The organism is Roseobacter sp. EG26 (genome assembly GCF_049830555.1).
Lineage (GTDB): Bacteria > Pseudomonadota > Alphaproteobacteria > Rhodobacterales > Rhodobacteraceae > Roseobacter.
Map to the genome: position 1 here is coordinate 115,344 of NZ_JBNBLH010000008.1, position 57,073 is coordinate 172,416.

Genomic DNA, 57,073 nt, shown 5'->3' on the forward strand with positions numbered 1-57,073 from the left:
TGCTGAAAAGCGAAGCCAGTAGGACGGGAATTGCGCGTCGATCCATAAACCTTGTCCTGAGCGTGATCTCTTCGTCGCGCCGTCTCTTAAGGCTACGTCGGGATCACACATTAGCTGTTACTTTTTGAACCCGCCCTCTCGAATCGTGTTATGCGTGTAGGACGCATATGGGAGGATTTCATGAAAACAGTCGCTTTATCGCTTGCCATGTCACTCGGGATGGCAACGGTCAGCTTTGCTCAATCCGCAGCAGATTTGCAGGCAGATGCTCAGACACCGCAGGACGTTCTGGTTTACGGCATGGGATACGACCAAAAACGGTTTTCTTCTCTCGATCAGATTTCCACAGACAATGTGTCAAGCCTTGCGCCGGTCTGGGCCTATTCACTTGCAGATACACGCGGACAGGAAAGCTTTCCGATCATTCACGATGGGAAAATGTACGTAACGACACATTCCGCAACGATCGCGCTTGATCTGGCCAGTGGCAAACAACTGTGGAAATCATCCGTCGAGTATCCGGCGGAAACGCCACGGGTCGCATGCTGCGGTATCGTGAACCGAGGTGTGGCGATCCTGGACGGCACCCTCTACCGCACAACGCTGGATGCACATGTCATCGCCATTGACGCGGCCACCGGTGAAGAGAAATGGCGCACGCAGTCGATCGACTACAAACAGGGATACTCCTTCACCGTAACCCCCCTCATTGCCGATGGCGTTGTAATCGTGGGGATTTCAGGCGGTGAATACGGCATTCGCGGCTATATCGAGGGCTATGATCCAGCGAACGGCGAAAGGCTCTGGCGTACCTATACAATTCCTGCGCCTGGCGAGCCCGGCAGCGAGACCTGGCCTGAGGGGGATGCCTGGGAGCGGGGCGGCGGGCCCGGCTGGTTGACCGGGACCTATGATCCGGAGCTCAATCTGGTCTATTGGGGAGTAGGCAACGCGGCCTCCTGGAACGCCGGATCGCGTCCCGGTGATAACCTTTACACCGGCTCCGCCCTGGCGCTTGACCCCAAAACGGGTGACATCCAGTGGCACTATCAGTTCTCTCCGAATGACCCCTTTGATTACGATGGGACCAACGAATTGGTGCTGGCAGAGATCGATGGGCGCAAGGTGATGATGCAGGCGAACCGTAACGGGTTTCTCTACGTCATTGACCGCACAAACGGTGCATTGGTTGCGGCCAACACATTCGTGGATGATGTCACCTGGGCAGACGGTGTTGATCTGAGCACGGGTCGGCCGGTTCACACGGAGATTTACGACAAGGCTGTCGCTGGCGAGCCTGTGACCTATTGGCCCTCTGCCTTTGGCGGCAAGAACTGGTCACCCATGTCCTATCACCCCGACAGCGGTATGGTCTTTGTGAACACGCTGCGGATCGGTATGAATTACAAGGCGGTTGAGCCAAAATACCGGGCGGGCGTCTTCTACTTCGGGGCTGAATTCTCATGGGACTGGCCGGAAGGACATCGCGGAGAGTTACGTGCTGTCGATCCGATGACAGGAAATGTGAAGTGGTCGCAGCCTGCGGATATTCCCCGTTTGGGAGGCGTGCTTTCAACAGCTGGCAATCTGGTCTTCACCGGCGCACAAACCGGTGAGTTTGAAGCTTTCCATGCGGAAACAGGCGATGAACTATGGTCATTCAACACCGGCTCGGGTGTCATCGGTCAACCGGTCACATGGGAGATGGCGGGCAAACAGTATGTCACCGTCCTGAACGGGTCGGGTGGCGTCTACGCGCTTTTCTCCGGTGACGAACGGCTGGCTGAGACACCGCCCGGCGGGTCGGTCTGGACCTTCGCATTGCCATAGGGTGTCCGGAACGATGCGTAAACTCTTTGTGTTCTTGTTGCTGGCCCTCTTCGGAGGGCCGGTTGCCGCTCAGGACCCGCACCCGCAGTTTGCAGCCGGTCTAGAAGCCTACGAGTTCTTCTGCTCGAAATGTCACGGCAAGGATATAGTGAACCCGGGCGTGTCCTCCTATGACCTTAGGAAATTTCCACGCGACCAGAAGGATCGTTTTTACAGTTCCGTTCGGAAGGGTAAGGGCGACATGCCCGCCTGGGGAGATGTGATTTACCCCGAGGAGCTTGATGCGCTTTGGGTCTATGTGGCAACGCGCGGGGGGACCGAACCCTTCCCCGATGAGGAACACTCCGCCAAGCCCGCAAAGCCAACCTCCCTTGTCAGGGCAGGATACCTTACCGCATGTCTGTCGCGCAATGCGGGCGTGTTGTCTGGTCGACGCGCGGCGGGGGGGTCTGGCTTTGACTTTCGCGTCAGCGAAGCCTTGGCGCAGTCTCTGGGGTTAGATCTGGATGTTGTCTGGGTTGAAAGTGAGCCCGGCGAGGAGAGCGATCCGGTCCATGAAACCTATGCCATGCTGGCCTATGGTCTGTGCGATATGGTGCCGTCCCATCCACTCTATTCGCGTGCGGTTGGGGTGCCGCCGACTGACAAGGCCGCTCTTCCCCGGTGGTTGGGGATGCCTGAGGTGATAGATGCTGAAACTCAGCGACGCATCAACGCACCTCCACCCTATGTCGATCTCGAACCAATTGCCGTCACCAAACCCTATATGCGGGCCGAGATCGGCCTCGTCTACGTTGAAACCACGCCGGAACCCAAAGACCTGGCAGATGTGTTGCCGCGTCGACTGGCGTATCAACAGGGCACATTGTCGGGCGCATTATTGGAACTGGACGCGCCGACGCAGGCAAACAATGCAAAATCGTTCAATCCAGGGCCCCGCTTCTTGTGGCAATTGGAGAGCGGGGCTGCGGATGTTGCGATTGTAGATGTGGCAGCCTTTGATGCTCATAGACATCACAACGGCGTAACACGGTTGCGCCTTGCCAAATGGCGCCACCGGGTGGGCATGGATATTGGCATCGCTGTTTTGGAAGCGGCCAACGATCTCAAACAGGTTCTCGATACCGCGATATCGACCCTTCACCGGTCAAACAGGCTGGCTGAATTTGCAGCGGCCGAAGGGGTTACTTACAGCCGCCCGCAGTTTGAGGGGTTGCAAGCGCCCTTCACCTGGCGCTCTCTTCGCGAGACCAATTGATTGGGTGTTGATCAGGGCGATACACGCCGTGATTGTGCCGTAAGCCCAAATATGTTAGCCTGAAACTGCTTTTTACCATTTTACCAAGACATTTTTCTATCGGCCCTCTGGCCGCCCACAGTGAATTCATCCGCGTTAGCAGAGCGCGAAACTGCATCAGCAGTATGTCTGCCTGTTCTTGTTTTTTAGATCAAAGGATTTCTCCATGCCAAATTTCGACAGCGACGTGATCATCATTGAATCCGATCTCATTCTTCAAACGCGCGATGAACATATCGTTCAGGTCGCTCAAGACGGCTCAATCACAGTTCGAAGTGTTACAGGCGGTCCGGCGGAGGATATTCTTCATTTCGATCCTTCAAATCGGCTGCTTCGCATCGGCGGCGATGCGTCATCGGGGGCAATTGCGCTTCGGGACAATTCAGGAACCACCACCGTTTCTCTGACCGGTGCCAGCGGCGGGCTGACACTGGGCAACGTGGGGTCGCATGGTGATCTGGCAGTCAGAGACACCAGCGGGACCACAACACTCAGTTATCTTGCGGCGACCGGCGAGTTGATCGTTGGAGGGCAGGGCAATGAGGGGGAGGTCCAGATACGTGATGCCCAAGCGCGGCTTGCCATCCATCTCGAAGGGGACACGGCGGCGGGTTTTTTTGGGACCGAAGGGAATGAAGGCGATGTTCTGGTACGAGACGGCCAGGGCCGTGACACCTGCCACATCAACGGTTCTGCAGGCACCATCGTCCTGGGGTCCGAGGGCAATGCGGGCGCGCTCGCCGCTCGGGATGCCTCCGGTGAGCAGTCTGCATTTCTCGATGGTGAGACTGCGCAGCTTATCCTGGGCCGCGCTGGTAACGAGGGCGATCTGAGAATTCGCGACAACAGCGGGACCACAGTGTTTGATTTCAACGGATCAACTGCCTGGTTGGAAATCGGCGGTTCTGGTAATGAGGGGGATCTCGCTATTCAGGACGGCAGTGACCGGCGTGTTCTGCATTTCGATGGTGCAACTGCTTTCCTGCGCGTAGGTGCTTCCGGAAATGAGGGCGATATCGCCGTCCGTGACGGGTCGAACCGCGAAGTTTTCCATATCGATGGAAACACCGCTTGGCTGCGTGTGGGCACAAACGGGAACGAAGGTGACATTGAAGTTCAGGATGGGGCGGGGCGTCGTGTCATGCACATGAATGGCGCGACCGCTTTCCTGCGGGTGGGGGCCTCGGGTAATGAAGGCGACATTGCAGTTCACGATGGATCGAACCGCGAGGTTTTCCATATGGATGGCAACAATGCCTGGCTGCGCGTCGGCGCAAGCGGGAATGAAGGCGATATCGAAGTACAGGATGGCCGTGGTCGCCGGGTCATGCACATGAATGGTGATACGGCAGCGCTTTTTCTGGGCGCGGAAGAGAATGAAGGCGATATCTTTATTCGCGACAATCGCGGGAACGATGCCATCCGAATGAATGGCGAGCATGCCGAGATTTTCGTGGGCACGGACAACAATGAAGGTGATGTGCGCGTTTACGACAACGAAGGGAGACAGGCGATCCACCTGAACGGGGGTACCGCAGAGGTGTTTGTGGGCACCCAGGACAACGAAGGCGATCTGCGGGTTTTTGATAACAATGGTCGTGAAGCCATGCATTTCAACGGCGCGACAGCCGAGCTTTTCATTGGCGCACAAGACAATGAAGGCGATGTACGGATCCGCAACGATGCAGGGAACGAAACCATCCACATGAACGGTCGAACCGGGGATATCATTCTGCGCAACGGTGATGCCGCGGAAGATTTCAAAGTCGCCTGTGCTTCGGATGCGATACCGGGCTCCGTGATGGTGATCGGTGAGGACGGCGCGCTCAGGCCCTGTTCCCGGGTTGCCGACCGCCGGGTGGTGGGCGTTGTGGCGGGTGCGGGGAATTACCGACCCGGTATCGTCCTTGATCGCAATCCCGAGCGGGACCATCCCGTAGCACCAGTGTCAATTATGGGGAAGGTCTCGGTTCTGGCGGATGCCACCAAAATGCCGATCAGGGCTGGCGACCTGCTCACGACCTCTGACCGAACCGGTCACGCTGAATGCGCAGGCAATGACGCTGCGGGTGCGATCCTCGGGAAAGCGCTGACCTCTCTTGAAGACGGTTGCGGCATGATCGACATGCTGATCACCCTGCAATAGGAGGTTACCATGGATATCAGTGTCCGAGAGATGCTCGATTGCGTCGATGCCGACCTCAATCAAGATCAATCTGTATTATTCAGGCTCTTTGGGTTTATACGCAGCAGGGTTCCACCTGATCCGGCCGGGGTTGTTGCAAGCGTGTCGCTTCGCCAGCTTGCCAACGATATCGGCGGACAACACATCAACATCAATGTCATCCGCGTTGGATTTGACGCGCTTGGGACAACGGCATTGGCCGATGCGCTGATCGAACTTGACTACTCGGTTTACCGCATCCGCAATATCTACCGTCCGCGCAATCTGGGCGTCGGGCGCGTATTGCATTGGTTTGTCGACAGCGCAGATGCAGACGGTATGGATGACATCGGTGGCACGGGGGAGGCCCGTGATCTCTGGGAATCCTTCTCGGTTCAGAACAATGGGATCGATGCCTTTGTGGCTCGCAATATTTCAGGCACCTTGCTTGGCCTCTCACCGAGACCGGGCGATTGTGACAAGGGCTCAAAGGATGATGGGTGTCTTGCCGGAGGCATCGACAGCAATGATGAGGGTTTGTCCCGAACGTTTGCCCATGAAATTGGGCATTTCCTCGGCCTGCCACATAATCATGATGCCTTGCCAGATGGGCCCTGTCCGACCGGGAATGACCGGTTTAACCTGATGGCTCAGACGGGTTGCGTGCCCTTTATCGCCGGTACTTCGACCCGCGACACCCGCACAGCCGTCAATCTCGATAGTGATCAGGGTAGCGACATGCGTGAACACTGTGCTGTAAGGGAGGGATGTTGAGATGGCCGGAACCAAACCTGAAAGCGCCGATACCAAAAAACTGATGTCTCTGGCGCGATCGCCCGCCGGGACAGCCGGACGTGCCTTGGCCTTTGCCGAACTCGTGGAAGCTGCACCCCGTAACTTGACGGGATTTCTCAAGAACATTGCATTGGACAAGGAGACCGACATTGGTTTGCGAAGCAAGGCCATCGGTGCCATCGGTGAGCGCGCCACGCCTGCGGCCCTCGAGGTTTTACGGTCCTCGCTGAAACTGAAACATCCAATGCTGAAAAGGCGCGCCATTGAGCGGATCGGCAAGGTGGGCGCGGCGACGGATCTCAAGCTCTTGAAATCGTTGAAGAGCGACGATCCCGCGACACGTAAAACAATTCGATCCGCCCAGGTGTTCTTGTCCTATAAGCACGGGCTTGGGGCGTTTCGGCTTGATGCCCAGACCAGCACATTGCCAGCGTCTAGCGCGGCAACCCAGCTTGCCACCATACGGCCCGCCAGTTCTGAGGTTGCGGCAAGGCTGTTCAAATTGGTCCGGGTGCCGGGGCTCAAACTGGCAGCGCAGGCTCCGACAGAATTGATCTGCGGATCTCATCGCTATGCGCTCTTTTCGGTCAAGGGGCTCAATTTGCAGACCGAGTTGACGCACCAGCAAGCGATACCGGTCGTCGTGACCGAGGAGAATATCGAAACTGGTCTTTATGAGCCGATGTATTATATCCTTACGGACCCGGTTGGACGCGGTAGAATTCGTATTTCCGTCATCCGCCCTTCTGGCAGGTTGATGCTTTCGGGGATCGGTACGCAAAAAACGGCTGCCGTGACGTTTGCGCTTGAAGCTGCCGTGGATTCCTTTCACCCACCCACGTCGGTTGTTGGGCGTGTGGGAAAGGATGGGGTGCCGATGTTGCAGTCCGTCCTCACCCAAACCCGTTTCGATAAGGCTCAAGCAAAGCGGCTCAAACGCCCCAAGCTTCAGGTGCAGCCAATAGGAGATTCCAGCTGACAAGGTCGCTTGCGAGACCTTTGAACCGGCAGGTGCGCTTGGGTGCGGAACCCTGCGTGTCGCGTGGTGACTTTGGCCGGATCAATCCGGTTCAAAGGTCAGGATATCCCCCGGTTGGCATTCGAGATAGGCGCAGATCGCATTCAAGGTGGAAAACCGAACGCCTTTGATTTTGCCTGACTTGATCAGCGACAGGTTGGTTTCCGACAATCCGATCGCGGCTGCAAGTTCGCGTGAGGATGTCTTGCGTCTTACCAGCATGAGATCGAGGTTCACTTGGATGGCCATGATGTGTTCCTCAAAGAAATTGGCTGTTTTCGTCTTCGGCAAGCCACGCGCGTTCGAGCGTCTGTGATATCGCCAGCAAGACGACGCCGACAATCGCGAATATAATGTCGAGGTCCAGAGGGTCCCATCCAAATTCAAACCCATCCGTCGATGGCAACCCGATGATGATCAGATACTGCATCACGCCTGAAACAAGATTGTAGCCGACCCAGAACCCGATAAGCCCCCAAGCCATACGTTTGAGGTTTTGTCCAAGGTCTCTGAAGTCTTGCTTTGGCCCACCTCCGAGAATCGTCCAGGCCGCGCGATAGGCGCTTGCGAGACAACAAAGTGCCGTTCCGGTCATGATCAGGCCGATGATCAGCGTCCAAACAGGCGGTGAGGTGTCTTGCTGTGGAAAATCGAATGCTTCCCAGATGCCGTTATGAACCCCCAGAATTTGGCCGATCCACAGTACCCCAAGTATTATGCAATAATAACAGATGCTTAATATCATTGCGGTTTTGGCAAAATACGTCATTTTCGGGTCTCCTTACTTGAGAACGGGCATATAGTTAAACGGCAATAACTAAATGTATTACATCATATAATTTATGTAAAACATAAAATAGTTGTTGAATTGCTTTCGCTATCCTTCTAAATCGCCGCCATAACGATGACCAAACCTGAGAATCAAGGGTGACATATGACTGAAATTTTAAAGATTGCGGGCCTGACCGCCTTCGGATTGCTTCTGGCTGCATGCTCGGACGCGCCTTACGATCCCATTGTCGATGGCCAAAAGAATGCGTCTTATGAAAATGACCTGACCGCTTGCCGTCAACTCTCACTACAGCAGGACAAGACAAATGACGGGGCTACCGGCGGCGCCATTGTCGGGGGATTGATCGGTGGCGTAGAAGCAGATGATGGTGACGAATTGGGCGGCATGGTCGCCGGGGCGGTTGTCGGCGGTCTGATCGGATCGGCGGAAGAAGGTGCAAAGGTCGAGGACGCCAGAGACCGTATCGTTTTTAATTGAATGCGCAGTAGGGGGCATAATGTCGTTGGTTAGAACGGGGATCAATCCGTTGAAAGAGGCGCAGGGTTTGGTCGCAGTCGCGATCATAGTAGTTGCGTCGCTGCTGCTGGTGGGCTGTCAACAGGTCGCGGTTCTCACCATGAACCAGATGGTGACAACGGAATTTCAGGTCATGGGCACCAAGCTCCTGATGCGCGGCGAAATCAACTCCAGATCGCTTGGGCAATTCGAAGAGGTCTATGCAGAAAACCCTGATATCGACACGCTGGTTCAACTGGATGTGCCCGGCTCCATTGACGATGATGTTATGGTTGCATTCGGTTACCGGCTTCGGGAGTTGGGTCTGAACACGCATCTGACAGCGCGTAGTGAAGTCTATTCAGGTGGGGTGGATTTGTTTCTGGCTGGCGTTGAGCGAACGATGGAGCCAGGGGCAACGCTTGGGGTTCATTCCTGGTCAGACGGGATCAAAGATGCGCAGGACTATCCAAAAAGCGCGCCAGCGCACCAACAAAACCGTCTTTATATCGAACGGATGCTTGGCAATGACACGTTCTATTGGTTCACCATTTACGCAGCATCCGCAGAGAACATCCACATCATGACCGAAGCTGAAATTCGGCGCTACGGGCTTTTGACAAACTGATCGCCAGACATGTAGCTTTGGTCCAATTGCCCTGAGAAGCGGTGCCCACAACGGGCACCGCATTGTGTTTTGGAGTTATTCGGCCGCTTCGGCGTAGTCTTCCATCGGCGGACATGTACAGATCAGGTTTCTGTCGCCGTAGGCGTTGTCGACCCGGTTGACCGCCGGCCAATACTTATCAACGCCCAGATTGCCGGGCGGGAAACATGCCTGTTCGCGGCTATAGGGTCGATCCCAGTCTCCCACAAGGTCCCGCACTGTGTGGGGTGCGTGTTTCAGCGGGTTGTTTTCAGGGTCGATCTTGCCATCAATGATCTCCTGAGCTTCCGCCCGAATGGACAACATCGCGTCAATGAAACGGTCAAGCTCATCCTTGGGCTCGGATTCCGTTGGTTCTACCATTAAGGTTCCCGCCACCGGCCACGACATGGTTGGCGCGTGAAAGCCGCTGTCGATCAAACGCTTGGCGACATCATCCACGGTAACGCCTCCATCATCGTTCAGAGGACGTGTATCAAGGATACACTCATGCGCGACGCGGCCCGTTTCCGACGTGTAGAGGATCTTGTAGGCATCCTTCAGCCGTGCGGCGATGTAGTTGGCATTCAGGATCGCAACCTTGGTCGCCTGCGTCAAACCGGCGCCACCCATCAAAAGCACATAGGCCCAACTGACCGGCAGGATCGAAGGAGACCCAAAGGGCGCTGCCGACACCGGGCCGACCGCGGTACCATATTCAGGGTGCCCCGGCAGATGCTCCTCCAGATGCGCTTTGACGCCAATCGGACCCATACCCGGGCCGCCGCCGCCATGTGGAATGCAGAAGGTCTTGTGCAGGTTCAGGTGGCTGACATCGCCTCCAATGTCACCGGGGCGCGACAGGCCGACCATTGCATTCATATTCGCACCGTCGATATAGACCTGCCCGCCGTGGTCATGGGTGATCTGGCAAACCTCCTGCACGGTCGTCTCGAACACGCCGTGGGTCGAAGGGTAGGTAATCATGCAGGCAGCAAGGTGATCTGAATGGATTTCGGCCTTCTCGCGGAAATCGTTCAGGTCGATATTGCCTTTGTCGTCCGCTTTGATCGGAACAACCTTCCATCCGACCATCTGGGCGGATGCCGGGTTTGTACCGTGGGCAGACGTGGGGATCAGACAGACGTTGCGCTGCTGCTGACCGTTTGCCGCATGGTAGTTCCGGATTGTCAGCAACCCGGCGTATTCACCCTGCGCGCCGGAGTTCGGTTGCTGGGAAATCGCATCATAGCCGGTGATCCGGCAGAGCTTGTCATTCAGATCGTCGATCATCTCGTAATACCCTGCGGCCTGATCCGCTGGCACGAATGGGTGCAGATTGCCAAACTCCGGCCAGGTAACCGGTATCATTTCGATCGTGGCATTCAGTTTCATTGTGCAGGAGCCCAAGGGGATCATCGCCCGGTCGAGCGCCAGATCACGGTCGGCCAACCGGCGCATATAGCGGGTCACTTCCGCTTCCGCCCGGTTCTTGTGGAAAATCGGGTGGGTCAGATAGGGGCTGTCGCGCAGGGCGTAGTCCGGCAAACGGTAATGCTTTTTCGAGCTGTCATCCGCCTGATCGATCCCAAATGCACCCCACACGGCTTCAATGGTTTCGGGCCGCGTTTGCTCGTCCAACGAGATACCAACATGGGCTTCACCCACTTTGCGCAGGTTGATGCCGCGTGCTACGGCTGCTTCCATAACGGTTTTCTGCAGTGGGCCTACTTCGACAGTGATCGTGTCAAAAAAGACATCGGGCTGCACCTTGAAGCCATGCTCCTCCAGAACATCCGCCATACGCGATGTCTTGCGGTGCACCGATTGCGCAATGGCCTTTATCCCGTCGGGACCGTGATAGACCGCGTACATTGACGCGATGACCGCAAGCAGGGCCTGGGCAGTACAGACGTTCGAATTGGCTTTTTCCCGACGGATATGCTGTTCGCGGGTTTGCAGCGACAGCCGGTAGGCCTTGTTGCCGCGCGCATCGATGGAAACCCCGATGATGCGGCCCGGCATGGCGCGTTTGAGTTTGTCGGTGGTGGCCATATAGGCCGCGTGCGGCCCGCCGTATCCCATTGGGACGCCGAAGCGCTGAGTGGAGCCCACGGCAATATCCGCGCCCATCTCACCGGGTGATTTCAGCAGAGCCAGCGCGAGAATGTCCGCGGCAACAACTGCCACCCCCTTGTTTTCATGCAAAGCGGCGATCTGATCGGTGAAATCGCGCACATGCCCGTAGGTCCCCGGGTACTGAAAAATTGCCCCGAAGACAGCGCCGGCGTCCAGCTCATCAGGATCAGCGACCACTACGTCGATGCCCAGAGGTTCGGCACGCGTCTTGATGACGGCAACCGTCTGCGGGTGGCAGTTCTTATCCACAAAGAAGGCCGCGTTGTTCGCTTTGGTACGCGAACCCCGATGGGCCATGGTCATGGCTTCGGCAGCGGCGGTTGCCTCATCCAGAAGCGAGGCGTTCGCCACATCCAGCCCGGTAAGATCGGAAACCATGGTCTGGAAATTCAGCAAGGCTTCAAGGCGGCCCTGAGAAATCTCGGGCTGGTAGGGCGTGTAGGCCGTGTACCAGGCCGGGTTTTCAAGAATATTGCGTAGGATAGGGGCGGGCGTCGTTGTGCCATAGTACCCTTGGCCGATCAGCGACGTGAGAACTGTATTCTTGCCCGCGATGTTTTTCATATGGAAGAGCGCGTCGCGTTCGCTCATCGCCGGGCCCCAATCAAGGGGTTCTTTTTGGCGGATGGCAGGGGGAACCGTGGCGTCGATCAACCCATCAAGGCTGTCGAAACCAATCGCCTTAAGCATCTCGTCCATCTCCGTAGGCGAGGGGCCTATATGGCGACGATTTGCAAAGTCATAAGCTTGGTAGGTGGTCAGTTCAAATGCCATCTCAATGCTCCTGAGCGTGGATTACACCGCCGAAAGCACAAAAGGCTTCGGCGGCTGGATGTAGGATGAATGGGGTTAGCTGATAAAGGCTTTGTAGCCGTCAAGATCCATCAGGTCTTCGAGCTGACCGGCATCCGACAGCTTGATCTTGTAGATCCATGCGTCGCCCTCAGGGCTTTCATTCAAATTGGCCGGGCTATCTTCCAGATCGCCATTGACCTCAACCACTTCACCATCGACTGGCGCATAGATTTCGGAGGCGGCTTTTACGGATTCAATCACACCGATCTCATCCCCTTTCTCGAAACTGTCACCGACTTCTTTTTGTTCGACAAAGACAATCTCGCCAAGCTGGTCGGCGGCGTGTTTTGTGATCCCGAAGGTGGCTGTATCGCCCTCAACGAGGACCCATTCGTGTTCTTCTGAGTAATATGTGGACATGTGAGAGTGCTCCCTGGTTTTAGCGTTTATAGTTTTGTTGCACGAATGGCAGTGAAACGATTTCGGCAGGCTGCGCCTTACCACGAATGATCAGATTGATCTTTTCCCCGGCAGTGCCATGCCCCTTTGAAACATATCCCATGGCAACGGGTCCACCCACCGTAGGGCCGAAACCGCCCGAGGTAATCTGACCAATTGTATTGCCTGCCGCCGATTGGATTTCAACACCCTGACGCGCAGGCGCACGCCCTTCTGGTTTGATGCCTACCAGCTTTTTGTCTGCGCCTTCGGCCAATTCCCTCTGAACGCGCCCTGCGCCGGGAAAGCCGCCTTCCTCCTTGCGCCGCTTCTGAATGGCCCAAGCGAGGCTTGCCTCAATCGGGGAGGTCGTCCGGTCGATATCATTGCCGTAGAGACAAAGACCGGCCTCAAGGCGCAGACTGTCGCGCGCGCCCAGACCCGCCGCCTCGCAATCGTCATGGGCGAGAAATGCGCGGGCGACCTTCAAAGCACCGTCTTCCGGGATCGAGATTTCGTAACCGTCTTCGCCCGTGTATCCAAGCCGGGAAATACGGCATTCGAACCCTTCGATCTGAGCCAGCGTGGTTTCCATGAAGGTGAGATCTCGGACCGCAGGGCAAAGTGCCCCCACGACGTCTTCTGCTTTGGGTCCCTGAACCGCCACCAGTGCGCGGTCAAAAATTTCGGTCACTTCAACGCCCTCAAGATGCGCCGCCATATGCGGGATGTCCTGATGTCGCATCGATGCATTCACGACCACAAAGAAATGATCGCCTGCGTTGGCGACGATCAGGTCATCCATGATCCCGCCGTCTGAATTGGTGAAGAAGCCATAACGCGCCTTGCCTTCTTTCAGACTTGCATAGGCCTGCGGGCAAATACTTTCGAGTTTTTCCCCGACATTCTCGCCCCGCAAGATGACCTGACCCATATGGCTTACGTCGAACAAAGCCGCTTTTTCGCGGCAGTGTTTGTGCTCACCCATTATGCCCAGAGGGAACTGGACCGGCATTTCCCAGCCCGCGAAATCAACCATCTTGCCGCCAAGTTCGACGTGCAGATCATAAAGCGGGGTCCGTTTAGGTGCATCACTCATGGCAAAGTCCTCCAATTCGTTGGTTCAGGGTCAATCGCGGACGACAACAACGCTACAATGTGCGTTTCTCACCACGCGGGCAAGGTTTGGTCCAATTTCATAATTGGGGAAATCGCCCCGCGCGGATGCCATGACAATCAAGTCAAAGCCCTCTAGATGGGCCAATCTGAGAATTTCACGGTACACGCTGCCTTGGGCCACATGCACCGGGATGTCTTGGACACCGCCTTCAGTCAGGATGGCCCGGAGTTTGCCGCTCACGTGATCTTTGGCGCCGGCACCATAGTTTGCCGGCAGGTTTGGCAATTGGATAATATCCGGAATGACCGTTACCGCCTGTAGCTCGGCACCATAGAATTTTGCCTGTTCCAGAGCAAAAGGCAGCGCCGCTTTCCAGGAGCGGCTATCGGTGTGGTCGATGGGCAGAAGAATTTTAGTGGCCATGTGCCATCTCCTCGAAAATGTGTTTCTCGAATGAGGAGGGCCGGTTTCGGCCCTCCTCCATGGGGTGTTACTCGGCTGGTGTGGTGCCGCCTTCTTCGCTGGCACCCCCTGAGGCGAAGAACTCTTTCGTCAGTTTGAAGACGATCGGGCTAAGCAGAGCCAGAGCGATCAGGTTGGGGATTGCCATCATCGCGTTCAGCGTGTCCGCCAAGAGCCAGATGAAGCCCAGATCCGCGGTCGCACCGAAGTAAATCATCACGATCCACGCAATGCGGTAGACGATCAGAACTTTATGACCCAGCAGATAGCCAACGCACTTCTCGCCATAAAAGGACCATCCCAGAATGGTGGTGAAGGCAAAGATCGACAAGGCAATGGCGATCAGGTAGCCGCCGAGGCCCGGCAAGCTGGTCTCGAATGCCAGAGAAGTGAGGGCGGCACCGCTTTCGCCGCTTGTCCATGCACCCGAAGCAATGATTGCGAGGCCGGTGATCGAGCAAACGATAATGGTGTCGATGAAAGTTCCCAGCATTGCGACCAGCCCCTGGTTGACCGGTCCTTTGGTGGAGGCCGCCGCGTGAGCGATAGGGGCTGAGCCAAGACCCGCTTCGTTGGAGAAGACGCCCCGCGCCACCCCGAACCGGATCGCCGCCCAAACCGCCGCACCCGCAAAACCACCTTCGGCCGCAGATGGGGTGAAGGCATGGGTAAAGACCAGCGAGAGCGCGTCACCGATGCCGCCGATGTTGATCAGCAGGACCAGCAGGCCAGCGACGATGTAGCTGACGGCCATGAAAGGCACGAGCTTACCGGCAACGGCACCGATGCGTGTGATCCCACCCAGAATGACAGCCGCCGTGAGGATCATAAGAACCACGCCCGTGATGGATGTGTTCAGTCCAAAGTTGGCCTCAAGAACCTGTGCAACACCATTGGCTTGAACGCCGTTACCGATGCCAAAGGCCGCAATCGCACCGAAGAGGGCAAAGGCAAACCCGAGCCAGGCCCATTTCGCGCCCAGACCGTTTTTGATGTAATACATCGGGCCGCCGACAAAATTGCCTAACTCGTCTTTTTCGCGGTATTTCACCGCGAGGACGGCCTCGGCATATTTAGTGGCCATACCGACGAGAGCGGTCATCCACATCCAGAAAAGTGCGCCCGGACCGCCCAAGAAGACAGCAGTGGCCACACCGGCGATATTACCGGTGCCGATGGTCGCTGACAGCGATGTCATCAGAGCGTTGAAGGGGCTGATCTGTCCTTCACCCTGACCTTCCCGACCCTTGAACAGCAGGCCAAAACCCGTGCCCAGTTTCAGGATCGGCATGAATTTCAGCCCGACCTGCAGAAAGAAACCAACGCCCAGAATGAGAACCAGCATCAGCGGCCCCCAGACAACGCCATTGATGGCTCCTACGATTGAATTTAACGCTTCCATGAAATTCCCTCCCTTTTGCGTTTAGTGAGTGCCTTCAGCCAAGAGAGCAGCTTTGCGCGCTTGCTGAAGAGTTGCGAAATCTGCGTCTGCATGAAACGAAGATCGTGTGAGTGGTGTTGCCGACACCCCTAGGAACCCCTTGGCGCGAGCCATACGTTCCAGTTTCTGAAACTCATCCGGGGTCCAGAACCTGTCTATCGCGTGGTGTTTTGGGGTCGGTTGCAGGTATTGCCCGATCGTCAGGAAATCCACATTGGCCGCCCGCAGGTCGTCCATGACCTGTCGGATTTCGTCAAAGCTTTCACCCAACCCGACCATCAATCCCGACTTCGTGAAAACCTCGCGATTGGCCCGTTTGGCGTCATCCAAAAGCCGTAGCGATCGGTAATATCGCGCCCCGGGTCGGACGGTCGGATAAAGCCGTGGAACGGTTTCGAGATTGTGGTTGAAGACATCCGGTGCCGCGTCAAAAATCGCTTGCTCCGCATTGCCTTTAGCTAAAAAGTCAGGCGTCAAAACCTCGATGCTTGTGGTGGGGGCATGATGGCGGACGGCGCGGATGGTTTGGGCGATATGCCCAGCACCTCCATCCGGGAGGTCGTCGCGATCCACGCTGGTAATCACCACGTGCTTCAAACCGAGTTTTTTGACGGCTGCCGCAACGCGTGCGGGTTCAAACGCATCCAACGCCTCGGGACGCCCGGTAGAGACATTGCAAAAGGAGCATCCGCGCGTGCAAACCTCGCCCATGATCATCATGGTGGCATGTTTCTGAGACCAGCACTCACCGATATTGGGACAGGCAGCCTCTTCGCAGACCGTTGTCAGCGCGTGGTCCCGCATAAGCTTTCGGGTCTCGAAATAGGCTTCTGAGTTTGCAGGCTTCTTTCTGATCCACTTGGGCTTGCGAGGGATGCTTGTGCTGGTCTTGTGCGCCTTCTCCGGATGGCGGTGACGTATTTGAACGGTCATCTTCACCATCTCCTATGCGTGGACCGCGCGGCCGAGCGCATCAAGACAGGCTTCCTTGACGGCTTCACCCAGCGCCGGATGGGCATGGCAGGTTCGGGCAACCTCGCCGACGGTTGCCCCGTTTGCCATTGCCAAAACCAGTTCCGCAATCAAATCACCGGCATGTGCGCTACAGATATGGGCACCGAGAATATTGCCATCGGGGTCGCAGAGCACTTTCACCGCGCCATCGGTTTGTCCCGATGCGCGCGCGCGCGAGTTTGCCATCAGGGCGAATTTTCCAACGCTGTAGTCGGTGCCCGCCTCTTTCAGGGCCTCTTCGGTGAGGCCAACGGATGCCACTTCGGGGTCGGTGTAGACGACTCCGGGTACGGTTGCATAGTCGACGTGGCCATTAAGTCCTGCCAGCGTTTCCACGCATGCGACGCCATCCTCTTCAGCCTTGTGGGCCAGCATCGGGCCGGGAACGCAGTCACCAATGGCATAGATGCCAGGGACCGACGTTTGAAAGTGATCATCCACGACAATTAAGCCGCGTTCGCAGGTAACGCCGAGCGCCTCCAGACCCAACCCGCGTGTGACCGGGCGACGGCCAATCGCGATAAGCACTTTGTCGGCATCCAGCGTTTCCTGCGTGTCCCGTCCCACACGGTCCAGGGTCAGGCGCAGGCCGTCATCTGTTTGGGTGATCCCGGTCAACGCCCTGCCCAGTTGGAATTTGAGGCCACGCTTGGAAAGAGCGCGCTGCGCCAGCTTGGCGGTCTCTCCGTCAATCCCGGGCAAAATCCGGTCAAGATATTCCACAATCGTCACCTTCGCGCCCAGTCTGGACCAGACCTGTCCCAATTCCACGCCAATGACACCGGCACCGACCACCACGAGATGATCAGGTACCGCGTCCAGTGTCAGAGCGCCGGTGGAGCTCAGCACGTTGATTTCGTCAATCTCGATCCCGTCAAGCGGTGTAGGTTCGGAGCCGGTTGCAATTAATATGTTTTTTGCCTTGAGACTGACCGTGTCCTGGCCCTGGCGGATATCGACGCGTCCGGGGGTCGGAATCGAGGCCCAGCCGTTGATCTGTTCAACCCCATTCTTCTTCAAAAGAAACGCAATGCCTTTGGTTAGATCGCCAACGATCTTGTCTTTGCGCGCCATCATCGCGCCGAGGTCAAGCGCGGCCCCTTCAACCGCGATTCCATGCGCAGCAAGGCCCGATAGCTCGGCAAACTTACCCGAAGAGGTCAGCAAGGCCTTGGAAGGAATGCACCCGACATTCAGACAGGTGCCGCCAAGGCTGCCGCGACCTTCGATACAGGCGACAGAAAACCCAAGCTGTGCTGCGCGGATGGCGGCGACATATCCGCCCGGGCCTGCGCCAATGACAATCAGATCGTAGGTCATTTCCTGGGTCCGCCTTCAGGTTCAGTAAATCGGATGGGACGCGCAGAGATGGCTGACCGCTTCCCGTGTACGGCTCTCAATTTCCGGGCTGCCGTCCGGAGACGTGGCGAGCGCATCCAGCACATCACTGATCAGATGGCCGATCTGCCGGAACTCTTCAGGGCCGAAGCCACGGCTACAGCCAGCGGCGGTGCCGAGGCGGATGCCGCTTGTAATGGTTGGTTTCTCCGGGTCCCCGGGCACGCCATTTTTGTTGCAGGTCATGCCTGTGCGTTCGAGCGCGACCTCTGCGGCGTTGCCCTTGACGCCTTTGGGGCGCAGATCGACCAGCATCAAATGATTGTCGGTCCCGCCGGAAACGATATCGCAGCCTCTCTCCATCATCACGTCCGACAGGGCTTTGGCGCTATCGACAACAGACCGCATGTAGGTCTTGAACTCGGGCTTCAGAGCTTCGCCGAAAGCCACGGCCTTCGCCGCGATCACGTGCATCAGCGGACCGCCCTGCAAACCGGGGAAGACCGCCGAATTGATCTTTTTGGCGACAGCCTCGTCTCTGGTCAGGATGATGCCACCACGTGGCCCCCGCAACGTCTTGTGGGTCGTCGAGGTCACAACATGCGCATGCGGCATAGGTGACGGGTGCAGCCCGGTGGCAACGAGCCCGGCAATATGCGCCATATCCACAAGTAACCAAGCGCCCACTTCGTCGGCGATTTTGCGAAACTTCGCAAAGTCTATAGTGCGTGAATAAGCGGATGCGCCCGCGATGATCAGTTGTGGCTTTTCCTTGCGCGCAAGATCAGCGAGCTGGTCGTAATCAATGGTTCCGGCCTCGGTCAGCCCGTATTGAATTGGCTGAAACCATTTGCCCGAAAGGGCGGGCTTGGCACCGTGGGTCAAGTGCCCGCCGGCATCCAGAGACATGCCTAGGATCTTGTCGCCCGGTTTGAGCAGCGCCAGTTTGACAGCACCATTGGCCTGTGCACCGGAGTGTGATTGAACGTTGGCATATTCGGCCCCGAAGAGGGATTTCAGCCGGTCGATGGCAACAGCTTCCACTTCGTCCACAAATTCGCATCCGCCATAGTAGCGGCGGCCCGGATATCCTTCGGCGTATTTGTTGGTCAGAACTGACCCTTGCGCGTCGATGACTGCTTTGGAGGTGATGTTCTCCGAAGCAATCAGCTCGATTTGGTTTGCCTGTCTCTTTGCTTCTCGTGCAATGGCTGCGGCGATCACGGTATCCGCTGTATCTAGCGATGTCTTGAACATTGGCCCCTCCTGAACGAATCTCTCATTCGAAACATTTGTTTCCTATAGTGGAGAAATTCTCTTAATCAATATAAATTCTCGAATATTCCTAATTGTGAGATCATCGTGAACACTCTACATTGACGGAAACAGCGAGGAAGAATGACAGAAGACACTGAAATTCCGGCTGAAAATCGCCCGGAGGCGGAAGATGGCCGAGAGCTGGCCAAATCCATCCGCGATGCGCGTCAAGCTAAGGGTTGGACGCTGGAGGAAACCGGGAAGGTCGCTGGAATCGGCCGGTCAACCTTGTCGAAGATCGAAAATAACCAGACGCGCCCCAGCTTTGAAATTGTGCGGCGGCTGACCCATGTGCTCGACATGAACCCGCCGCAGCTCTTTATGCAAAGTGGGCATAACGGCATTTCAGGGCGCCGCGACTATACCTTGCGTGGTCAGGGAGAGATGCGCGAAACGGCGACCTACACCCACGAGCTGCTCTGCAATGAGCTCACGAGCAAGCATATGGTGCCCTATATCGCGACAATAAAGGCGCGCGATGTATCGGCTTATGAAACCTGGATTCGGCACGCCGGAGAAGAATTCATGTATGTCATAAGTGGAGAACTGACTTTCATTTCGGAACATTACCGCCCCTTGGACCTCAAGGCCGGGGATTCACTTTATTATGATAGCGGCATGGGGCATGGATGCATCTCGACAAGTAAGGAAGATGCGGTTGTTTTGTGGGTTTCACTCGAAGTCTGACCTGCGCAACCACCCATGGGCGACTGGCACCTTCAGTGATCAAGGGGTGCCAGCATTCAAATTGGCTGGGCGTCACCCCTTAGCTCGACTTTCTGACAACAAGGTCAACAGGCATTCGGGTGCCGGTTTCAGGTGCAGATCCCTCATTCAACCAAACCAGTATGCGCCGGGAAACCTCTTGTGCAAATTGCGGTATGCCACAGCTCACCGATGTAAGTTGCGGCTGGCTCTGCTCGCAACCCTCTATGTTGTCGAAGCCGACAATCCGTAAATCCTGGCCGATTTTGCGCCCGAGACTTTGACCGCCGGACAATAACCCAAGAGCTACCAAATCATTGAAACACAAGACACCGTCCACATCCGGGTGTTCGTTCATCAGTTGTTTGACCCCCGACACTCCGAAATCGTAGCTTGCAGCGCCGGTAATGACAACGGGTTCTTGGCCTCGTTGCGCCACGACTTCGAGGTATCCTGACATTCTCTCCTGTGTCACCGCACGTCCTGCCAGACCTCCGACAAAGGCAACACGTCGGCACCCGCGCTCGTAAAGATGCAAAGTCGCCCGCCGGCCACCCGCTTGGTAATCCGGAGCAAGGAAGGGAAACAGCCCTTCGCGTTCGTCGACCTTTCGAAAGACCTGTATCGCTGGCAACCCGGCGCGTGCAATCGCCTCAAGGGGTCTGTCATTTACCCCGTAGGCGGGCGACACGATGAAGCCAGAGACGCCGTGTTCGATCAGCGCGTCAATCATCTTCGCCTGTAGTTCAGCATCTTCGCTGACGTTCGCAAGGACCACGGCATAGCCCTGCTCGGACAACGTCTGTTGGAGCGACGCCGCAAATTCGGTGAAAAAGGGGTTACGCAGATCGTTGATTACCAGTCCGATCAGCCCGGTGGACGAAGAGCGCAGATTGGCGGCCGAACGGTTATACACATAGCCGATGCGGGCCATGATTTCGCGCACATGGATACGTGTGTCCTCTTTGACCAGGGGGCTCTTTTGCAAGACAAGGCTGACAGTGGACTTTGAGACGCCTGCTTCCCGGGCAACATCCTTGATTGTGGGTCTACGCTCCATACCGTTGTTGGTATCAGATGCCGTGCAGGGATAGCAGGGTTTTCATTCGACGCTCTGCGAGTTCCGGTTGGGCCAGAAGCCGGGCCTGATCGGCAAGACGGAAAACAGATGCATAGTGGGTTATGTCACGGCTGGACTGGAACCCGGCCGGCATGATGAAATGCTCCTGTTGCCCGTTGAGCCAGGACAAAAACGCAATGCCTGCCTTGTAGAAACGGGTGGGGGATCTGAAAATCTCGTGGCTGAGGGGAACTGTTGGGGCGAGCAGATCGTGAAATCTGCTCAAATCCTCTTCGGCCAGCGCCTCCAGAGCTTGCGCTGCCGCCGGGGCGATAGCTGCAAAAATACCCAACAGCGCGTGCGAGTACCGGATGCCGTCCCCGGCGATGAGATCCGCATAGCTGAAATCATCTCCGGTATATAGGCGCACGCCCTCCGGCAAACGCGCGCGAAAGCTCTCCTCGTGCGACTGATCCAACAGGGAAATCTTGATGCCATCCACCTTGGCCGGCTTCTCGGCGATCAAGCTCAGAACGAAATCGCTGGCCAAACCGACATCGCCATACCCCCAGTAGCCGGCTAAAGCCGGGTCAAACATGTCACCCAACCAATGAAGAATGACCGGTTGTGCAGCACCATCGATCAAGGCCCGATAAACCCGTCGATAGGCGTCGCAGTCTGCGTTCATGGCGGTAAAGGCGCGCGACGCCATCAGGATCAACTGCCCGCCCGCCGCCTCGATAACCTCGGCCTGTTCGGTGTAAGCGGCCTGTATCTTCGCGCTGGTCGTGAGGTCTTCAAGCGGGATATGGTCGGTCCCTGCACCACAGGCCACGCGTGGTTTGAGCGGGTGCATCTTGGCTTCGGGCATCGTGCGCTCGATCAGGGTGCGCGCCGTCTGCCAGTCAACGCCCATACCGCGTTGGGCAGTATCCATGGCTTCAGCCAAACCCAATCCCTGATCCCAAAGACTGTGGCGAAATCGCAATGTCGTGTCCCAATCCACGGCGGGCCGGGTGTCCCAGGGGTTTCGTTCACGCAAGGGATCGGAGATGACGTGCGCGGCGGCAAATGCCGTCCGGGTAAAAGGTACGCGCGGCGCGCGCGGGTTGAGCGGATCGCCTACAAGATCGTAGGTTTCAAGATTTCCATCCGGAGTGGGCAGCGTCAACATCTCCCGTCCTCACACTTCGATGTCCAGGACGAGCACACCTTCCAGCCCGCCTTCGGCATTTGCAACAATCTGGCCGCCCAGGACCTTGTGATCCTCGTTCTCTGAATACGCCTGCAGATCACTCCAACCGTCGAAATCAATTGAAAACCCGTGCATGTAGCCACGCTCAATCTTTTCCGGACTTTGCGATCTGCCACCGCCGAAATTGCGCGCACCCGGCATCATCTCTGTCAAGCGGCGCAAACCGGCATAGATATCAAGGATCGTGCTCTCGGGGGTCTCAGAGGTGAATTTGGTCAAAACCATGTGGCGGATCATAGGGCAATTCCTTGGTCTTCTTTGATCATATCGGCGGCCTTTTCACCGATCATGATGGTGGGGGCATTGGTATTGGAAGAGTTGACACGTGGCATGATCGAGGCATCGACCACGCGCAGGCCTTCAATGCCATTGAAGCGGAGGCGTGGGTCAACAACCGCGCCTTCATCGACGCCCATGCGGCAGGTTCCGGCACAATGGTGTGAGGTTTTTGAATGGGTGCAGATGAAGTCGAAATACTCTGTATCGGTCCGAACGCCCGGTCCGGGCAACCGTTCAGCCATAATGTAAGGTTTCAGAGCATCCTGAGCCAGAATGGACTGAACCAGCTTGAGACCTCTGATCGACATTTCGCGGTCGTAAGGATCGGCCAGATAGTTGGGGTCTATGCAGGGCATGTCCGCAGGGTCGCCGGAACGCAGACGCACACTCCCGCGAGATCGTGGCCGTAGGAAGCAGGCATTGAGCGTAACACCCCCGTTAGGCATCGCCTCGACACCCGCCTCAATGCCGGTGCCCAAGCCCAGATGCATCTGGATATCCGGCGATCGGGCGTCGGGATCCGCATACCAGAAACCGCCTGTTTCAAAGAGGCTGGAAGCGACCGGACCTTTGCGGGTGAGCAGATATTGCAAGCCGGCCATGGCAGATAAATGCAGCTTGGCATATCGGTCGTAGGTGTGAGGGCCGGTGACTTCGCAAATCGCATAGAGATCAAGATGATCCTGCAAGTTGGCACCCACGTTCGGTTGATCCAGGACAACGTCGATACCGATTTGTCTCAGCGCGGCTGCAGGGCCAATCCCGGATAGCTGCAACAGGCGTGGCGAGCCGATCGCGCCTGATGACAGAATAACCTCGTTGCGGGCTGTGATCTCGGTGCCGTCGGCCATCTCGATACCGGTCGCCCGCCCGTCTTTGACCATAATACGGCGAACCTGGGCGTTTGTTTTCACGGTCAGATTTTGACGGCCCTTGTTCGGGGCCAAAAAGGCCATTGCGGTTGAGGATCTGCGTGCCTTCCTTTGGGTCAGCTGATAATAGGCCGCTCCGTCCTGTTTCTGCGCGTTTACATCCGTGTTCCGGGGGATACCCAATTGACCGGCCGCTTCGATGTAGGCGTCACAAATGGGTAACGGGGCGGCGGGCTGGCTGACGCCCAAAGGGCCTCCTTGCCCGTGAAATGCATCATCGTGCGTGTCGTTGTCTTCGGATTTCTTGAAGTAGGGCAGGACATCCGCAAAGCTCCAGCCTTCGCAACCGAGCTGGTGCCACTCGTCATAGTCCTGCGCTGCGCCTCGCGTGTATATCTGGGCATTGATCGCAGACCCCCCACCAATGACTTTGGCCTGCGTATAGTTAAAGACCCGGTTTTTCATGTGTTTCTGCGGGATCGTCGACCACCCCCAACTGCCAATGCCCTTGGTCATTTTGGCGAAACCGGCTGGCAAATGGAAAAACGGATGGCGATCAGACCCTCCGGCTTCGAGCAGCAAAACACGGACGCTTGGGTCTTCGCTCAGGCGGGCCGCGACCACCGACCCAGCCGAGCCCCCACCGACGACGATGAAATCAAATCCCTTGGTCATCGGTAACCTCTACAATCGCGGGATGGACAGACCGCCGTCCACCGGGATGCAAGCGCCATTGGCAAATCGCATCTGCCCATTGGCAATGGCCAAAACGATTTCGGCGATGTCCTGCGGTTCCCCCCACCGCTCGGCAGGCACGAGGCCATTTTCAATGCGCGGTGTATATTCGTCACGCACGGCCGCTGTCATATCGGTGGCAATGATCCCTGGACGCAATTCAAAAACGCCGATCCCATGGGGGGCAAGACGCAGGGCAAAGAGGTCTGACATCATACTGGCACCAGCTTTTGAAATGCAGTACTCTGCGCGCGTCGTTGAGGCCATCTGTGCGCTGACGGAAGTGATGAAAGCGATCGAGCGGTAGTGTTCGGATGGACTTTTCACCATGCGTTTAGCCACTGCCTGAGCCAGAAAAAAGGCACCACGCAGATTGACACCCAGAACATGGTCCCAATTGTCCGGTGCAAGATCGAGCATATCGCCGCGCACCGGCGCACCGACACCGGCGTTGCTCACCAATGTCGTAAGCGGACCCAATGCCTTCTCCACCCGATCCAGTAGCGCGGGAATGCGATCAACATCCGCGATGTCGTGCTGAAAGTAATGCGCTTTGGGACCCAATGCGCTCAGGGCACTGAGGACTTTGGGATCATCGTCCGGGGGCAGCGAAACAACAGCCGCCTGAAATCCCGCGCCGATTAATTCTTTGGCGACGGCAAAACCAATGCCCTGTTGCCCCCCGGTCACCAATGCCGTTCTGCTCATGCCGCGAACTCCGTATCTGTGATGTGGCGTCCTGCGCGCAGGGCCAGCGCTGCAATCGTCAGCGCCGGATTGACCGCCGCTGATGTCGGCAACACGGACGCATCAACAATGAAGAGATTGGGGTGGTCATGGCTGCGACAGTAGGTATCGACGACACTCAAAGCGGGGTCACGGCCCATCCGGGCTGTTCCGCACTGATGGGATGGCGTCCTTCGGTCAAACGCACGGGACAGCACAATCGGGAATCCAGCCTTGCGCAGGCAGGTTTTGAGCTGCTGAACCAGCGCTTCATGGGTGGCCCAGTTGGACCTTTGCCAGTCCAGTTTGATCTGGCCGTTTTTGAGGGTCACGCGGCTTTCAGGGTTCGGCAGATCTTCTGACATGGCGTAGAAATCGAAAGAGCGCGCAGCCAGCATCACAGCCAGCCAGCGCGGCAGCGGCGTTGTGCCATCCAGAATCGGAGCCGATATCTTGCCGAGCAACTGAATGTTGCCCAATGGTGCGCCACCTTTGCCGTCCGAGAGGTAAAAATCGTTGATCATCAGTGTTTTCTGGTAGATCGCCCGGTTCTTCCTCAGCGGGTGCAGGGCCAAAACAGCGGAACAGTTATGGTTCATGAAGTTTCGCCCGACTTGATCTGACCGGTTAGCCAGACCCTTTGGATAAAGCTCGCTCGCCGACGCTAGGAGCAGGGCCGCGGACTGAACGGCCCCGGCCGACAGAACCACGGTGCCCGCATCAATGGTGCGCTCTTCACCCTCTAAGGCGCAAGACACGCCAGTAATTCGCCCCTCAGCATTTGCCTGCAGCGATGAAACCTGGCATCCGGTCCAGAGGTCAACATTTGGGTGCTCCAGCGCAGTCTTGAGGCCGATGGTTTCCGCATCCATCTTGCCGCCGCAGGTGTCGGGATGCCCGTCCCAAGGATGCCTGCCTGCCGCGAGCCAACGGTCAATATCGACGCCCAGAGGAAGCGATGCGGGGTTCAGACCAGAGGCTTTTAGCCGCTGTCTCAATTGCGCGATATCGGGCTCATCCTGCACCGGAGCATGCAAATACGCGCCGGAACGGGCCGGATCGGTTGGATCTTCGCCCGTTGGGCCACGGACCTCGTAGAGGTGTTCGGCAGCGAGGTAGTCAGGCTCGAGTTCTTCATAGGCAATTGGCCAACCGGGTGTGGACCCGCCGCGATGTTTGATCGGTGAAAAGTCCGCTTCCCGGTAACGGATCAAAACGGCACCGTAAAACTTGGAATTCCCACCAACATTATAGAAATTACCGGGGTTGAAGGCTTGGTCGGAGCCGTCCAGCCACATTTCGTCCGGGCGGAAAACCCCATCAGCAAAGATCGCCCTCGCATCACGATCCGCAGGTGACGGTCTGAGAGCTTCGCCGCGCTCAAGGATCAATATGCGGCGGCCGCTGGGTGCCAGAGCGGCGGCCAGTGTTGCCCCGCCCATGCCGGACCCGATGATGACGACATCCGGTTGCATCAGGGTTGAATACGAGCTTCTGTTTGCGGATCGAACGCGACGGCTTTCTCCATGTTGACGGCAAAGGTGAAATCCTGCCCCGGGCGCACCTCGGCATCGGAGCGCATCCGGGCGATCACGTCCTTGCCACTCAACTGCATCGACACGAACGTATCGGACCCGGCGGGTTCGGTGACCACGATCCGATTGGTCATCTGTGCGATGTTTTTTGATTTGCGGTCCGCGCCATCGCTGTCGGTAATGGTTTCGGGCCGGATGCCGAGCAGGATTTCTTTTCCTTCCCACGCTGTCAGGTTTCCCTGGCTGAAGGGCAATAGCGTGGCGCTTCCATCATGAAGAACAATCTCCGCATGTGGCAGGCCGTCTTGAACCCGGACTTTTGCGGGCAATACGTTCATCGCTGGCGATCCCATAAAGGTGGCTACAAAGATATTGGCCGGACTGTCATAGATTTCCTGCGGTGTGCCCAATTGCTGGACATAGCCCCCGTTCATCACCGCAATCCGTGTCGAAAGGGTCATCGCTTCGATCTGGTCATGGGTGACATAAACAATGGTCGTACCGAGTTTCTGATGCAGCTTCTTGATCTCTGTCCGCATGTCCACACGCAGCTTTGCATCAAGATTGGACAGCGGTTCATCGAACAAAAACACATCCGGGTTGCGGACCAGCGCACGCCCCATTGCGACCCGCTGCCGTTGCCCCCCGGAAAGCTGACCGGGTTTGCGGTCGAGCAGCGGTTCAATCTGCAGGAGCTTTGCCACATCGCGCATGGCGATTTCGCGGTCTGCCTTGGGTGTGCCATGCATTTCCAGCCCAAAAGTGATGTTCTGACCGACCGTCATATTCGGGTAAAGCGCGTAGCTCTGGAAAACCATGGCGATGTTTCGCTTGGACGGGTGAACCCCGTTCATTACGCTATCCTTGATGCGGATTTCCCCGCTGGTGATTTCCTCAAGTCCCGCAATCATGTTCAGCAGGGTGGATTTGCCGCAACCAGATGGTCCGACGAGCACCAGAAACTCACCTTCTTCGACGGATATGTCGACGTTGTGCAAAACCTCGACGGACCCATAGGATTTTGTTGTATTATCAATATCAAGAAAGCCCATGGGTCTATCCTTTCACGGAGCCCGCCATCAGGCCGCGGACAAAGTAGCGGCCCGCAACGATGTAGACGAGCAGAGTTGGCATTGCGGCGAGGATGGCACCGGCGAAGTGGACGTTATATTCTTTTACGCCGTGCGACGCCTGCACGAGATTGTTAAGTGCCACCGTCATCGGCTGGCTGTCAGCTCCGGCAAATGACGCGCCAAAGAGGAAGTCGTTCCAGATGTTGGTGAATTGCCAGATGATCGATACCACGGCGATCGGCCCCGAGGAGGGCAAGAGGATGCGCCAGAAAATCTGGAAGAAACCAGCGCCGTCGATTTGGGCGGCACGGATCAGTTCTGTCGGGAAGACCGCGTAATAGTTACGGAAGTAGAGTGTGGTGAACCCGATCCCGTATACGACATGAACCAAAGCAAGGCCCCAGGTGGTTCCGGCCAGTCCCATCAGGCCCAACATGCGGGCCATTGGGATCAGGACGATCTGAAACGGGATGAAACAGGCAAAGAGCATCAGGCCAAAAAGGATCGTGTCGTATTTGAAACGCCACTTGGTCAAAACATAGCCATTCAGCGCGCCCAGCACGGTGGAGATTGCCACGGCGGGCACGACCATCTTGATCGAGTTCCAGAAATAGGGGGCCAGCCCTGTTGGCTCTACACCGATCTGGGCTGACGACCAGGCCTTGAACCACGGGTCCAGCGTGAATTCCCGGGGCAGGTTCATCATGCCGCCGCCGGTGATCTCGGAGAGCGGTTTCACCGAATTCACCACCATCACGTAGAGCGGTAGCATGTAGAAAAGCGCGAAGAGAATGAGCACCACATAGATCAGCGTGCGCGTGATCCGACCGGTGCGGATTGCGGTATCTTGAGAGGCGACAGACATCAGCGCTTCTCCCGCAGTTCGGAATAGAGGTAAGGGATCATGATCGCTGCGATGGTCATCAGCATAATCGTGGCAGAGGCAGCACCAATACCCATCTGGTTTCGGGTGAACGTGTAGGAATACATGAAGGTGGCAGGTAATTCCGTGGCCCGGCCCGGCCCGCCGCCCGTCAACGCGATCACCAGATCGAAGGTCTTGATTGCCAGATGCGACAGGATCACGAAAGCCGACAGGAAAGCGGGGCGCAGTTGTGGGATGATGATCCGGCGATAGAGGTTCCAGTTGCTGGCACCATCCATCTGTGCGGCTTTGAGGATTTCATTGTCGATCCCGCGTAGGCCCGCAAGAAACATGGCCATGACAAAACCGCTGGTTTGCCAGACTGCGGCGAGAACGACCGTGTAGATCGCGAAGTTCCTATCCTTGATCCAGCGAAACTCGAAGCTTTCCCATCCCCATGTATGCATGACGTTTTCCAGGCCGATGCCGGGATCGAGAAACCATTTCCAGGCCGTACCGGTAACAATGAAACTGAGCGCCATCGGGTAAAGGTATATGGGCCGCAACAGCCCTTCACCGCGGATTTTCTGATCCAGAAAAATGGCAAGCCCCAACCCGATACTGGTGCAGATCGCGATGTAAAGCGCTGCAAAAATTCCCATGTTTTTCAGGGAGATTTCCCAATGGCTGAGACGCCAGAGTTTCGAATAATTCTCCAGTCCAACCCAGCCATAACTCGGCAGCAAACGGCTGTCGGTGAAGGACAGGTAGACAGAAAACAGAATGAACCCGTAAACAAAGACCAGCATCATCGCCACCGACGGCGACAGCACCAGCTTGGGAATCCAGTTCTGAAGACGTGTCTTGAAATCGCTGTTGGCCGTGTGAGCCACTATGCGCCCTCCGCGTATGTCTTTGACGTTTTGCGCGATGGGCGCAAGAGAGGGTAGGGCGGCATCTCCCGCCGCCCTACCGGCAGGATCACTTAGCGATCGAGACCGCGTCTACCAATTCCGCCACCGCTGTTTCGCTATCATATTCGCCGTTGAAATGCGCTGTAACAACGTCATAGATCGCGTTCTTGACCGATGCTGGCGCCGCGTGACCATGGGCCATGGACCCAAAGAGGTTGCCAGAGGCCGCTGCCGCTGCGAGGTCTTTCATGCCTTGCTTGCCGCAGTCATCAAAATCGGCATCGCTGACATCCGTGCGTGCTGGCACCGATCCTTTGACGACGTTGAATGCGGATTGGAACGATGGTGACAGGATCGCCGAGGCCAGAGCCGCCTGTTCAGCCGATACCGCGCCGCCTTGATCGAACATCATGAATTGATCTGCGTTGAAGGTGACCTGCTCTGCCGTGCCGGGGAACCGGAAGCAGAGGAAATCCTCGCCCGGGACCTTATCGGCGTTCAGGAATTCCCCCTTGGCCCAGTCACCCATCATCTGAAAACCCGCTTCGCCATTGATCACCATCGCCGTGGCAAGGTTCCAGTCGCGGCCCGAGAAATTGTCATCAACATTGGAGCGGATCACTGCCATGCGGTCAAAGGCTTCTTTCATGCCCTCAGAGCCAAGTGTGCCCTCATCCAGGTCAATGAAAGCAGCCTTATAGCCGTCCGGGCCCAGCACCGACATAGCAACCGCATCGAAAACGGTCGCGTCCTGCCAGGCCTGCCCCCCGTGGGCGATGGGTGTCACCCCAGCGGCCTTGAGCGTGTCCAGAGCTGCGGTGAATTCGTCCCACGTGGTGGGCACGGCGATCCCGTTGGCATCCAGAACCGCCTTGTTGGCCCAGACCCAATTGGTCGAATGGACGTTCACCGGTGCCGAAACCCATTTGCCGTCCACCTTCGCAAACGCCTTGAGCGCGTCCGGAACGACATCGTCCCAGCCTTCCTTGGCAGCCACGTCGTTGAGATTTGCCAGCGAGCCTTGATTGCCCCAATCCAGAATATCAAATCCCAGACCCTGAACAGCTGTCGGTGCATTACCTCCCGTTACGCGCGCGCGCAGAACAGTCATCGCCTGTTCCCCACCGCCACCAGCGACCGGCATATCGGTCCAGCCGATACCCTGTCCTTCAAGATCCTGCTTGAGGACATTCAGAGCAGCGGCTTCGCCGCCTGACGTCCACCAGTGGAGGACCTCAACGTCCTCAGCCGCAACCATGGTTGTCGACGCCATCACCGCCGCCACAACTGTGGCTTTGGATTTCAAAATTGCACGCATTTGGTTTCCTCCCTTATTGCGTAATCGGGTCTTCACGCTTTTGATCGCGCGGTTTCACCCAAGAGGTGCGTGTGCGGCCAACGCGCATCACGACAGATTTCACCTCAAGGAATTCTTCAAAGCCATAGTGGCCGATTTCCCGACCCTGGCCGGATTGCTTCATCCCGCCAAAGGCCAGTTCAGGATAGCCATCCATCCACGTGTTGGTCCATACCGTACCAACCTGAGCACGCCGGGCAAACTCAAGGCAATGGTGGATATTCTCGCTCCAGATACCCACTGACAATCCGTAAGATGTGTCATTGGTCAGAGAAATTGCCTCTTCAAGGGTCTTGAAAGTCAGCACACTCAGCACCGGGCCAAAAACTTCCTCTCGTGCAATTCCCATTTCGGCCGACACGCCACTGATAATGGTCGGTTGGAAAAACTGCTGACCCAGCCCCGGCACATCGAGAAAGCCGCCGCCCAATTCGAGTGTTGCTCCCTCCGCGACGGCGTTTTCCACATAGGCGCCGATATTGCTGTTGTGTTCGGCTGTCACGATGGCGCCAACCTGTGTGCGCGGATCAAGAGGATCACCAAAGGCCACATCTCGCGAAAGCGCGACGACTTTAGCCACAAACGAGGCAGCGATATCCTCGTGGACGATCAATCGGCTGGAGGCGTTACAGCACTGACCCACATTGAAGTAAGCGCCAAAAACGACCGCGTCCGCTGCGTCGTCCAGATTTGCGTCCGGAAGGACGATCTGGGCGTTTTTTCCGCCCAGTTCAAGCGCGACTTTTTTCAATGTGCCGCCTGCGGCTTCGGTTATCTTTTTCCCGACGGCAGTAGAGCCAGTAAATGTCACCATATCCACTTTGTTATGGGTAGACATCAGGCGCCCAACCGGTTCGCCGTAACCCAGCACGATATTGCAGACCCCGGCAGGAAGCTCGGCCTCTACCAGCAACTCGCCCATCATCACCGTCGTTGAGGGCGTGACCTCCGAGGGTTTCACGACGACGGTGCATCCTGCGGCCAGAGCAAACGGTAACTTCTGGCTCAATATCCAGAACGGGAAGTTCCAAGGCGTAATGATGGAGACAACGCCGATGGGTTCTTTCAACACGACACCCAACATGTCGGGACCCAGAGAGTTATAACTATCGCCGTGCAGTGACCGGGCCAGAGAGGCTGCGTAACGCCATAAATCCGCGGCCCCTGAAACCTCCGCCCTGGATTGAGTGATCGGCTTGCCGCTTTCCAATGTCTCTTGCACTGCAATGCGATCGACATTTGCTTCGATCAAATCCGCAGCCTTTAGCAAGTAAGCAGCCCGTTCGCGGCCCGAAATACGGCTCCAGATGCCCGAATCAAATGCAGCGCGTGCGGCGTTGATGGCAGCTTCCGTTTCAGAGTGCCCACCTTTGGCGGATTTGCTGACGGCCACCCCGTGTGATGGGGAACTGCGTTCGAATGTTGCCCCGTCAGCGCTGCTTTGCCAGACACCGTTAATGAGATGCCTTCCCTCGAAAGGTTCTGGCAGGATGCAGGGAATTGACGGGGTGATGTTGAATTCATTCATCGCATCATGTCCCGGAGAACGTTGGTGGCCGCTTTTCAAGGAATGCCGCGACACCTTCTTCACGGTCTTCGCTGGCAGCCACCGCGGCACTCCCCAATGCCTCGACCATGGCCCCCCTGTCTTCGCCCGCCGCCGCATGGATCATGTTCTTTGACACTTCCGTAGCGCGGGACGACATCTGGCTTAGCGTGTTTGCGATTTCCATAGCTGAAACAAGAGCGTCCTCGGCCAGTTCAGCAGCAAAGCCCAAAGCCATTGCGCGCTGAGCAGAAATGCGACGCCCGAACAACGCCATTTCCTTGATCACAGGTTCGGGCAACAGCCGAAGGAGGCGTTGTGTGCCGGACCAACCCTGTACAATGCCGACGCGAGCTTCGGGCAAGGCGAGCGTGGCGCGGGGAGAAATCACGCGGATGTCACAGGCGCTGGCCAACTCCAGCCCGCCGCCAAAAGCATGACCGTTTAGCGCCGCAATCGTTGGTTGGGGCAGACGCGCGAGACGGTCGAAAACGCGGTGCCCGTTGCGCACCCAGTGGCGTGCAAATTCGGCTGGCGTAAGATGCCCCCAACCCGCAATGTCCGCTCCGCAACAAAACGCCTTGTCGCCGGAACCCGTCAGAATAACGCAACGGATTGTGCTGTCGGAGTCAATCCGCATCAAATGGGATTCCAGCGCTTCGATCATCGGGATAGTCAGCGCATTCAACTTGCTCGGGTTCTTCAATGTCAGAACGGCGACATCTCCCTTGATCTCCAGAACAACGTCGCTCATAGGACCAATCCCATCGGTGTCTTTGCAAGGAGTGATCTGGGCATTAGCTTGGCGTTTTCAGCGACCTTCACCCGGTGTTCGGAGGCGCGAACGATATCTGTCTGCGGATCAATGCCCGGCATGATTTCGGTCGCGACCAACCCGTCTTCGGTCAATCGAATGACACAGCGCTCGGTAATGTAAATCACGTCTTGCCCAAGCGATTTTGCGCGATCCCCCGAGAAAGTAACGTGCTCGACATTCTTCACCATCTTGGTAAAACGGCCCGGCTTGGCGACGTTGATGCCGTCATCGCTAAGTTCTATCTGTGCGCCAGCTTCAAACCATCCCGAGAAGACAATGCTGCGCGCGCGCGCCGTTATGTCCACAAACCCGCCACAACCCGCTGTCAGGTAAGGTTTTTTTCCCAATTTCGAAACATTGACGTTGCCATGCGTGTCCACCTCCATGAAGGAGAGAAAAGACATATCGAACCCACCTCCCTGAAAATAAATGAACTGCTGTGGCGATGGCACAAACGCATCTGCGTTTGAGGCACAACCAAAGGCGAAACCTGTCAGCGGCACCCCTCCGACGGCCCCCTGTTCGATGGCCCAGGTCACCGCTTGCGGATGACCTTCTTCCAGCAGAATGCGGGGCACCATAGCGCTGATGCCAAAACCGAGGTTCGCCGTCATTCCGGCGCGAAGTTGCTGCGCGGCCCGACGGGCAATGACTTTTTCAACTCCGTGTTCGGCGTGGGCAAAACTCTCCCAGGGGCGCATGACCTGTCCGGAAATGGCCGGGTCGTAGTCCGTCTCACAGGTCTGTTTCTGATCCGGGTCGATGATCACAAGGTCGACCAGGTGGCCCGGCACGCGAACATCATGAGGGCGGAGGCTGCCCAATGCGGTGATCCGTTCCACTTGTGCGATTACCAGCCCTCCGTTGTTGCGAACGCAAATCGCCTGCTCCAGGCCACCCAGATACGCGCCTTCATGTTCGTAGGTGAGATTGCCGTGCGAGTCCGCCGTGGTCGCCCGTAAAATGCAGATATCGGGCACGACATTTGGAAAATGCAGCCACGTGTCTCCGGCGAATTCAACACGTGATACGATCGGACGTGCGGCACCCCGGGCATTCATCGCACAGCCTTCGCGGACAGGGTCAACGAAAGTCTCCAGCCCGATCTGGGTAAGGACACCGGGGCGGTGGGCCGCTGCTTCGCGGTGCATATCGAACATGATGCCGGAGGGCACATTATACGCAGCGACGCGATCTTCGACGATCATTTTCCAGATTTCAGGCATCGCCAAACTGGACGGGCCTGAAGGGTATGACCCTGCCAGAACGCGTGTCAGCAGACCATCCTTGGCGAGATGATCCATCCCTTTGACGCCATACATGTCACCTGCCGCGATTGGGTGAAGGGAAGTGATGTCGCGCGGATGGCCTTCTGCCTCGAACCGCTCACCAATGGCTTTGAGCATGAGATCAGGGCACCCCAACGACGAGGATGACGACACCGTGACAACGGCCCCATCGGGGACACGCTTCGCCGCTTCGGCGGGAGAAACGACCTTGCTCACGATACCTCTCCGTAATTGACCGTTATACGCTTTCCGCTCTGAGCAGCTTCGCGAACCGCCAAAGCAACGGCCAGCGATTTGACACCGTCCACGCCATCAGCCGCAGCCCGACCCTGCCCCTCGACGGCTGTGACGAAATCTGAAACACCCCGCTCGTATAGCGAATGTTGTGGAAAGGGGATTTGTTGCCTTCCTGACCCCGTGACCAGTTCTACGGTGCCAATTGGTTCCTGTGTCATGACGTTGTTTGCAAAAATCGACCCGCTTTCGCCGTGAACCTCCAGCCCATTGCCGGCAAATTCATGCGTGAAGCTCTCATGGGACATCACCATCGTGCCGGATGGCATCATCCAGACCGACATGGCCGAATCCTCGACACCCTCGCCCATGCCAGAGGATGTCACCTGTGCCACGACAGATTGAGGGTCCTCGTTCAGCAGGAACCGCGCAACGTCTGCATTGTGCACCGTTATATCTGGCACCACGCCGCCACCAGCCGCAGCATCATTTATCCGCCAGCCCTGCAGGTTTTCGGGCAGGTAGACCGCGTGATGAATGCGCAACGACAGAACTTTGCCAATTTGGCCTTTTGCTATCACTTCCTTTATCGCCCGATGGGCACCGGAACACCGAAGATGATGATTGGTGCCGAAGACAACACCGGCATCACGCGCAGCCGCAACCATCCTGCAAGCTTCGCCCAGAGTGATCGCCAGCGGTTTTTCGCACAGCACATGTTTGCCCGCCGCAATGCACGCCATGGCTTGGCCAAAATGCTTTTCGTTGGTCGTGGAAATGTAGGCGATTGTGGCGTCCGAATCCGCAAGGGCCTCAGCGAGATCGGTCGTGACAGATGGAACGCCATGATCTCGGGCCCAGGCCGCCCCACGATCCATCGACCCACTCACAACCCACGAAACCTTGTGACCGGCTTGGGATCTGACCGCCGATAACATGTATTGCGCAGCGATGGTGCTGGCACCAACAAATATCCAATTCACGAATCAAACCCCGATATTAGACCGTTCCAAAGTGATATTGGATCGTTCCAATTTTTACAAGACGGCAATTTCCATCACCCGACACAACAAGTTCGCCATCACGTGCCGTTCAGAAGTCCTTCACGCTGCAAAAGGGCTAGTTCCTTCAAGCGCAATACGTCCGACTGCCTGTGTCTTTGCGCCTGCTCCGCCCTCAGGTCTGTCAGTTCTGTTGAGGCAAGAAAATCATCCGCCAGTTCCTGAAGGGCTGGAATGCGGGTACTGGCGTCGACCAGTACTTCGATGATCGCGCAGATCGCCATAACCTGGTCGGCGGTGCCGCGCAGGCGAATATGGTTGTGCGCGATTGCTTCCGAGATTTCCATATAACCAAGCAGCAATGCGCCCACAGTCTTCCGATCAGTTACCCCATATGGCGGCGTCAGCCTCGCGCCAGTTTTCAGACGTGAAACGCGCAGGCCATTTTCATCAAATCGGACAGTGACACGTTCCTCATCCAACGCAATTCGGGAAGCTTCCGAACCGGCCAGTTTGCGCACACCCGATGCAGAATGCGGCTCCGCCCGGTCAAGCCCGGCAAAGAGGGCCGCGATCCAATCGCGAAGATGGCGCGGCTCAGGTGACATATTCAAAAATCCCCAGACCCGTCGCGCTGATCGATTTCTGGCCGATCACACAGGAGAGCTTGCAACGGCCGGCAATCTCGTTGATGAAGCCCATGCCAGGGCGCATCGGCTCCGCCAGGAGTAGCTGCGCCGCACCATCCGTCTCAAACACCAATTCAAAGCGCGCATTTGGATTATCTCCCCTTAAAACCAGCTGCCGTGGAAGATCGGACAGTCGCCGATCCGGATGGATCGCTGCAAGCGCACCCGGCAATCTGCGACTTGCAACAATTGGTTCCATCTCCAGAGATATGTCGATCTGATCGGGAGCAAATCCAATAACCCGCTTGCCATATACCAGAAAGACATGGGGGGGTTGTTTGACGAAATGCTGTTTGTCGGTACCGCGTGCCACAACCACCGTGATGTCCTGATCAAGTGCAAATGCGCCCCATTCCCAGGCAACATCTTCACCCCAAAACCAGCGCCCCCAGTTGTGATCATGGTAGGCGCGCGCACCCTCCAAAGACAGATCTTGCCCGTCAATGCGCAGATGGCCAGAGACAGACATCACCGGAACAGCGCTCCAGCCGATCCATCCGCTGCCGAACTTGGCGGTAAGATCAAGCGCTCCGGCGGGCAACGACGGCTGCGCAACAATCTCGGCTTCGAATCCGTCATCGGGACGCTGCACCCGGGTGTGCAATGCGGTGCCGTCTCGAGAGACCGCCAAGGAAATAGATTTCAAAAAAACCGATTGAAGACTGACGCTGCTATCGGACATCGAAGTGATTTCAATTCCGCCTGTCCAAACTCCCTGAACATCACAGGCCAGCGCCGTGCCGACGACACGCGTCCGTCTGTCCCAGGGCGGGCCATGCAGCGATAGGTTGATAAGAACGACATGACCGCTCTCGGGCACAAAAATGTTCAGATGGAACCAGTCTTTGTAGGCTTCTGCTGTAGGGTCGCTGGTCACAGGTGGGCGCAGCGCATCGAAAGCTGTCACCGCAAAATGGGTCCGCTGTGAACCGCGTCACCGGGTTCGACTGCGTCGACGTCAGGTGCCAAGCGCGCCATCGCTTCGACGGATTGGACGATCTCGCGAGAGTGTATCCAAAGGCCCATCAGAGTATCGATGAAGTTGATGTTTGCAGGCACATTGCCCGATTGGCGCACCTTGTTTTCGAGCGGGGCAGGGACGTTCTCAATGGTTTCAGCCAGGTCATCTGCCAACAGCAACGCCAGGTCATTGCGAATGTGGTCAAGAACCGGTGCTGCGGGCATGCCTTCGGTCCAGCCCGTGACACGCAAAGCATTCCAAAGCAGGTCGCCGTTTTCCTTGATGGCACTTGCTTCCAGCGCGCGTCTTATGCGGGCGCCTTCAGCGGTCTTGGATATCTCGCGACCCGCCTCGGCCAGCCCCGCAAGCGTGGAGCCTATAACACTCACGCCCGAAGTATAGTGCAAGGTAATCAAGCGGCTTGCGAGGGAGGCAAACAGGCTGGCGGTCGTACGTCCGGCGTCTTCGGGAGGATCGATTAATCGAATACTTGCGGTATCTGGCATGATCTTTTCCTCAGGATGCAGCTGGGATTTTACCGGTTTTGCGGCGTGTTTGTTTTCGGGCAGGGGCTTTGGCGGCCGTGGCTTTCGCCTTGGTCCGGCGTGCGGCCGGTGCCGCGACCGTTACTTCCAAAGGAACGACGCCCTCGGAACATCCATAGATCAGCACAGCACCGCGATATACACCAAGCGGCATCTCTTTTGGTGCTGAAAGTGACAACGTGAAATCGAGTGTTTCATCCGTTGCAAGCAACGCCGTCGGAGGGGAGAATGCCGTTTGGGCAAACCAGGTTGCGCCCACATCAGATACAAGCGGCGTGATCATCGGGGTGATCATCGAGTGTACGCGCTGTCGGTTTTCGACATTGATTTTGGCAGAAGATTTGCCCCCCGGTGCCATGGAGAGTTCAACAGTGTGGCCATCCACCTGCTGCACAACCGTGCCGGGCGTCACGGGACCAACGATACCCTGCAACTGCCGCAGATAGTTCATCGTCGCCTGACTCAGGCTTTGCTGAAAAGAGCTTTGAAGTTTGACAAGCTCCTCAAACGGACTGGACGGGATGTTCCCGTGGTCATGGTCATGTGGCATCTGATCTCCCCCTCATTTCAATCTTGCAATGACGTATTTGAGCACCTCGCGCAGGAAGCGGCGGTGACGGGTTTCGGGCATGAAGCTCAAGCCTTCCGCTTCGAATGCCAACGCGCGGGAAATGAAGTTCTGCGCGATGGTGCGCCCATGATCAATCGATCCTGCTTCGTGCATGGCCTGCAATAACCAACGCACTTCATCCGGTTCTTTTTCGGCGCGCGGCAAGGTCAGAAGTTTGATGGCGCGGGCGCGCTGCCGTTTCGGGGCGGTGCGCAGGAAATGCAGCAACATCACGGTGCGCTTGCCTTCGAAAAGATCGCCGCTGATCTCTTTGCCATAGAGGACTTCGTCCGCAGTCAGGTTCAGCAGATCGTCCTGCACCTGAAACCCGATACCTGCCAGATATCCAAGTTCCATCACATCAATCAACGCCTCTTCAAGCTCTGCGACCATCGAAGGCCCTGACCCGGCCACAACACCCAGCCGCAGAGGCGCGATCATTGTGTACCAGCAGGTCTTTTTGTAGGCCATGCGCAGGTAGTCGTCGGTGTCGAGGTCAAAACGTGCGTTATGTATCCAGTCAAGCTCGATGGCCTGACCCTCGACGGATTCCCGGCTTAGCCGCTCAAAATCCTTGAGAATCCGCATCGCCTTGCGGACACCCAATCGTTCGACATTGTCCAACAGCAAAGACAGACAAAATACAAATGTGGCATCACCTGTATTGATGGCGATCGGAACGCCGTGGCGGCGAAACAAGGTCTCGTCACCGCGGCGGAAGTCCGAATTATCCTCAATGTCATCGTGGACAAGCGCACCGTTGTGAAACAATTCGATTGCGGTTGCCGTGTTTTCAGCCTGCGTTTCGGTACCGCCCATCCCCTGACAAGCCGCATAGACAAGGGCAGGGCGCAGGCCCTTGCCGACCCGGAATGGATAATCGCTGATCTGATCGTAAAGCACATCCATCCCCGTTTCGCGCCGAGCGTTGAAAAATCGCGTCATCGAGGCTTCGGTCCTGTTACGCGCGGTTTTCAATGCCTCTTCGATCAGGCTGCGGTCGTAATCAGACCCGTTCAAAGTGGCTTCTGTGCACAGGCAATGCCGAACCCGGGTACCAAATCTATCCAGCCGGTATTCATAAAACCCGCAGCCTCAAAAAGCGCCATAAATTGTTCTGGTGTATGAAACCCGATCCAGCCGGGGTCGGCCCATAGCGCGAGCGAAGAAGACCGTTTCACAAACCATTCGGGCCCTGCATCGATTACCGTGTAATAGCCACCGGGCCGCAAGGACCGAAAAATCTCCCGCGTTGCGGCGGGGGGGTCGGGATAGTGATGATGTGCCAGACAGGAATAGACCAAATCAAACTGATCGGTGAAAACCTCTGGCAAATCCCCCACATCGGATTGGAAAAAAGCCGTATTATCGAAAGCCTTGGCGCGCGCCGATTTGTGACCGGCGTTGACCATGCCAGCCGCCAGGTCAATTCCGATCACCTCGCCATCGGGCACCAGCTGCGACAGTCGACAAAGCTCGCGGCCCGCCCCGCATCCCGCGTCCAGCAAACGGAAATCCGGCCGGATATAGGCCGATAGTTCCTGCACCGCTGCGTTCATGATCGGCGTCGAAAACGGCCGCACATAGGCGTCGTAAATCTCCCCCATGCGATCGAATTCAGAAACCAATGCGTCATTTTCTGTCGCACGCCCCAAAAGCACGGGGCGTGGATATGTCTTGCAAAAATGCTGACCCAATCCATTGCGCTCGAGAGGGGTCGGGAGGGTTCCTTCGGTCGTGCGCTCAATCAGCCCCGCCTGACGCCCTTGCTCATAAGGTTTCATTACAAAGGCAGAATAAAGGTGCATGGCTTGCACCAGAACACCTTCGGCCATGATGCCACCGGGCGCGCTCACGGGTTTTTCCGGGCGGCTGATTTGCGCTTGGGTTTGGAAACGGCCGGGTCCGGGGGCAGGCGGCGCAGCACAACCGGTATCTCACGATCGCCGAAGTGCGGCACGCTGACTGTTCCGTGCAAATCGGTTTCCACTGGCATCTTGCCAGACGGTTTAGCCTTGAGCGTAAAGATCGCATCTTGACCCGCTGCCACCATGCGTCCGGCGGGTTCTGCGATCACGCCTGCCTGTTTCAGGTTTTCAGATACCTCAGGGTCGGCTGCAACCTCCTGACCCGTGGTATTGGTCACAGCAAAGCTTGCCGAGGCCTGCTTACCAGCAGGGGCGGCCAGAACCAAAGGGGGAATAGCCGGGGCTGCGGCCTTGGGCGCGGGTTTGTTGACGGGTACGTCCGGGGCTGAGCCCTCATCCGCCAGCTTGCGCAAGGCAACGAGGTAGTCGCGCGTCACATCGAACAATCCGCCATAATACTGCATATTCAGGCGAAGGGCCTGACGCGCTAATCCTTTGAATTGTGAATTCAGCATTTCCTATCCAACCGTATCCTTCGCGCCGGGAACCGGTCGGGCTGTTTTGCCGAAACAGGGCCTTACACAGTAAAAATGATCATACCAGTGATGCACATAGTCAGGTTGGTCAAATACATCGACATGATGACAGCAAGCGCGTTCCGATTTGCCCACGTCAATTGTCCAACGCAGGAAATGGCTGTTACATCCCATCACCCAGATCAGAGCTTCGAGTTCGGCGCAATGAACCGTATCATCAAGCGCGGCATCAAAACGTGCAGTCACAGTGCGGCGTTCTTTAGGACCCAGGGAGAAGCTGTTGGGCGTAAGTGATACTCTTCCAGCATCCGGGCCAGCGGCGACGATCGTGAAGTTCCGCGCCCGGTAATCGGTGTTGGTGATCCGAATTTCCATCGTACCCGAACTGCCTTTGCAGAGATCACAATGATATTCACCCAGATCATGAGGCATCCAGCAAGGTTCCGGTATCTCGCAACTGCCCGGACCAACATTTTGTGACAGTCCGGAAAGAAACCTGCGCGCACTGCCAGCAAGACTGTCGACAATATCACCGCTCAAATCCAGTTGTCGTGACAGGACGTCTGACATGGCGTCCATAGTTTGCCGCACATCAGTCGCAGCCGATTTGCGTTTTGTCATCGCTGTTCCCCTTTCTTGATCGGAGCGCTGAGCGTCAGGCGCATCACGAGCCGCAGGCGGTCCATAACAAAGGTTGCATGAAACCGGCGCCCTGCACCGATTTGGGTTTTCTCATTTTGTGGTTCTGGCAGGGAAAACTCCCCAATCAGATCGCGCTTATCACCAGGTTTCAGGGGTGATTTCACCTTGTCGATCAGGCGCAAACGTACAAGTCCAAGATGTGATCGGCGCAACCCGTCTATGAATTCGCCAAATACCTCAAGCGGCGCTTCGGTGGCCGAGCCATAGGCCGCTGAGAACGCCCCTGCCAACCCGTCAGAAGCAAATAATCCGGCGATGCCGCCAGCGGGCAATGCCATATCCGTATTTCCGAGGTTCGCAACGTTCAGATCAATGCGGATCTTGTCACCCGGACGGCCGGTGATCTCAACCGAGGACGGCGACAGCCGCAGACGCTTTTTGGGTGCCACCACGATGGATACCGGAATGTCCCCGCCTTCCGTTGTAAGCACCGCCTTATGAGTTCCCGGCGGGGCATCGAGCCCGATCCGGGTCGAAATGCGCGTTTTTCCTTTTCGCGGCAGTAAGCGTGCTTTCACCTCCGCGCCCACCGCTTTCTTCATATCGCCACTGAGTTTCAACACAGCGGATTGTGCTCGCTCGACCGGGAACGAAGCAATGCCTTGCCCTTGATCGAGGTGGATGCTCTCTTTGAGATCAGCCATCTTCTTCTACGAGTTCAATGCGGTTGATGTTCCCCCGGATGGAATCGTTGGTGCTGAAACTGTTCTGAGGACCGCACAGCTCACAGGGATTGGCTTTGTAATCCTCCGTTATGACCTGCGCTTCGCCGCAAAGGTTGATTGACAGCAATTCATTACCGAGAAGAGACAGACCTACTTTGAAATTCGCCGGGAGATGCGCCCGGATCGCCGGTATCTCTTTCACCCGCAGCGAGAAGTCGATCGGATCGACGCCAAGCTGCACTTTCGGCAATTCAGTGATACCAAGCTTGATTTCTGGCAACTCGCGAACCCGTAGCGAAATTTCCGGTAGTTCGCGAATTCTCAGATCAGTATCCATCGACAGATCGCCGTCGATGGATGTGCCACCGCGCAAGGTCAGATCAATTGTATAGTCGTCGGGAACGTCTACGCCCATATCATTCTCCTTCGTCAGAGTGGGCCGATTGTTCGCGCATAGGTTAACAGAAATTATGGATTCTGCGAAGGTCGAATCCTGGAACGCCCGAGCGCTCGGCGCATTCACGAGACGTGACCGCCGTGGCAAGTGTCAAATTTCAGCGTTTCACAAGTTCAATTGCGTGGGTTTCGATGCAAGCAATTCTGCAAGGAAACGGCTTGATCAAACGACAGGCCAATCGCTTCTTTGCCCAGTAATGCGCCGTTCTCCGAGCAATGCAGTTGAAGTTGATGACTGTCGATCATTTCGGGCCTGTCCGTTCGCGCCCTGAACCCAGTGCCAAGAACCGTGTAGTCGCCCAGATCATTTGGCGACGACAAAAAGCCTTGCGCCAAGATACGCCGAACCGGGCGATCAAAGAGACCTGAAACGATCCGGGTGGCGACCAATTGCTCTCCTACAGGCTGCCCAAAAACCTGAACAGCATCGAACTGCAAATACGTTTGGGTGCCTATGCTTGAAATACTTGTTCCGCCAATCCGGTCGGCTGCTTTGTTGGCCAACGTACCGAAAATCTGCGCCTCTGCCTGGGGCGGAATGGCTTTGAGACCCGTGGCGAAGACCTCGTCTTTTCGCCAGAAACCGCTTACAGCGACCCAATCTCCGGATGTCAGATCAAGCTGTGGAAGCTCCGCAACATTGATAGAAGTTCCCATGATCGAGAGGTGATTATCAGAGACCGTCGCCACCGGCCCGATGATGGCAAAGAGCTGTCGCGCATCTTCGACCTGAACGCCCGTATCACGCGTTGCGAGACCTACGGCAACGATATCGCCGGAAGAGAGCTCCGTTGCGCGGAGCGGACCCAATGGAGAGCGCACGACGAGATCTTGTGGGAATGTCAGGTCCTGTCCCGCAACATCGATTTCCTGCGCCACGTTCAGAACGCCAATGAGGCCGGTGCCGGTCAGGCCACCTTCTCGTGGCTCCTCGGCATTTGACAAGCTTCCAAAGAGGTTGATCGCAACCATCAGGATCAGGATGATAGAGGGAGTTTGAAACGTCATATTGGTTAATCTTCTTTTGGCGGATCGGCGGTGGGCGCGATGAATATTCCGGTGACAAATCGCCCGGTTGCGGACTCTTCCGCTCTGTCATCCTGTTGCTGCAGCTCGTGGGCAAGGGAATTGAGTTCGTCCAGAAACTCGCGTGCGCGCTTTCTGGCGGCGTCTTCTAGGATATTTATCGACTGATCGGAGAGGTGAGAATACCGCAGTACTTGGTCGAAATGCCGCCGGCTTTCCAGGCGATCGGTTGCATTTTCCACCGCCACACGGAGGTGGTCAAAGAGTGTCGCCTCCAGCGCTGCGAGGGTCTGCGCCTGGAATTTTGGAACGTATGTGGTGGTCAAAAGCTCAAGCTTTCCGTCGGGCTTTTCCTCCACCAAACGTTGGGTTTTCATTTCCGCCAAAACAGTTGCGGGGGGCAGGTCAACCTTGCTTGATCGCACCAATGCATCGAACCCCTGCTCCCCCCGTCGGGTCAACAGCCCAGGCACACCGGTATCGCTGCCAAACGGTGGGGTAAACGCCCAATGTGTTTGTACGATCGCAATAGGGCTGACCCTGGCGATGTTACCTGCGGATTCGGGATTTGAGGCGCGCAACCGGCGTACGTCTTTCCGATGAACCCCAGTTTTGAGCGCAATATGGCTGTCGGTAGCCGCCCCATCACTCAGAACGTCCTGAACCATCGCGGCTTTCATCAACTCGACTGCGTCCTGTATCGAAAACCCATGACTTATCATGAGCTTGGCGATAGGGCGAAGCAGTACAGACAGCGTTTTCTTTAAAAGTCTGGCCGGTTCTTCCGACAAATTATCATCCTCTAACAAGCTCCACACATAGGCGAAAACTAGCCCGTTTTAAGGTTTTTCACCACAGTGTGATTTGCAATGGGAATTTTTCCCACAAATTATTACAGCCGTAAAACAGGACACGAGTACCCAATGCTGACACAGAGAATTGCCCCCCGCGACACGACCGATTGTGACCCTTTTCGCCCCGAAAATTCTCTGCCCAGAGGCGTTCCGGAAAACTGGTTTACGGAATTTGGCTGGGGACCAGATACCCCACCACGGCACAGCACGATTGCCGCCGCGATTGAACGAATGATCCATCTCTATCCGAACCAGTTCGCCGTCAGAGCCAACGGGGCGCAATTGACCTATGCGCAACTGGGTCGTGCCGCGGACCGACTGGCACATCATTTGCATTCCCACGGGGTGGTGCGGGGCGATGTGGTTGGGATTTTCCTCAAACGTTCCATCCCGATGGTGGTCGGCATTCTTGCTGCGATGAAGGTTGGCGCGGCCTACGCACCGCAACATATCGGGGTCGCTACCGACAGTGCCTTGCGGCATATTGCAAAAGTCACCAACATCACGGTCATTTTGACGCTGAGCGAACTACGGGATCAGGTTCCTGTCTCCGCAGGCCAAATTTTGATCGCGATTGATGAGACCATGGAAGACAACGGGCTGGTTAAGGCACCCGTCATCAGTCCGGTAACGCCAGATGATAACTGCATGGTTCTGTTCACCTCTGGCACAACCGGTACGCCCAATGGCGTGCAGATCACCCATCGAAATCTGGCGAATATCCTTTTGACCAGCCCCGGCGACATGGGAATTGGGCCTGGCCAGTGCGTTGGGCAAATCCTTTCCATCGCCTTCGATATGGCTGCCTGGGAAATTCTTGGATGCCTTGCCAACGGCGGCACACTGGCGATCCGTGGCAGTGATATCCAGGCGACCGCAGAGCAGGTGGATGTGCTGATTGCTACGCCCTCCATCCTTGCAACTATCGACGCCTCACGCTGTCAACAGGTGAAGACGGTGGCCGTTGCGGGAGAACCCTGTCCTCGCCCTCTGGCAGATACCTGGGGATTATTCTGCCACTTTTACAATTCTTGCGGCCCGACCGAGACAACGATCATAAACACCGCCATGCGGCACCGTCCCGAAAAGCACGACCTGACAATCGGCAAACCAACTCCCAACAACACCGTTTATATTCTCGATGACGCGCTGAAGGCGCTACCGTTCGGCGAGAAGGGGGAGATGTGGGCCGGGGGAGATTGTGTCACGGCGGGCTATATCGCCAATCCCGAACTCAACGCCGATCGCTACCGCCCGGATCCTTTTCGCCCTGGCCAAAAAATGTTTCGCACCCGCGATCTGGGACGATGGACAGAAACAGGCGAATTACGCCATTGCGGGCGGGTTGATGATCTGGTGAAAATCCGCGGTTTTCGGGTTGAACTGGACGGGGTGAGCCGCGCTTTGGAGGCGACGCCTGACTGCGCCCAAGCGGTGACGCTTAAATACGATGACCGCACGCTTGTGTCATTTGTCAGCCCAATCTGCACCAATCCGCATGAAGCCGCAGAGGTCGTGGCAACCATGTTGCCCTACTATTGCGTGCCGGCGCTTGTCATCCCGCTGGACGATCTTCCAAAGACTGCGCGTGGTAAACTGGACAAACGCCTGTTGCTTGAGATGGCGCGCACCGAATTGGCGGCATCAAAGGCAGAAGCAGCGCAATGAGTGACCAGATCAGTACCCGGGAATTTCGGCAGGGATTTAACCTGCGCAGATTCACACGACATCCCGCGTTGATTGAGTACAGGCGTCTGGCCGCAATCGTTGCGATTGCGAACCTGTGGCTTTTTGTGCAAGGCGTGGCCGAGGGGTGGTGGGGGAGTTTTGCAGCTTTCGATCTGGCTGCCATCGCGAAGATTGCGCTGCTGAACTTTTCGCTTGGCATCCTGATCCGTCAGCAAAGGGTGGTGAATTTCCTTTTTTGGGCAGCGACGCGCGTTCCGGTGACTTGGCCTTTGCAGCTGCGCTGGCTGGCGGGCAAGGTTTTTCACTTTGGCGGATTACATTCCGGCGGAACAGTTGCGGGATCGATCTGGTTCATCTTTCTGGTCTTCGCCATGCTCTCGAATTGGCGGGCGAGTGACCCCCATACTTCGCTGACAACCATAGGCCTGAGCGGCGCCATGGTCGCTTTGATGGTCGCCATGATCCTCACCGCCATCGGACCGCTACGCGCCAGATTTCACAACCGGTTCGAGCTGGTGCACAGGTTTGCGGGCTGGACACTTCTGGCGCTGTTCTGGGGGCAAAGTGCGGCCCTTCATCTGGACGCAGGCAATCCGTTTGTCGGTTCCTTTTCGTTCTGGATGCTCAGTCTTCTGACCCTTTCCATCCTCTCACCCTGGCTCACACTCAAGAGAGTGCCGATTGAGGTCGTCAAACCGAGCAACCACGCGGTGTCGATCCGGTTCGACTACGGTGACACGCCTTTTCCCGGCTCGTCCAATGCGATCAGCGTCAACCCCCTGCGGGAGTGGCATTCTTTTGCAAACATTCCGACTCCAGGAGAAAGTGGATACCGTCTTGTGGTCAGCCGTGCCGGAGACTGGACAGGACGCTTCATCGACAATCCCCCCTCTCATGTCTGGGTCAAAGGGATTACGACCTCGGGCGTTGCGCGTGTTGAAGTCTTGTTCAGGAAAGTCGTCTACGTCGGGACCGGCAGCGGGATTGGTCCCATCTTGCCGCATCTGCTGGCCCATGATGTACCCAACTATCTGATCTGGTCCACAAGATCACCACGCGCAACCTACGGAGACGCGCTGGTCGATGAGATCGAGGCAAACACCGAGGATCCGCTGATCTGGGATACCGACACACGCGGGAAACCGGATTTGTCGCAACTGGCTCTTGAAGCGGTCAGAAAAACTGGAGCCGAGGCGGTGATCGTGATCTCGAACCAAAAACTCACGCAACGGGTGATCTACGATATGGAGAGCGAAGGCATCCCTGCCTTTGGCGCAATCTGGGACAGCTGACCGATGTATGACACCATTCAAACAAGCACGGCCGACCGCGTCCTGACAATCACGATTGACCGGCCCAAATCACTGAATGCGCTCAACAGTCAGGTTATGTCGGAACTGCTGGCCTGCGCGACGGAACATGACCGTGACCCCGACATCGGCTGCATCCTCGTTACAGGCAACGAACGGGCGTTTGCAGCTGGGGCAGATATCGCTGAGCTTGAAGTTCAGGATTACGCCAGCATGTATGAAAGCGATTTCTTTTCCGGGTGGGATCGTTTCGCCGCCTTGCGAACGCCAAAACTAGCTGCGGTTTCAGGATATGCACTTGGCGGCGGCTGCGAACTGGCCATGATGTGTGACCTGATCATCGCTTCTGACACTGCGCGCTTTGGGCAACCTGAAGTCAAGATCGGCTGTATTCCGGGCATCGGTGGCACGCAACGGCTTACGCGATTGATCGGCGTGGCCCGGGCGATGGACATGATCCTTACAGGGCGCATGATCACTGCCGAAGAAGCACTGCACTACGGGCTGGTAAGTCGCATTTTGCCGGCAGAAGATCTCTTGGCTGAGGCCACGCAGATTGCCGGGCAGATTGCGGGATATCCAAAGGACATCACCATGATGGCCCGCGCCTGTATTCGTCATTCCCAGGAGGCCACGCTCGAAGCTGGTCTGCGGTTTGAACGACAGATGTATCATGCGCTTTATGGGTCGTATGCGCAGAAGGAGGGCATGGCCGCCTTCCGCGAAAAACGCGACCCCCAGTTCCGCTAGAAAGTTTCGGTCCGACATACGGCCCAAGCTGGCCGCCATTGCGCCCGACGCCTTTTTGTGACGATTGGCAAGATGTAGCATTGCGCCTGACTGCGAAATCTCAACCAATCCCAACGTCGGTTCGACGCACAAACGTTGTTTTAACGCAACGTTGCTCGATGAGGGCTGAATTACAACCTCCGCAACATTCTGAAGTACGGAGGATTGCACAGATGATGACTCGAAGAACCGCCCTTCTGGGGACCGCCTTTCTTGCTTCGACCCCGGGGTTGATCAAAACCGCGAGCGCCGAGGAAATTATGGACACTTCAGGCGCCGAACCTGTTGACCTGTCCGGCCTCAAGCGTGTGAAACACAAGCTGGTCGCTCCGCCATTTGTTCATGCCCATGAGCAAACCACTTCGGAGCCGCCGGTGATCCACGAATTCGAGATGAAAATCATCGAAAAAGAGATTCAGGTCGATGATGATGCCTACCTGCAAGCGATGACCTTCAATGGCTCCGTACCCGGACCGTTGATGGTGGTTCATGAAGGTGACTACGTCGAATTGACGCTCTTCAATCCGCCCGAGAACCTGATGCAACACAACATCGACTTCCACTCGGCAACCGGAGCTTTGGGAGGTGGGTCGTTAACGCTTGTAAACCCAGGTGAGAAAACCGTGCTGAGGTTCAAGGCAACGCGGCCTGGCACCTTTGTTTATCACTGTGCACCCGGTGGTCCGATGATCCCCTGGCATGTGGTTTCGGGGATGTCGGGAGCGATCATGGTGCTGCCCCGAAATGGGTTGAGTGATCACAATGGTGCGCCGGTCAGCTATGACCGCATTTTCTACATCGGCGAAAACGACTTCTACATCCCCAAGGATGAAGATGGGAACTACAAGCGCTTCGAGGATGTTGGTGAAAGTTACCCTGATACGTTGGAGGTCATGAACGGGCTGATCCCGACCCATGTCACTTTCAACGGGCGCGTGGGCGCATTGACAGGGGACAATGCGCTCACCGCGGCGCAGGGAGAGAAGGTGCTTTTCGTACACTCACAAGCCAACCGCGACAGCAGGCCTCACCTCATCGGTGGCCACGGCGACCTCGTCTGGGAGGCAGGAAAATTCAACAATATCCCCGACCGCGATCTGGAAACATGGTTCATCCGTGGCGGGTCCGCTGGTGCGGCACTTTATGAGTTCCTTCAACCTGGCGTCTATGCCTACGTGAACCACAACCTGATCGAAGCCGTGAACCTAGGCGCAACAGCGCACGTAGTGGTTGAGGGCAACTGGAACAATGACCTGATGGCCCAGGTGGTCGCGCCCGTTGAATACGATGTGCTGCACGAAGGCCGGACCGCGCTGCCATAGGGTTTCGTATCTCAAATCTCATCATTGGGCGCACTCCTGCGCCCAATTTCGCGTCAGGGAGGGCAGGTTTCTCATGAAAGGGTTCGGTCTTGGCGTAGCGCTGGTAGCCTTTGCAGGCGCTTACGTTGTTTTCTCACAAATGATGCGGCAATCATTACCGGATGATCTGCCTGAAATGCTCTCACTGCCAGCCGGGACAGTCGAATACCGCCCCACCGGGGAATTTCGCACCGATGGCCGCGTCCGGACGGCACCTCTTGAAAAGGTGGAAATCCCCGGAAATCTGGAGATGATGCGGTATCCTGTGACGCAGCAAGCCTATATGGCTTGTGTTCGGGATGGCGCTTGCAAATCGACGCATTCATCGGACGCTCCGGATCTGCCGCAAACACAGGTCAATTTTCGCGACGCTCTGGACTTCGCCGAGTGGCAATCAAAGCGAACGGGTCAGAAATGGCGGCTGCCAACAGGCGCCGAGTGGGCTCATGCAGCGGCCGAACGCTACGTCGATGATGCCCTTGATGAAGCCCCTACGGGTGACATGGCCCAACGTTGGCTTGACGAATATCGCACAAATACAAAGCAGCGCGAAAACGCGGATCCCTCCTTGCGTGCCATTGGCGCTTACGGCGAAAATGCACTTGGCATCGGCTACATCGGTGGCAATGTCTGGGAATGGACAACCACATGCTTCAAAAAAGCGGAACTGACCGCAGAAGGCGACTACATCCGCGAGAGCGATGACTATTGCGGTGTCAGGCTAGCTCAGGGCATTCACCGCGCGTTCGTCATTGATTTCGTACGCGATGCAAGCGTTGGCGGCTGTGCTGTCGGATTACCTCCGGATCATCTGGTCATTCGGCTGATCCGGGAAAGCTAGCGGGCGCTAAACCAAGCAACCAGGGCCACATGCGCATGCAGATCAGACCAAAGCCGACAATCCAGAGACAGGAGGCGAACTGAACACCGGTGAGCCCCGCCAAGGTCGCGAACGGCAGGGCGGCACGAATAAGTGCAGCACCAAAAATTAATGTGATTGCGACCGTCAGGATAGGGCCTGCCGCCAACCGGCGTCCGGTGTGCCCAAGGCTGGCTCGCATCATGACGGCGGCTGTCATGCCGCCGATCGCGCCCATTCCGAGGATGTGTAGCCCTGAGGCCAGGCTGAGACCGGGATCCCGGGTCGCCAATGCAAGGAGGATAAGCCCAACGGGCAGGCATAAATAAGCTGCGTGTAACATCAGCAGAATGGCAGATCGGCGAACCCTTAAGGGCTTCCAGCCAAGCAGCCGTATCAGGTGACACATCGATGCGAGACCCAAGGCCACAGCAGTGGCACGCGGGTTCGATTGCGCCACCCACATCGCCAAAGCCACAAAACTGACGGCAAGAGTCAGGATATCAATGCGACCAAATGGGGCCGGTAATGACGTGGCCTTTTGCTTTACCAGCCAATTTCTTGTGAAGCTCGGAATGATGCGCCCACCAATCAGGATGATCAGCATGAGGATCACGGCAAAACCGGCACGGCGGCTGTAATCCGCAATTCCGAAGCTCATAACTTCGATGTGAAAGGCAACATCTGCGATCAATAACAAGCCTACCAAGCCGATCACGACCAGATTGCGCCAGTTCCCGCTGACGATAAGCTGAATTGCGACGCTGACACTGACCACCGCCAAGAAGCTCGTGTCGATGACCATGACAATCAGGTCCGGCAGTTCCCAGAGGCCAAGCATGACCAAGCGGCCGGCGATCCAATGCGCGGCACCCAATCCCAAAGGCCACCCTTTGATCGGAGGCAACCCGGTCCAGTTCGGAACAGCGGTAAGCAAAAAACCGGTCAGAACGGCAGAGGTGTAGCCAAAGAGCATCTCATGGACATGCCAGTCGACCTGGGAAAGCGGTCCTGAATGCTGCCAATGCCCGGACAGCATTGCCATCCACAAAACGATGGCGATCACGGCAAAGCCTGTTGCCAGCGTAAAAAAGGGGCGAAACCCCATGCCAAAGATGACCGAAATGCGTGGACGGATCATCGCAAATGAGCCCTCGTTAACGGCACGATACGCCAGAAAGAGCATCGTGCCGTTTGATACTGGCGAACCCTACTGGACGCTCTCAAACAAGGGGTCAAAACGTTTGGCCGCCTTGCCCCGTTGCTTGACGCCTTTCGCGGCCTCAAGGTTCACAGCCTCGCCGACCTGGATCAACGCAACCATGCCCAAAGCGTAGTGGGGCGTGCATTTGATGCCGTAAAGGCCTTCGGCTTCGACCGTCAGCTCAAAGTCTGCGCCCAGTTTACTTTTGAAGGCCTCCACGCCGTCAGGCAGCATGCCGTCAATGGATTCCGCATTGTGCCCTTTGTCTGTAGAGATAAAATGAATGATGTCTCCGGGCTGCGCGGCCACATAGGCTGGTTCAAACACCATGGTGCCCTCCGCACCCTTGTTGAGCATTTTTACCTCGATGGTCTCGGCAGTCAAGGCGGTGCCGAAGAGCAGTGAAGCGGCGCATGCCAGCGATCGTATCATCATCACGGTTTCCTTTCTGGGGTTCGATGTGCTTGAATTGGCGGCAATCTGACCGAAGCAGGCACACGCCTCTTTGCGCCAAGACAAACTGCGGGGCGTAATGTGAACAATCTCGATGAAAGCCTCCTGACACCTCTTGCGCTTTTCTCAAAGCTCGACCGTGCCCAAATCCGAACGATACTGGACCTCGCAACACCTTGCCGGTTCGATTTGGGTGCAACGGTTTTTGAAGAAGGTCAGGAAGCGGAATTCTTCTATCTTCTACTTGATGGGTATGTGCGGGTTGTCCGATTGACGCCGGAAGGCGACCAGGTGATCGCGCTGCACATCCCCAGTGGTCACTTGTTTGGGATCGCAGCGGCTCTGGGCCACACGACGTATCCTGCCACCTCCGTCGCCGCCGCAGAATGTGTTTGCCTGAGTTGGCCAATGAAGCTCTTGCAGGAGTTTCTGACCACCTATGAAGGGCTATCCACGGGCGTTTATGGCGCGGTCGGTCAACGCGTCGAAGACATGAACAATCGCATCCTTGAGCTTGCTACCCAACAGGTGGAACAACGTGTGGCAAATGCACTGCTACGTCTTGTTCAGCAAACCGGGCATAAGACCGATGAGGGAATTGAAATCGGGTTTCCGATTACACGTCAGGACATCTCGGAGATGACCGGCAGCACATTGCATACCGTCAGTCGTTTGCTGAGCGCATGGGAGCGGGAAGGGACTATCAAAAGCACGCGCAAGAAGATCGTGGTCACCGATCCACACAAGCTTGTTCGACATAGTACCTAATGCTGTCTGATCGCCCGGTTCAAAGCGCGGCGAAACAGCACCTCGGATACGTCATGTTCAATACAGGCGTCCCGCAGCGTGTGATAAGGTGTAATGGCGCAACCGACGCATAGCATCTTATAATGGATGAAAACCGGAATGGTTTGAGGCCACCGGCGCAAGATATCACACAGGAGCATGTCCGGGTCGTCTATTGCTGCGGTCTGCGCCAAGGCCTCCTCCTTTCGCAACAAATTTAAGATGAGATTCACAGCGTTCTTTGCGCTGGCACAACCTGCGCGCGCGGCCATCAGGGTATGGCTGGGAAACATAAGCGAACAGGGGATGCAGGAAATGTCAGAATTCCTAACCAAATCGCGAGCGCGTAACATTTTTTACGGGGGCTCGCTGTTTTTTGTGGTGGTTTTTGTGGGGTTGACCGCACACAGCCATCGCTACGTGGTCAAGACATCAACAGCCGGCATGCCGCTCACCGAAGAGGTGGCGCTAGGCAAGCATGTCTGGGAACGCCATAGCTGCATCAACTGCCACACCCTTCACGGAGAGGGCGCCTATTTTGCGCCGGAAGTTGGCAATGTGATGACCCGCTGGGGCGTGGCCGATGATCCTGAAGGGGCCTTTGAGGTGCTCAAGGGTTGGATGGAAGCCCAGCCAAGCGGTGTAGAAGGCCGCCGCCAGATGCCGCGATTTGAGATCACCGATGAAGAGATGCGCGCGCTGGCCGAGTTCCTGCGTTGGGCGGATCAGACAGACACCCAGGGTTGGCCCCCCAACGACGCAGGTTAAGGAGAAAACCAATGAAATACGCTTCCCAAAAAGTCGCCTACGCATATTTCCTCTGCGCCATTGCGCTTTTCGGAATTCAGGTGTTGGGCGGGCTGTTGGCCGGCTGGATCTATGTCTCGCCGAACTTCCTTTCCGAGATACTGCCCTTCAACATCATCCGGATGATTCACACCAACGCCTTGATCGTCTGGCTGTTGCTGGGCTTTTTTGGAGCGGCTTATTTCCTGATCCCCGAAGAGAGCGAGTGCGAAATTTACTCGGTCAAACTGGCCTACATACAGTTGGTCTTGTTGATGGTGGGCACACTTGGGGCGGTCGGCAGTTATCTTATGGGAATACACGGCGGCCGCGAATTTCTCGAACAGCCTCTCTGGGTCAAGTTTGGCATTCTGGTCGCGGCTTTGATTTTCCTGTTCAATGTCTCGATGACCGTTCTGGCGGGTCGCAAAACAGCCATCACCAATGTTCTGCTCATGGGCTTGTGGTTGCTCAGCCTGTTGTGGATTTTCGCCTTCATCAACCCTGACAATTTGTCACTGGATAAAATGTACTGGTGGTTCGTGGTGCACCTTTGGGTGGAAGCAACATGGGAGCTGGTGATGGCATCCATCCTCGCCTTCCTGTTGCTGAAACTGACCGGCGTAGACCGTGAAGTGGTCGAGAAATGGCTTTATGTCATCGTCGCCACGGCGCTTTTTTCCGGCATCTTGGGAACGGGCCACCATTTCTACTGGATCGGTCTGCCCGGCTACTGGCAATGGATCGGGTCCATCTTCTCGACATTCGAAGTTGTTCCGTTCTTTCTGATGATGAGTTTTGCTTTTGTCATGGTCTGGAAAGGGCGCCGGAACCACCCCAATAAGGCCGCGCTGTTGTGGTCTTTGGGCTCGTCGACCGTGGCATTTTTCGGGGCAGGGGTCTGGGGTTTCCTGCATACGCTGCATGGCGTGAACTTTTATAGCCACGGGACCCAAATCACGGCAGCGCATGGGCATCTGTCCTTTTACGGTGCCTACGTGGCGCTCAATCTCGCGATGTTCACCTACGCCATGCCCATGTTGCGCGGAAGGGAGCCCTACAATCAGGTTCTCAACATGGGATCTTTCTGGCTGATGACAGGAGGCATGGCGTTCATGACCTTCGTGTTGACCTTTGCGGGCACCATCCAGACACATCTGCAACGCGTCATCGGTGATTACTACATGGATGTACAGGATGCGCTGTCTCTTTTCTACCTGATGCGATTTGGCGCGGGTATAGCAGTTGTCATCGGAGCCCTGCTTTTCATCTACGCCATGCTGGTAGTGCGCAAAGCCGAGATCATCTCCCCAGGGGATGCCACTCAGGTCGCGGGTGAATGATCATGAACGCTCCCTCACCAGAATTGCACACCCCGTTTTACGAAGCCACAGCGCAGGAATGTGTCCTTTTTGAGACCGCGCATGAAAATGGGCTCCCCCTGCTTTTGAAGGGGCCCACAGGTTGCGGCAAAACCCGGTTTGTAGAGCATATGGCCGCGCGCATGGGGCGGACACTCTATACCGTTGCTTGCCACGACGATCTCTCTGCCCCCGACCTGATCGGTCGCTATCTGTTGCGGGGCGGCGAAACGGAATGGGTCGACGGTCCCCTGACACGGGCCGTGCGCGAGGGTGCTATTTGCTATCTTGACGAAGTCGTCGAGGCCCGCAAAGACGTCACCGTTGTCCTGCATCCGCTAACAGACGACCGGCGCACCCTGATGATCGACCGCACTGGCGAAGCACTGCAAGCGCCACCCGGTTTCATGTTGGTGGCCAGCTTCAACCCGGGGTATCAAAGTGTTCTCAAACGCATGAAACCTTCCACCCGGCAGCGCTTCTTGTCGCTGACTTTCGATTTCCCGGAAGCTGACGTTGAAACCAGGGTTATCGCTCGGGAATCGGGTCTTGATCACACGCGGGTCACCTCCCTTGTGCGGTTGGCTGGGCATATTCGCAATTTATCAGGCATGGATCTGGAAGAAGGCGTTTCAACGCGGTTGCTGATCTATGCCGCAAAACTTGTGAAGGCCGGAATGAACCTTGACCACGTTCTTGAAGTGGCCGTCATCGAGCCGTTAACTGATGATGATGATGTCAAAACCGCGCTGCGTGACCTGATAACAGTGGTTTACGGCTGATCCGATGTCGATACGCCCGCTTGATCTTATGGAGCCCGAGGAAACGGTCGGCAATATATGGCATGGGATCGCGGCCACGTTGGGCGAAGAAACCGCTCATCTGGACGCCTCGGCCAGTTTGGAAGAATTGCGTCCCAGCCTCTCTTGCCTGTTTCGGGCGTTAGGCGGGGCTCGCTCGGTTGAAATCGCCCCGGCACCCGCCACCCGATCGGAACATCGATTGGACAAGTTGCGTAAGCTGGGCAATGCGCATGTCCTCCAGCATCAGGCATATTTCGATGGTGAGCGGTTGTTATTGCCCCCTTGCATCGCTTGTTTTTCACAAGCGAAGTTGAACCGCACCACATATTTCTGGCTGACAGCGATGGCCGCGCTGGCCGAGGTGCCGGAGCTTCCGACAGATCCGGCGGTGGCTGATTGGATGCAGCTGCATCAGAACCATCAACTCTCAAAAATGGTGCGCGACCAATGCCCAGGTTTGAGACAGAGCCATCACCTTATGCGACAGGCCGCAATTGCAGCGCGCCCCTCTCATAGGCTTCCCAAGGTCGAAACCATGATCGAAAATGCAATCCTCGAAACGCTCTCGGGTCGGGAACCCAATGACCCGCCCACGGGACAAGCCCCCAAGGGATATTGCCGTTTTGCGCCGGTCCCCTTCTGGTTGTCCTTTGGCAAGCCCGGGGGAGGCGGGCTTGCCGAAGCGTCCCCGGATCAGATCGCAGCAACTCCGGCGGCAGCCGCAACGACCACGCGCAAGCTTGGCCTGCGGTCGGATACTTCTGAAGCGATGCGCAAAGACAGCTTCATCATTCATCGATTTGAGGCCATCCTAAGCTGGGTCGAAAGCATGAACCTGAACCGCAGCGTTGATGACGATGATGACGAGAACGCGCAGAAAGCGGCCGAAGATCAGGACAACATCACGCTCTCAAGGCATGACCGCCGCGCGGCTACGAGATTGCGTCTGCATCTTGATCTGTCTCCAGGGGATGCGGAGCATGAACGTTTGGCCGGGGAATTCATCTATCCTGAGTGGAATCATCGCAGCCGCAGCTACATGACGGATCATTGCCGGGTGCTGGAGGCAGATGTAGAGCCCGCAGCGGACGTCGCTTTGATCCCTGATCCCAAAGGCATGCGCGATGTCAGGCGGCAGTTTGAAACGCTTCATCCGCGGACCATTCACAGTCCCCGGCAACTTGATGGTGACGATCTTGATCTGGACGCATTGATAGCAGCCCGGGTCGATCTGCAGACAAATGGGTATTGCAGCGATCGCATCTACCTGAGCCACCGCCGAACAGAGCGCGATCTCTCTGTCGCTATCCTGTTGGATACTTCGCGGTCAACCGAAGCCGCGGTGGGGGAAACCAACGTGATCGACGTGGCGCGTGACGCTCTGGCTGCTCTGGC

Annotated in this window: 57 protein-coding genes (1 of these 57 running past the window's edge); 18 read left to right on the forward strand and 39 right to left on the reverse strand. The window is 56.6% G+C overall.

The genetic code is table 11. The features are described 5' to 3' along the window. Positions 1–180 precede the first annotated feature (180 nt). The 5 genes from ACOTTU_RS17760 (at position 181) to ACOTTU_RS17780 (ending at position 7,065) form a co-directional block, all read left to right on the forward strand. Positions 181–1,830, forward strand: a complete 1,650-nt coding sequence (locus ACOTTU_RS17760; RefSeq protein ID WP_425659972.1) for a PQQ-dependent dehydrogenase, methanol/ethanol family — start codon at positions 181–183, stop codon at positions 1,828–1,830. 13 nt (positions 1,831–1,843) lie between these two features. Further along, a complete protein-coding gene (locus tag ACOTTU_RS17765; RefSeq protein ID WP_425659973.1) occupies positions 1,844–3,088 on the forward strand; it encodes a c-type cytochrome in 1,245 nt (414 codons plus the stop codon). 205 nt (positions 3,089–3,293) lie between these two features. Next, positions 3,294–5,273: a hypothetical protein gene (locus ACOTTU_RS17770; RefSeq protein WP_425659974.1), complete on the forward strand. Its 1,980-nt coding sequence runs from the start codon at positions 3,294–3,296 to the stop codon at positions 5,271–5,273. A gap of 9 nt (positions 5,274–5,282) precedes the next feature. After that, positions 5,283–6,065: a hypothetical protein gene (locus ACOTTU_RS17775; RefSeq protein WP_425659975.1), complete on the forward strand. Its 783-nt coding sequence runs from the start codon at positions 5,283–5,285 to the stop codon at positions 6,063–6,065. A 1-nt stretch (position 6,066) separates the two neighbouring features. Next, positions 6,067–7,065 (forward strand): HEAT repeat domain-containing protein, encoded by a 999-nt coding sequence (locus tag ACOTTU_RS17780; RefSeq protein WP_425659976.1) that lies wholly within the window; start codon positions 6,067–6,069, stop codon positions 7,063–7,065. Between the two features lie 81 nt (positions 7,066–7,146). Here ACOTTU_RS17780 and ACOTTU_RS17785 read toward each other — a convergent pair whose 3' ends face one another. Next, positions 7,147–7,353 (reverse strand): helix-turn-helix domain-containing protein, encoded by a 207-nt coding sequence (locus ACOTTU_RS17785; RefSeq protein WP_298918772.1) that lies wholly within the window; start codon positions 7,351–7,353, stop codon positions 7,147–7,149. Between the two features lie 10 nt (positions 7,354–7,363). Beyond that, positions 7,364–7,873, reverse strand: coding sequence for a hypothetical protein (locus ACOTTU_RS17790; protein ID WP_425659977.1), 510 nt, complete (start codon positions 7,871–7,873; stop codon positions 7,364–7,366). Between the two features lie 165 nt (positions 7,874–8,038). On the opposite strand from ACOTTU_RS17790, the gene ACOTTU_RS17795 reads away from it, so the two are divergent. Beyond that, a complete protein-coding gene (locus tag ACOTTU_RS17795) occupies positions 8,039–8,374 on the forward strand; it encodes a glycine zipper family protein (protein ID WP_425659978.1) in 336 nt (111 codons plus the stop codon). Between the two features lie 19 nt (positions 8,375–8,393). Beyond that, positions 8,394–9,020 (forward strand): alpha/beta hydrolase, encoded by a 627-nt coding sequence (locus ACOTTU_RS17800; protein WP_425659979.1) that lies wholly within the window; start codon positions 8,394–8,396, stop codon positions 9,018–9,020. A 75-nt stretch (positions 9,021–9,095) separates the two neighbouring features. Here ACOTTU_RS17800 and gcvP read toward each other — a convergent pair whose 3' ends face one another. The 8 genes from gcvP to glyA all read right to left on the reverse strand — a co-directional run bounded on the left by gcvP (position 9,096) and on the right by glyA (position 19,042). Further along, the gene (gcvP, locus tag ACOTTU_RS17805) at positions 9,096–11,951 is read right to left on the reverse strand and encodes an aminomethyl-transferring glycine dehydrogenase (protein ID WP_425659980.1); all 2,856 of its coding nucleotides are present in this window, start codon (positions 11,949–11,951) and stop codon (positions 9,096–9,098) included. Positions 11,952–12,026: 75 nt separating this feature from the next. Further along, on the reverse strand, positions 12,027–12,392 hold the full coding sequence (gcvH, locus tag ACOTTU_RS17810) for a glycine cleavage system protein GcvH (protein WP_298918759.1): 366 nt from the start codon (positions 12,390–12,392) through the stop codon (positions 12,027–12,029). 19 nt (positions 12,393–12,411) lie between these two features. Next, a complete protein-coding gene (gcvT, locus tag ACOTTU_RS17815) occupies positions 12,412–13,509 on the reverse strand; it encodes a glycine cleavage system aminomethyltransferase GcvT (protein ID WP_425659981.1) in 1,098 nt (365 codons plus the stop codon). A gap of 30 nt (positions 13,510–13,539) precedes the next feature. Beyond that, positions 13,540–13,953 (reverse strand): universal stress protein, encoded by a 414-nt coding sequence (locus tag ACOTTU_RS17820; RefSeq protein ID WP_425659982.1) that lies wholly within the window; start codon positions 13,951–13,953, stop codon positions 13,540–13,542. 67 nt (positions 13,954–14,020) lie between these two features. Next, the gene (locus tag ACOTTU_RS17825) at positions 14,021–15,394 is read right to left on the reverse strand and encodes an alanine/glycine:cation symporter family protein (protein WP_425659983.1); all 1,374 of its coding nucleotides are present in this window, start codon (positions 15,392–15,394) and stop codon (positions 14,021–14,023) included. Between the two features lie 21 nt (positions 15,395–15,415). Then, positions 15,416–16,366: a lipoyl synthase gene (gene lipA, locus ACOTTU_RS17830; RefSeq protein WP_425659984.1), complete on the reverse strand. Its 951-nt coding sequence runs from the start codon at positions 16,364–16,366 to the stop codon at positions 15,416–15,418. A gap of 12 nt (positions 16,367–16,378) precedes the next feature. Continuing rightward, positions 16,379–17,767, reverse strand: a complete 1,389-nt coding sequence (lpdA, locus tag ACOTTU_RS17835) for a dihydrolipoyl dehydrogenase (RefSeq protein WP_425659985.1) — start codon at positions 17,765–17,767, stop codon at positions 16,379–16,381. Between the two features lie 21 nt (positions 17,768–17,788). Further along, entirely contained in the window at positions 17,789–19,042 is a 1,254-nt protein-coding gene (gene glyA / locus ACOTTU_RS17840) for a serine hydroxymethyltransferase (protein WP_425659986.1), read from the reverse strand. A 141-nt stretch (positions 19,043–19,183) separates the two neighbouring features. Between glyA and ACOTTU_RS17845 the strand changes: the two genes are divergently transcribed. After that, a complete protein-coding gene (locus ACOTTU_RS17845; protein WP_298918744.1) occupies positions 19,184–19,789 on the forward strand; it encodes a helix-turn-helix domain-containing protein in 606 nt (201 codons plus the stop codon). Positions 19,790–19,868: 79 nt separating this feature from the next. Here the strand turns inward: ACOTTU_RS17845 and ACOTTU_RS17850 are convergent, their stop codons facing one another. From ACOTTU_RS17850 to ACOTTU_RS17975, 26 genes are all read right to left on the reverse strand, one after another. Then, positions 19,869–20,867, reverse strand: a complete 999-nt coding sequence (locus ACOTTU_RS17850) for a LacI family DNA-binding transcriptional regulator (protein ID WP_425659987.1) — start codon at positions 20,865–20,867, stop codon at positions 19,869–19,871. Positions 20,868–20,880: 13 nt separating this feature from the next. Further along, positions 20,881–22,041 carry a dihydrodipicolinate synthase family protein gene (locus tag ACOTTU_RS17855; RefSeq protein WP_425659988.1) on the reverse strand — a complete coding sequence of 387 codons (1,161 nt, stop codon included), beginning with the start codon at positions 22,039–22,041 and terminating at the stop codon, positions 20,881–20,883. Between the two features lie 9 nt (positions 22,042–22,050). Then, the gene (locus ACOTTU_RS17860) at positions 22,051–22,359 is read right to left on the reverse strand and encodes a Dabb family protein (RefSeq protein ID WP_425659989.1); all 309 of its coding nucleotides are present in this window, start codon (positions 22,357–22,359) and stop codon (positions 22,051–22,053) included. Beyond that, complete coding sequence (locus ACOTTU_RS17865) at positions 22,356–23,948, reverse strand: GMC family oxidoreductase (RefSeq protein ID WP_425659990.1); 1,593 nt, start codon at positions 23,946–23,948, stop codon at positions 22,356–22,358. The genes ACOTTU_RS17860 and ACOTTU_RS17865 overlap by 4 nt, the downstream gene beginning before the upstream one ends. Positions 23,949–23,957: 9 nt before the next feature. Beyond that, complete coding sequence (locus ACOTTU_RS17870) at positions 23,958–24,716, reverse strand: 3-ketoacyl-ACP reductase (protein WP_425659991.1); 759 nt, start codon at positions 24,714–24,716, stop codon at positions 23,958–23,960. Next, positions 24,713–26,209 (reverse strand): FAD-dependent oxidoreductase, encoded by a 1,497-nt coding sequence (locus ACOTTU_RS17875; RefSeq protein ID WP_425659992.1) that lies wholly within the window; start codon positions 26,207–26,209, stop codon positions 24,713–24,715. Before ACOTTU_RS17875 ends, ACOTTU_RS17870 begins: the two co-directional genes overlap by 4 nt. Continuing rightward, complete coding sequence (locus ACOTTU_RS17880; RefSeq protein ID WP_425659993.1) at positions 26,209–27,321, reverse strand: ABC transporter ATP-binding protein; 1,113 nt, start codon at positions 27,319–27,321, stop codon at positions 26,209–26,211. The genes ACOTTU_RS17875 and ACOTTU_RS17880 overlap by 1 nt, the downstream gene beginning before the upstream one ends. Before the next feature lie 4 nt (positions 27,322–27,325). Further along, positions 27,326–28,207, reverse strand: a complete 882-nt coding sequence (locus ACOTTU_RS17885) for a carbohydrate ABC transporter permease (RefSeq protein ID WP_298918714.1) — start codon at positions 28,205–28,207, stop codon at positions 27,326–27,328. Continuing rightward, complete coding sequence (locus ACOTTU_RS17890; protein ID WP_425660099.1) at positions 28,207–29,019, reverse strand: carbohydrate ABC transporter permease; 813 nt, start codon at positions 29,017–29,019, stop codon at positions 28,207–28,209. The genes ACOTTU_RS17885 and ACOTTU_RS17890 overlap by 1 nt, the downstream gene beginning before the upstream one ends. A gap of 169 nt (positions 29,020–29,188) precedes the next feature. Beyond that, the gene (locus ACOTTU_RS17895; protein WP_425660100.1) at positions 29,189–30,394 is read right to left on the reverse strand and encodes an ABC transporter substrate-binding protein; all 1,206 of its coding nucleotides are present in this window, start codon (positions 30,392–30,394) and stop codon (positions 29,189–29,191) included. A gap of 58 nt (positions 30,395–30,452) precedes the next feature. Continuing rightward, a complete protein-coding gene (locus tag ACOTTU_RS17900; RefSeq protein WP_425659994.1) occupies positions 30,453–32,006 on the reverse strand; it encodes an aldehyde dehydrogenase family protein in 1,554 nt (517 codons plus the stop codon). Between the two features lie 4 nt (positions 32,007–32,010). Next, the gene (locus tag ACOTTU_RS17905; RefSeq protein WP_425659995.1) at positions 32,011–32,778 is read right to left on the reverse strand and encodes an enoyl-CoA hydratase/isomerase family protein; all 768 of its coding nucleotides are present in this window, start codon (positions 32,776–32,778) and stop codon (positions 32,011–32,013) included. After that, positions 32,775–34,346, reverse strand: coding sequence for an acyl CoA:acetate/3-ketoacid CoA transferase (locus ACOTTU_RS17910; protein WP_425659996.1), 1,572 nt, complete (start codon positions 34,344–34,346; stop codon positions 32,775–32,777). The genes ACOTTU_RS17905 and ACOTTU_RS17910 overlap by 4 nt, the downstream gene beginning before the upstream one ends. Beyond that, entirely contained in the window at positions 34,343–35,347 is a 1,005-nt protein-coding gene (locus ACOTTU_RS17915) for a Gfo/Idh/MocA family protein (RefSeq protein ID WP_425659997.1), read from the reverse strand. Before ACOTTU_RS17915 ends, ACOTTU_RS17910 begins: the two co-directional genes overlap by 4 nt. A 98-nt stretch (positions 35,348–35,445) precedes the next feature. Further along, positions 35,446–35,973 (reverse strand): hypothetical protein, encoded by a 528-nt coding sequence (locus ACOTTU_RS17920; protein ID WP_425659998.1) that lies wholly within the window; start codon positions 35,971–35,973, stop codon positions 35,446–35,448. Continuing rightward, positions 35,963–36,961: a hypothetical protein gene (locus ACOTTU_RS17925; RefSeq protein WP_425659999.1), complete on the reverse strand. Its 999-nt coding sequence runs from the start codon at positions 36,959–36,961 to the stop codon at positions 35,963–35,965. The genes ACOTTU_RS17920 and ACOTTU_RS17925 overlap by 11 nt, the downstream gene beginning before the upstream one ends. After that, positions 36,958–37,521: a hypothetical protein gene (locus ACOTTU_RS17930; protein WP_425660000.1), complete on the reverse strand. Its 564-nt coding sequence runs from the start codon at positions 37,519–37,521 to the stop codon at positions 36,958–36,960. Before ACOTTU_RS17930 ends, ACOTTU_RS17925 begins: the two co-directional genes overlap by 4 nt. Before the next feature lie 10 nt (positions 37,522–37,531). Further along, positions 37,532–38,110, reverse strand: coding sequence for a hypothetical protein (locus ACOTTU_RS17935; protein WP_425660001.1), 579 nt, complete (start codon positions 38,108–38,110; stop codon positions 37,532–37,534). A gap of 12 nt (positions 38,111–38,122) precedes the next feature. Next, positions 38,123–39,190, reverse strand: coding sequence for a polyprenyl synthetase family protein (locus ACOTTU_RS17940; protein WP_425660002.1), 1,068 nt, complete (start codon positions 39,188–39,190; stop codon positions 38,123–38,125). Then, entirely contained in the window at positions 39,187–40,026 is an 840-nt protein-coding gene (locus ACOTTU_RS17945; RefSeq protein WP_425660003.1) for a class I SAM-dependent methyltransferase, read from the reverse strand. Before ACOTTU_RS17945 ends, ACOTTU_RS17940 begins: the two co-directional genes overlap by 4 nt. Next, entirely contained in the window at positions 40,023–40,553 is a 531-nt protein-coding gene (locus ACOTTU_RS17950; protein ID WP_425660004.1) for a hypothetical protein, read from the reverse strand. Before ACOTTU_RS17950 ends, ACOTTU_RS17945 begins: the two co-directional genes overlap by 4 nt. Positions 40,554–40,556: 3 nt before the next feature. Beyond that, complete coding sequence (locus tag ACOTTU_RS17955; protein ID WP_425660005.1) at positions 40,557–41,195, reverse strand: hypothetical protein; 639 nt, start codon at positions 41,193–41,195, stop codon at positions 40,557–40,559. Beyond that, a complete protein-coding gene (locus ACOTTU_RS17960) occupies positions 41,192–41,920 on the reverse strand; it encodes a hypothetical protein (protein ID WP_425660006.1) in 729 nt (242 codons plus the stop codon). The genes ACOTTU_RS17955 and ACOTTU_RS17960 overlap by 4 nt, the downstream gene beginning before the upstream one ends. Then, positions 41,913–42,356 carry a hypothetical protein gene (locus ACOTTU_RS17965; RefSeq protein ID WP_425660007.1) on the reverse strand — a complete coding sequence of 148 codons (444 nt, stop codon included), beginning with the start codon at positions 42,354–42,356 and terminating at the stop codon, positions 41,913–41,915. The genes ACOTTU_RS17960 and ACOTTU_RS17965 overlap by 8 nt, the downstream gene beginning before the upstream one ends. A 155-nt stretch (positions 42,357–42,511) precedes the next feature. After that, entirely contained in the window at positions 42,512–43,405 is an 894-nt protein-coding gene (locus tag ACOTTU_RS17970) for a hypothetical protein (protein ID WP_425660008.1), read from the reverse strand. 5 nt (positions 43,406–43,410) lie between these two features. Beyond that, positions 43,411–44,241: a DUF6502 family protein gene (locus tag ACOTTU_RS17975; RefSeq protein ID WP_425660009.1), complete on the reverse strand. Its 831-nt coding sequence runs from the start codon at positions 44,239–44,241 to the stop codon at positions 43,411–43,413. Positions 44,242–44,346: 105 nt separating this feature from the next. On the opposite strand from ACOTTU_RS17975, the gene ACOTTU_RS17980 reads away from it, so the two are divergent. From ACOTTU_RS17980 to ACOTTU_RS18000, 5 genes are all read left to right on the forward strand, one after another. Further along, the gene (locus ACOTTU_RS17980) at positions 44,347–45,945 is read left to right on the forward strand and encodes an AMP-binding protein (protein WP_425660010.1); all 1,599 of its coding nucleotides are present in this window, start codon (positions 44,347–44,349) and stop codon (positions 45,943–45,945) included. After that, entirely contained in the window at positions 45,942–47,258 is a 1,317-nt protein-coding gene (locus ACOTTU_RS17985; protein WP_425660011.1) for a hypothetical protein, read from the forward strand. The genes ACOTTU_RS17980 and ACOTTU_RS17985 overlap by 4 nt, the downstream gene beginning before the upstream one ends. A 3-nt stretch (positions 47,259–47,261) precedes the next feature. Further along, the gene (locus tag ACOTTU_RS17990) at positions 47,262–48,026 is read left to right on the forward strand and encodes an enoyl-CoA hydratase-related protein (protein ID WP_425660012.1); all 765 of its coding nucleotides are present in this window, start codon (positions 47,262–47,264) and stop codon (positions 48,024–48,026) included. Between the two features lie 212 nt (positions 48,027–48,238). Further along, entirely contained in the window at positions 48,239–49,387 is a 1,149-nt protein-coding gene (nirK, locus tag ACOTTU_RS17995) for a copper-containing nitrite reductase (protein WP_425660013.1), read from the forward strand. A 73-nt stretch (positions 49,388–49,460) separates the two neighbouring features. After that, the gene (locus ACOTTU_RS18000) at positions 49,461–50,267 is read left to right on the forward strand and encodes an SUMF1/EgtB/PvdO family nonheme iron enzyme (RefSeq protein WP_425660014.1); all 807 of its coding nucleotides are present in this window, start codon (positions 49,461–49,463) and stop codon (positions 50,265–50,267) included. Here the strand turns inward: ACOTTU_RS18000 and ACOTTU_RS18005 are convergent. Beyond that, complete coding sequence (locus ACOTTU_RS18005) at positions 50,242–51,471, reverse strand: NnrS family protein (RefSeq protein WP_425660015.1); 1,230 nt, start codon at positions 51,469–51,471, stop codon at positions 50,242–50,244. The genes ACOTTU_RS18000 and ACOTTU_RS18005 overlap by 26 nt on opposite strands. Positions 51,472–51,495: 24 nt before the next feature. Further along, complete coding sequence (locus ACOTTU_RS18010; RefSeq protein ID WP_425660101.1) at positions 51,496–51,921, reverse strand: pseudoazurin; 426 nt, start codon at positions 51,919–51,921, stop codon at positions 51,496–51,498. A gap of 102 nt (positions 51,922–52,023) precedes the next feature. Between ACOTTU_RS18010 and ACOTTU_RS18015 the strand changes: the two genes are divergently transcribed. Then, positions 52,024–52,710, forward strand: a complete 687-nt coding sequence (locus ACOTTU_RS18015; RefSeq protein WP_298918645.1) for a Crp/Fnr family transcriptional regulator — start codon at positions 52,024–52,026, stop codon at positions 52,708–52,710. On the opposite strand, the gene ACOTTU_RS18020 is transcribed toward ACOTTU_RS18015, so the two are convergent. Beyond that, positions 52,707–52,922 (reverse strand): DUF1858 domain-containing protein, encoded by a 216-nt coding sequence (locus ACOTTU_RS18020; RefSeq protein ID WP_425660016.1) that lies wholly within the window; start codon positions 52,920–52,922, stop codon positions 52,707–52,709. The two genes, ACOTTU_RS18015 and ACOTTU_RS18020, sit on opposite strands and share 4 nt — an antisense overlap. Positions 52,923–53,043: 121 nt before the next feature. On the opposite strand from ACOTTU_RS18020, the gene ACOTTU_RS18025 reads away from it, so the two are divergent. The 4 genes in view from ACOTTU_RS18025 to ACOTTU_RS18040 are tightly spaced (at most 11 nt apart) and all read left to right on the forward strand, a layout consistent with a single transcriptional unit that may run on beyond the window. Next, on the forward strand, positions 53,044–53,496 hold the full coding sequence (locus ACOTTU_RS18025; protein ID WP_298919173.1) for a c-type cytochrome: 453 nt from the start codon (positions 53,044–53,046) through the stop codon (positions 53,494–53,496). A gap of 11 nt (positions 53,497–53,507) precedes the next feature. Then, complete coding sequence (locus ACOTTU_RS18030) at positions 53,508–54,857, forward strand: cbb3-type cytochrome c oxidase subunit I (RefSeq protein WP_425660017.1); 1,350 nt, start codon at positions 53,508–53,510, stop codon at positions 54,855–54,857. After that, positions 54,854–55,657: a CbbQ/NirQ/NorQ/GpvN family protein gene (locus tag ACOTTU_RS18035; RefSeq protein ID WP_425660018.1), complete on the forward strand. Its 804-nt coding sequence runs from the start codon at positions 54,854–54,856 to the stop codon at positions 55,655–55,657. The genes ACOTTU_RS18030 and ACOTTU_RS18035 overlap by 4 nt, the downstream gene beginning before the upstream one ends. A 4-nt stretch (positions 55,658–55,661) precedes the next feature. Further along, a protein-coding gene (locus ACOTTU_RS18040) for a nitric oxide reductase activation protein NorD (protein ID WP_425660019.1) crosses the window boundary here: on the forward strand, positions 55,662–57,073 show its 5' portion. Its footprint extends 478 nt past the window's final position; 1,412 of the gene's 1,890 nt are visible here — the first part of the coding sequence; the start codon lies at positions 55,662–55,664; its stop codon lies off the right edge, out of view.

Excerpts from the sequence above, each read along its gene's own strand:
- ACOTTU_RS17795 (WP_425659978.1), top strand. The coding sequence starts at position 8,039 with ATGACTGAAATTTTAAAGATTGCGGGCCTGACCGCCTTCGGATTGCTT.
- ACOTTU_RS17785 (WP_298918772.1), bottom strand. The coding sequence starts at position 7,353 with ATGGCCATCCAAGTGAACCTCGATCTCATGCTGGTAAGACGCAAGACA.
- ACOTTU_RS17895 (WP_425660100.1), bottom strand. The coding sequence starts at position 30,394 with ATGGCGTCGACAACCATGGTTGCGGCTGAGGACGTTGAGGTCCTCCAC.
- ACOTTU_RS17990 (WP_425660012.1), top strand. The coding sequence starts at position 47,262 with ATGTATGACACCATTCAAACAAGCACGGCCGACCGCGTCCTGACAATC.
- ACOTTU_RS17855 (WP_425659988.1), bottom strand. The coding sequence starts at position 22,041 with ATGTTGACGCTGCCCACTCCGGATGGAAATCTTGAAACCTACGATCTT.
- ACOTTU_RS17770 (WP_425659974.1), top strand. The coding sequence starts at position 3,294 with ATGCCAAATTTCGACAGCGACGTGATCATCATTGAATCCGATCTCATT.
- ACOTTU_RS18000 (WP_425660014.1), top strand. The coding sequence starts at position 49,461 with ATGAAAGGGTTCGGTCTTGGCGTAGCGCTGGTAGCCTTTGCAGGCGCT.
- ACOTTU_RS17890 (WP_425660099.1), bottom strand. The coding sequence starts at position 29,019 with ATGATGCTGGTCTTTGTTTACGGGTTCATTCTGTTTTCTGTCTACCTG.
- ACOTTU_RS17920 (WP_425659998.1), bottom strand. The coding sequence starts at position 35,973 with ATGTCACCTGAGCCGCGCCATCTTCGCGATTGGATCGCGGCCCTCTTT.
- ACOTTU_RS17825 (WP_425659983.1), bottom strand. The coding sequence starts at position 15,394 with ATGGAAGCGTTAAATTCAATCGTAGGAGCCATCAATGGCGTTGTCTGG.
- gcvT (WP_425659981.1), bottom strand. The coding sequence starts at position 13,509 with ATGAGTGATGCACCTAAACGGACCCCGCTTTATGATCTGCACGTCGAA.
- ACOTTU_RS17965 (WP_425660007.1), bottom strand. The coding sequence starts at position 42,356 with ATGGGCGTAGACGTTCCCGACGACTATACAATTGATCTGACCTTGCGC.
- ACOTTU_RS17790 (WP_425659977.1), bottom strand. The coding sequence starts at position 7,873 with ATGACGTATTTTGCCAAAACCGCAATGATATTAAGCATCTGTTATTAT.
- ACOTTU_RS17900 (WP_425659994.1), bottom strand. The coding sequence starts at position 32,006 with ATGAATGAATTCAACATCACCCCGTCAATTCCCTGCATCCTGCCAGAA.
- ACOTTU_RS17800 (WP_425659979.1), top strand. The coding sequence starts at position 8,394 with ATGTCGTTGGTTAGAACGGGGATCAATCCGTTGAAAGAGGCGCAGGGT.
- ACOTTU_RS17980 (WP_425660010.1), top strand. The coding sequence starts at position 44,347 with ATGCTGACACAGAGAATTGCCCCCCGCGACACGACCGATTGTGACCCT.
- lpdA (WP_425659985.1), bottom strand. The coding sequence starts at position 17,767 with ATGACCTACGATCTGATTGTCATTGGCGCAGGCCCGGGCGGATATGTC.
- ACOTTU_RS17935 (WP_425660001.1), bottom strand. The coding sequence starts at position 38,110 with ATGCCACATGACCATGACCACGGGAACATCCCGTCCAGTCCGTTTGAG.
- ACOTTU_RS17765 (WP_425659973.1), top strand. The coding sequence starts at position 1,844 with ATGCGTAAACTCTTTGTGTTCTTGTTGCTGGCCCTCTTCGGAGGGCCG.
- ACOTTU_RS18010 (WP_425660101.1), bottom strand. The coding sequence starts at position 51,921 with ATGATACGATCGCTGGCATGCGCCGCTTCACTGCTCTTCGGCACCGCC.
- ACOTTU_RS17865 (WP_425659990.1), bottom strand. The coding sequence starts at position 23,948 with ATGACCAAGGGATTTGATTTCATCGTCGTCGGTGGGGGCTCGGCTGGG.
- ACOTTU_RS17905 (WP_425659995.1), bottom strand. The coding sequence starts at position 32,778 with ATGAGCGACGTTGTTCTGGAGATCAAGGGAGATGTCGCCGTTCTGACA.
- ACOTTU_RS17960 (WP_425660006.1), bottom strand. The coding sequence starts at position 41,920 with ATGGCTGATCTCAAAGAGAGCATCCACCTCGATCAAGGGCAAGGCATT.
- ACOTTU_RS18035 (WP_425660018.1), top strand. The coding sequence starts at position 54,854 with ATGATCATGAACGCTCCCTCACCAGAATTGCACACCCCGTTTTACGAA.
- lipA (WP_425659984.1), bottom strand. The coding sequence starts at position 16,366 with ATGACCGTTCAAATACGTCACCGCCATCCGGAGAAGGCGCACAAGACC.
- ACOTTU_RS17885 (WP_298918714.1), bottom strand. The coding sequence starts at position 28,207 with ATGTCTGTCGCCTCTCAAGATACCGCAATCCGCACCGGTCGGATCACG.
- ACOTTU_RS17820 (WP_425659982.1), bottom strand. The coding sequence starts at position 13,953 with ATGGCCACTAAAATTCTTCTGCCCATCGACCACACCGATAGCCGCTCC.
- ACOTTU_RS17955 (WP_425660005.1), bottom strand. The coding sequence starts at position 41,195 with ATGACAAAACGCAAATCGGCTGCGACTGATGTGCGGCAAACTATGGAC.
- ACOTTU_RS17970 (WP_425660008.1), bottom strand. The coding sequence starts at position 43,405 with ATGACGTTTCAAACTCCCTCTATCATCCTGATCCTGATGGTTGCGATC.
- glyA (WP_425659986.1), bottom strand. The coding sequence starts at position 19,042 with ATGTTCAAGACATCGCTAGATACAGCGGATACCGTGATCGCCGCAGCC.
- ACOTTU_RS17760 (WP_425659972.1), top strand. The coding sequence starts at position 181 with ATGAAAACAGTCGCTTTATCGCTTGCCATGTCACTCGGGATGGCAACG.
- ACOTTU_RS17985 (WP_425660011.1), top strand. The coding sequence starts at position 45,942 with ATGAGTGACCAGATCAGTACCCGGGAATTTCGGCAGGGATTTAACCTG.
- ACOTTU_RS18030 (WP_425660017.1), top strand. The coding sequence starts at position 53,508 with ATGAAATACGCTTCCCAAAAAGTCGCCTACGCATATTTCCTCTGCGCC.
- ACOTTU_RS17950 (WP_425660004.1), bottom strand. The coding sequence starts at position 40,553 with ATGCTGAATTCACAATTCAAAGGATTAGCGCGTCAGGCCCTTCGCCTG.
- ACOTTU_RS17780 (WP_425659976.1), top strand. The coding sequence starts at position 6,067 with ATGGCCGGAACCAAACCTGAAAGCGCCGATACCAAAAAACTGATGTCT.
- ACOTTU_RS17850 (WP_425659987.1), bottom strand. The coding sequence starts at position 20,867 with ATGGAGCGTAGACCCACAATCAAGGATGTTGCCCGGGAAGCAGGCGTC.
- nirK (WP_425660013.1), top strand. The coding sequence starts at position 48,239 with ATGATGACTCGAAGAACCGCCCTTCTGGGGACCGCCTTTCTTGCTTCG.
- ACOTTU_RS17930 (WP_425660000.1), bottom strand. The coding sequence starts at position 37,521 with ATGCCAGATACCGCAAGTATTCGATTAATCGATCCTCCCGAAGACGCC.
- ACOTTU_RS17860 (WP_425659989.1), bottom strand. The coding sequence starts at position 22,359 with ATGATCCGCCACATGGTTTTGACCAAATTCACCTCTGAGACCCCCGAG.
- ACOTTU_RS18005 (WP_425660015.1), bottom strand. The coding sequence starts at position 51,471 with ATGCTCTTTCTGGCGTATCGTGCCGTTAACGAGGGCTCATTTGCGATG.
- ACOTTU_RS17875 (WP_425659992.1), bottom strand. The coding sequence starts at position 26,209 with ATGCAACCGGATGTCGTCATCATCGGGTCCGGCATGGGCGGGGCAACA.
- ACOTTU_RS17775 (WP_425659975.1), top strand. The coding sequence starts at position 5,283 with ATGGATATCAGTGTCCGAGAGATGCTCGATTGCGTCGATGCCGACCTC.
- ACOTTU_RS17880 (WP_425659993.1), bottom strand. The coding sequence starts at position 27,321 with ATGGGCTTTCTTGATATTGATAATACAACAAAATCCTATGGGTCCGTC.
- ACOTTU_RS17870 (WP_425659991.1), bottom strand. The coding sequence starts at position 24,716 with ATGAGCAGAACGGCATTGGTGACCGGGGGGCAACAGGGCATTGGTTTT.
- ACOTTU_RS17845 (WP_298918744.1), top strand. The coding sequence starts at position 19,184 with ATGACAGAAGACACTGAAATTCCGGCTGAAAATCGCCCGGAGGCGGAA.
- gcvH (WP_298918759.1), bottom strand. The coding sequence starts at position 12,392 with ATGTCCACATATTACTCAGAAGAACACGAATGGGTCCTCGTTGAGGGC.
- gcvP (WP_425659980.1), bottom strand. The coding sequence starts at position 11,951 with ATGGCATTTGAACTGACCACCTACCAAGCTTATGACTTTGCAAATCGT.
- ACOTTU_RS18025 (WP_298919173.1), top strand. The coding sequence starts at position 53,044 with ATGTCAGAATTCCTAACCAAATCGCGAGCGCGTAACATTTTTTACGGG.